The sequence below is a fragment of the Nocardia sp. Marseille-Q1738 genome, from assembly GCF_965283145.1.
Genome location: NZ_CBDIMS010000003.1, coordinates 1 through 57671 on the forward strand (window position 1 = coordinate 1; position 57671 = coordinate 57671).

Below are 57671 nucleotides of genomic sequence, written 5' to 3' on the forward strand. Positions count from 1 at the left end.
ACCAACACCCCCGAACCCCCCACCACCGGACCCGACGACACCCCCGAACCACTCACCACCACACCAGCAACCACCAAAGCCGAGACCGTCACCGGAGCAGAAACACGCATACGGCCACACCCAATCCCTCGACGTCGTCCGTGTCTCGGGACGGATGTATCCGCACGAGAGACAGCGGAGTCCTCCTTGCCGGGCCGCATTCTCGACCCCGGTTCACTCGACAAGCGAAGTGAACGTCCAATAACATACGGTACACAATGCCGAGCAAATCAGCAGGTGAGTTACGAAAACTCGCGATAACTTATCGGCCGCGCGGCAACCTGGTATCCAGGGTACCGGTCTCCGCGGCGATACGCCGTGACTCAGCCTCGACCGGCTGGACCACTGTTGACATGTGGGCGTAGACCCTTGGCGCACACTGCATGACGACCAGGTCCGGCAACGAACAATCGCGGGAACCAGTAACCGATCGACGAAGCCGAGAGCATTCCACCGCGGGCGCCGAGACACGCTTCGGTCCCGGGTCTTTCACGGGACCGGCGGCTATGGACCGCCGAAAGTCTTCGGCCGCAATCCGCTTCGCGGTCTCACGAACGCCGGGAGCGCTGCGGCTTGCGCGCGGCTTCCTCGATCACCTGGGCGCGCCGGTCGGCGGGCACCAGAGCGCGGATGTTCTCCCTGGAACCGATCATCAGTTTCTGCAGGATCGCCGCCATCTGGGCGTCCACGGTCTTGAAGGAGCTGCCGCGCCGCGCGGCGATCGCGGTGTTGGTCCAGCCCGCCGCGGCCAGAACGGCGACCTCCTGTTCGGCCGCCGACAGCTCCTGCCAGCGCGAGGGCCGCTCGCGCCGGACCGGATGGTCGACCGGTAGACGGTCCAGCGACAGGCTGCCCAGCGCCAGCTGTGCCACCTCGCCGAGCTCGGGCCGCAGCAGCGCACCCTCTCGCTCGGCCACGGCGAAGGCCGCCGCGCCGAGGATTTCGCGAGCAGTCGTGGCGGCGGCGTCTGTCTCGGTCGCGAACGGTCCGAGATTGGCGATGTCCACGCCGAGTTCGTGCCGCAGCGTCGCGGCACCTCCGACGAGACGGGCGATATCACGTGCCCATTCCGTCACGACGTCCGAGCGCTCGCCGGCCGCGTCGGTGATCAGGCGCGCCAGTGACCATGCGCGGACGTGAATGGCCCACACGGCGCCCCACCGATCGCGCATGGCCAGCTGATTGGTCAGCGTCGTACGCCCCACGGCCAGCGCATCGTTCGGGTCGCCGTGTTTGGTCAGCGCGATCGCCCAGGCCAGCTCGGCCCACGACTTGGCCCACCGCGCTCCGGACCGCTCCACGTTGTCCAAGTGCCGCCGGGCGATCTCCAGCGCCTGGGTCGCCGTGCCGAGGAACGCGGCGGCCAACGCCTCGAACAACTCGCTCATCGCGGCGCCACCACGGTCGCCCCGCGCGGCGAATTTCGTTCGGGCGCGGGCGAGGACGGCAATCGCGCGCACGTCGCGGCGTACCAGCATCAGTTCGCTGCCTCTGGTGAACTCGACCGCGGCGGGCAGATCGAGATCGCGTTCGGGGTGCTCGCGCCACCCGGACCGTGCGGCGGGGTCCGGCACGCAGATGGCGACGCACTCGTCGAGCATGCGCTCGGCGTCGCCGTGCACGCCCTGGCACATGCTGATCCACCCGATCATCGCCAGTGCCGCGATCTGCAACTCCACCGGCTGCGGGTCGAGGCTACGGCTGGCGGCGAGCGTGCGCTCAGCCCATCGGCGCGGTTCGCGCAACGAGCCGGTGAAGAACGGGCTGCGCAAAGCGATGAGCCCGACCGCGATCTCCAAACCGGCCGCGGCCTCCCCCGGCGTGCTGAGGCTGCCCTCGATGGCGCACAGCAGGTTGTCCCAGGCCGCCCGTGCCCAGTCCAGCAGATCCTGTTCGGACGGGCCGAACCACTCGGCCTGCGCGATGGCCACTTTGTCGCGGTAGTAGCGACGGTGCCGACGCGTCAATCGCGCGAATTCGGTGCCGCGTTCGCGCAGACGCTGCTGGGCGAACACCCGAACGCTCTCCAGCAGCGAATAGCGCACCGTGGTGGCGGTCAGGTGGACCGAGACCAGGGATTGGTCCGCCAGCCGCTCGAGCAGGTCCTCGATCTCGGCACGGGCCAGGCCGCCGGGGTGGTCGTCGGCGCAGACGGCTTCGATCGCCTCCAGCTCGGCGCCGACGTCGAGCCAGGGCAGGTCCGCGTCCTCGTGGTCGACGTCGTAACCGGCGGCGAACACCGATAACCGCTCGAACAGCAGCCGCTCCTTGTCCCGGCACAGGTCGTAGGACCACGCGATGACGTCGCGAATGCCCTGGTGCCGTGCGTCGGCCCCGACCCGGGGCCCATGCGACCAGCGCAGCCGCCGATCGCTCGCCTCCCCGCTGAGGTCACGCAGGATCATCGCCAGCGGCTGACGCAGCAGGCGCGCGGCGGCCAGCCGGATATACAGCGGGTGATTGTGCACATGCCTGCAGATCGCGGCGGCCAGCTCGACATCCCCGTCGGCGATGGCGTGCCCGGCCAGTTCCGCCCGTCCGCGGAACAAGGTGAGCGCCTGGTGTTTGGACAGCGCGGGCACCGGCACGAGTTGCTCGTCGACCCACCCGATCGCCTCGCGGCTGGTGGCCAGCACGGTGAGCCCGGGCGCGGCGTCGAGCAAGTCGGCGATCACCTGGCCCGCGCCGTCCAAGACGTGCTCGCAGTTGTCCATCACCAGGATCGTCTGCAGGGTGCGCCCCACCGCGTCACGGCGCCGCAGCGTGTCCAGCACCGCCTCCCACGCCGACCGTCCAGAGAAGTCGGCGTCGATCAGCGACCGCGCGACCTGCTCCTCCACCGCGGCCGCGTCGGCGCCGCGGGACAGCAGGGCCAGCCGCACCCAGTGCACCGGCACCCGTCGTGCCTTGTGGAACCGGTGCACGGCCTCCGCCGCCAGCCTGGTCTTGCCGATGCCGCCCGCGCCGATCAGGGTCACCAGGCGGGCCGCGCCGAGCAGCGACATCCCGATCTTCTCCAGCTCGCGTTCGCGGCCCACGAAATCGCTGGTGGCCGCGGGCGGGAGACCCGGACCCGACGCACGTCTTACCGACACAGCAGTGCAGCGTAGTCGGCTCGCGGGCCGGAACGCTCCGGGAAAGAGCAGGCGACAGGACGGTCATCAGCCCGTCGTGCTGCTTCGGTCCGGCAGGCCGCCACGTCTCTACCGATGTGCCGCACCCACCTATTCTTCGACGATTTCGCTATCGCCGCAGTCGATCTCACGACCGAAAGGACACCATGGTGGGACAGATACAGGTACTCGGAGCGGGCGAGTGCGGGCTACCCCTCGCCCATGGTCTCCTGCGCGGCGGTAGCTCGGTCACGCTGGTGACCGACCGCGACGCCGAAGCGGTACTCGCGGGGACGGTGACCAGCACGCAGGTCAAGTTCCCCCCGACGCTCGACCTCGAATCGGATGCCGGGCTCGGCTTCTGGCGGACGAGCGCGCCGAACATCGAGGGCATCCGGTTCACCATGGCGGTCGACCGCACGGCCGTGGCCACCTGGTCCGGACGCTTGCCCCGGCCCGCGCAGAGCGTGGACCAGCGGACCGTCTTCGCACGCTGGCTGAGCGAATTCCTGGCCGCGGGCGGCGACCTGCGCGTCGCCGACCCCTCGGTGACCGACGTCGACCGGGCCGCCGCTGACTACGACCTGACCGTGGTGACCCGCGCGTCACGCGAACTCGCCGCCTGTTTCCAGGACGATCCGGCGTGGACCGTGCCCGCCGCGCCCCAGCGGCGGCTCGCGGTGCTGTACCTCGACGGCGTCCAGCCCGATCCGCACCACCTCGGCACCTACACCGCGCTACCGGAGCACGGTGAGGTGATCTCCTATCCCGGACTCACCGGACGACCAGGCCAGGAACGCCGCTGCGAGATCATGCTTTTCGAGGCGCGGCCGGGTGGCGCACTCGACGTCTTCGACCAGCACGGCACGCCGGCGCAACGATTGTGGCAGGCCAAGCGGCTCATCGGCGAGCACCTGCCCGCCGAGATCGCCGAGCGGTATCGCGCCGCCGAGCTGACCGACGCCGGAGCGACGCTGGTCGGGGCCGTGACACCGGTCATGCGCAGGCCGGTCGGCACCCTGCCCTCGGGCAGGCCGGTGCTCGGCGGCGGCGACGTCGTCTGCCGGATGGACCCGGGCGGCGCGCAGGGTGCCAACAATGCCGTGCACTGCGCCATCCGCTATGCGGAGGCGATCCTGCACACGTCCGACGGGCCCTACGACCTGGACTGGATGGAGTGGGCGGCGGCGCCGTGGCTCACCGCCGTCGCACACCCCGCGGCGCGATGGACCGCGACCGTGCTCGACCCACCTCCGGCGATGCGGGAGCTGATGCTGGCCGCGCAGCACGATTCGACGCTGGCCGACGCGTTCGCCGCCACCTTCGCGCGGCCGTCGAATCTGGCGCGGTTCACGGCGGGCGCCCCCTCCTGAGTCGTCGCGGCGCCGGTGTCACGGTTGCCAGGGTGGGGTCTCAGGGAAGACGACCGGAAGCGCGGTCAGGGCTCGATGGAAAGGCCCTGGCCGCCAGGTCAATTCGTGCACCGGGACGGCGGGCCGCAGCTCCGGCAGCGCGTCCAGCAGCTGGTCGATCGCGTCCTGCCCGATCAGGTAGGCCGGGGTGCGGGCGGGACAGGCGTGTGGTCCGGCGCCCCACGCCAGATGCGACCGGTTGCCGCTGTGATTCTCGACGCTGATCGCTGGATCGTTGTTACACGCCGCGAAGCTGATGACGACCGGTTGATGAGCGGGCAGCCACACATTGTCGATCAGGATCGGCTGACGCGGGTAGGTGACGGAGAAGTTGGCCATCGGCGGGTCGGTGAACAGCACCTCGTCCAAGGCGTCGCGGGTGGACAGGCTCCCGCCCAGAACGTGGCCGCCGAAACGGTCGTCGGTCAGGATCAGCACGAGACTGTTGACGATCAGGTTCTGCAGCGGCTCGATGCCCGCACCGTAGAGCACGACGAGCTGGTGGATCACTTCCGCGTCGTCGAGGTCGGCCGGGTGCCGGAGCAGGCGGGTGGTGATGTCGTCGCCCGGTTCGGCGCGCTTGAGTTCGAGCAGCCGCAGCAGAGCGGCGCTGAGCATGCGATTGCCCGCTTCGGCGTCGACGCCGTCGAACACCGCGGCGGTCGCGGCGGCGACCTCCTTCCCGATCTCCGGTGGGCACCCCAGCAACGCGTTGATCGCCTCGAAGGCGAGTGGTAACGCGTACTGGGAGACCAGATCGGCGCTGCCTGTCGTGCAGAAGGTGTTGATCAGCGGGACGGCGATCCGCTCCACCGTGGCGTGCAGGTCGTGCAGGTCCACCGCGTTGATGGCCGCGGTGTTGGCCTCGCGGTACCGGGCATGCTCGGCGCCCGCGCTGCGCATCGCGTTGGGCCGCCATTCCAGCACCGGTAGCACCGGGCAGTCGGCGGGGACGTTCGCCTGCCAGGTGCGCGGATCGGCCGGGAAATGCTGCGGATCATGCAGGATTCGCACAGCGGTGCGATAACTGAGCACCAGCGTCGCGGGCACGCCGGGCGCCAACTCCACCGGCGCCAGCGAACCGTAGCGGGCCCGCATGTCCCGGTACGCCCGATGCGGATCGGCCGCGAACTCCGTGGAGTGCAGCGATACCCGCTCGACATCGGTGTCGATCGGCGAACCATGATGTGGGCCAGTAGCCTTCGTGGTCGGGACGAAATCTCGGGGCGTGGTCAACGCGCGACTCCCACGGTAGAAGCGGATCCGGCGATCGGGCGAACTGGTCGCGGACCGTCGAACGCCGCTGTCGTCCAGTCCTGCGGTGCACCAGCGCGACATGAGGTCCCGACCGCGGTGCTGATCGACACACAGGATGGTCACGTAGGTATGCGATTGGCATCGGTAGCAGCGGATGACGTGCGGTAATGGATCCAGGTCGAGGTGCGGCTCAACCGAATTCGGGTGACTTACCGGTTCGAAGGTGTGGACGCCGTTGGACGGTCAGTGGTGATGGGTGCCACCGTCATGTGCGCTACGTCCAGGGCTCCCGACGGTCACGCCGACGGAGCAATCCGCGTCCACAGCCCAATTCGTCTGCGATGCTGTCGATTCGCGGTGCGAAGCGCAGCTGGAGCACTGGCGCTGGTGCGAGTCCGTCGCCGCGAGTGAACCGCGGGCGGCCAGCTCGCATCGAAGGGAACACAAGCACTTCGGCGCGTACGGGCCTGGTGTATAACTTCCATCGGCCCGGTCGACTCCACCGACAAGCGATAGCGAGACACGATGCACGGTTACCTGAACCAGGTCTCCCACGGCACCACCCCCTCCGGCTATCCGACGCGCGAACCCGAAGTCCGCGCGGTCGAACCGCCGCGCAAGGCGGATCTGGTTGTCAGCGCGCTGCTGTGGTTCCTGCCCGCGGCGCTGGCCATGATGTCGGTCGCCCTCGCGCCGTGGTTCCTGATGGCCGGCGGCATCTGCGCGGCCAAGCCGGAGTGCCGGGTCGATACCAGCGCGGGCGTATGGATCATGGTGGGTGGCGGGGTTTTCGGATTCGCCGTCGGCGCGGCACTGTCCGCCACGGCGGCCAGGCACGGGCGTGCGCTTTTCCCCGGCGCGCTGGTCGGTGCGGTGTTGGTCCTGCTGGCGTGGTTCGCGGCCTCGTTCGTAATGGGCTGACCATCCCGGCAATCGTTCGCGCGGTCGCGGGCGCGCTGCCGCCCGGTGTCGCGCTCGACGCCGCGTGCGGCACCGGTCGGATCGCGACGGTCCTGGACGACTGCGGGCACCAGGTCATCGGCGTCGACAGTTCGCCGGAAATGCTCGCCCACGCGCGCGAACGTCTCCCACAAGCAGACTTCCGACTCGGGGAGCTGTACCGGTTACCGATCGGTGCCGACAGTATCGAAGTGGTGGTCTGCTCACTGGCCCTCACCCACGTGCCGGACCTGGCACCCGTCTTCGGCGAATTCGCGCGGGTGCTGCGCCCCGGTGGCCACCTGGTGATCGCGGATGTCCATCCCGAACAGGTCGCCCGCAGTCGAGTTCCCACGATCCGCCGTGCTGATGGAGTCGCTGCGCGGGTGCGCTCGTACCAGCACCGCACCGGCGATTACGTGCGAGCGGGTGTCGCCGCGGGCTTTGACATCCAGCGCTGCGACGAGCCCGTCGCTGCCTCGCCGCCTCGCGACCGAACCACCACCCCCGGCCCGTGGGAGACCTGGCCATGGTCACTCGAGCTCCTCGCACCGGAAGCAGCCCATGCCGCCAACACCGGCGTTCCGTCGATGGTCCTGTGGCACTGGCAATTGCCGGACCGCTGTTGAGGGGCGGGGCGAGAACGCATCCGCGCCTGGGTCACCGCGGCTGGCGCGGTGGCCCATTCGCCAGAATCGGCGCGGGTCGTTTGCCACCATAGAGGGGTGGGCCAGATCCGGATCGGCACGTCAGGATGGGTATATCCGCCCTGGCGGGGGACGTTCTATCCCCCGGACGTGCGGCACAAGCGCGAGCTGGCCTATCTGGCGGAGCGACTCGACAGCGTCGAGATCAACGGCTCGTTCTATTCACTGCAACGTCCGTCCAGCTATCGCAACTGGGCGGAGCAGACCCCAGATGACTTCGTGTTCGCGGTGAAGGGCAGTCGCTTCATCACCCACATGAAAAGGCTGCGGGACGGAGACGAGCCGCTGGCGAACTTCCTCGCATCCGGCCCGCTGGCGCTGGGGCCCAAGCTCGGTCCGATGCTGTGGCAACTGCCACCGACCTTCCCCTTCGACGCGGACGTGCTCGACGCCTTCCTCTCCCGGCTCCCCCGCAGCACCGAGGAGGCCGCCGAGATCGCGCGACGGCACGACCACCGCGTCCATCCCGCACACACCAGCACCGATGCCGACCGGCCGATGCGGCACGCGCTGGAGATCCGGCACACCAGCTTCCTGACTCCGGCGTTCACGGAACTGCTCACCCGCCACGGTGTGGCGCTCGTCGTCGCCGACGCGGCGGGCAAGTATCCACTGCTCGAGGAAATCACCGCTGATTTCGTCTATGTCCGGTTGCACGGGCACGACGAGCTCTACGTCAGCGGCTACACCGACGACGGCCTGGACATGTGGGCGGAGAAGATCCGCTCTTGGGCTCGATCCGGGGATGTGTACACCTATTTCGACAACGACGCGAAGGTTATGGCGCCTCGCGACGCCATCGCGTTGCGGGCGCGGCTGACGTAAACGGTCGTGCGGAAACGCCTCGGCTCGGTGGCCAACCGCCGCGCTCAACGTCGACCGTCGCCTGACCGGGACCGGCCCCGCGCCGGTGACTACGCCGACTGGCGCAGTGGGTGCAGGGCAGCGAGCGCGCGCAGTGCGTCGGCGCGCGAAATGGGCTGGTCGTTTTCCAGGGCGGCCAGTTCCAGCTCGATCCAGTCCCGAATGAGCGCGGACATGGTCACGTTGCGCTGCTCGGCGGCCTTCTTGACCCGCTGGTGTAGGTCGAGCGGAATGCGCAGCGAGGTGGTGACGGTGACCGTGTCCTCGGCGCGCAGCGGCGGCGGCAACTCGGCCGGATCCACGGGCGCGTCGGTGTATTCGAGGCCGGAGAGGAAGTCCTGGACGTCCTTCGGATTCGTCGGGTAGTCAGTCATCAGCGTGCTCCCAGCGCTCGAGTTCGGCCATCTGGGACTCGGTCATCTCGACCGCGCCCAGGATGTCCCACTGCCAGCCTTCGGTGCGGCGGACAGCGACGATGAGTGGCCGGCCGGCCTCGGTGCGGCCCCACACCGTCAGGACCGACAGCTCGTTCCGGCCACGCGCCTGCCGAGGCCATCGGCGGGCACCCATGAGCACCTGCAGCACTTCGCGAGGGTCGATCCCCACCAGCGACAACAGTGCCCACTCGGGCCAGTTATAACCCACGATCAGCGATAATACAAGTGTATTGCATGCGGGCTCACCGTGCTCGCGCGCGGGAAAGGTTCCAGCTCTGCCAGGTGTCCGCGTCGAGATCGGCGCGCAGCCGGGTGCGCAGTTCGGTCCGCAGCGGCTCGGGAAGCCGCTCGGTCGCGGGCAGGATGTCGGGCGAGAGGGTGCCCAAATAGTCGGTATCCAACGACTTCCCCTGTTGCCAGCGGTCGATGTTCTGTTCGGCGATCAACCGTTCCGGGTCGAGGACGGCGACCGAGAGCAGCGTCGCCATGGCCGTACCGAGCACGGCGCGCGGCAGCCAGGCTCGCCGCAACCGCACGACGGCGACCACGAGCAGGAGATAGACCAGGCCGAGCCACAGCTCACAGACCTCGACCAGCAGACGCAGCACCGTGAAGCCGTAGGCCCGCTGGTAGGTCCACATCCGGCCGAGCGCCGAGGCGACGATGATCAATGCGAGCACGCTCACCGCCGTGAGCAGGCCACGCAGCCACATGCGGTCGGCGGCGGTGTCCTGTGCCGCCCAGCGCAGCACGATCATGAGCACCGCGAGGGTGAGGACAGTGACGGCGGCGAGTTGCCAGAACCCGGTGCGCGCGTACTCGGCGTAGGTCAGGCCCGCGGTGCGCTGAACGTATCCGTCGCCGCCGAAGAGCACGACGAACTGGGTGCCGACGAACGCCGCGAAGAGAATCGCGAGCGCGCCGACCGGCAGTGCCCAGTCGGTCCGGCGCAGACCTCGTCGCCGGGCGGTCGAGGTGGCGGGCAGCGGTGGACCGGCGAGCACCGACATCGCGCCGAGTGCGCCGAGGGCGGCCAGTACGAACAACACGATCCACCGCACCACCGCGGGAGCATCGAGATCCGGCGTGACGCTCTGGATCAGGCCGGCGAAGATCGCGTCCGCGCTGCCGAGCAGCGGCACGAACACCGCGAGCAGCGCGACGGTGACCGCCGCCGACAGTACGAGCCGCCACCTGCGGGTCGCATCCTCGCCGCGTGCCCGTTCCGTACCCGCATACACCCAGGGCACCGCCGCCAATGCCTCGAGCGGTACCGCGAGCATGTCGTAGAGGATGCCGTTCGCCGATCGGCGTCCGACGACAGCCAGCGAACCCGCGAGGCCAGCCGCCACGACGCACAGCGCGAACAGCCATCCCGCGGCGCGGAATGCGCCGACCGCGAGCAGGGCAAGCGTGAGGCTTGCCCACCACAGCCGTCCCAGGTGCCGCCTGCGGTGAATGAAACCCGTTGTCGCTGTCGTCTGTTCGTCCGTTGATGCCGGGCGGGATTCTCCGTCCGCTGACGCGCCGGACATCACACGGCGCACCCCCCGGCGCGCATTGCGGTCGACGAGAAAGACCGCCGCCGCGGCGGTGGCGGCGGCGATCACCCAGCCGATGCCGGGCCGGTCCCACCGGATCAGGATCGCGGCGGCCGATCCGGAGATCAACGCGGCGGGCACCACGCCCGGCGGACACACGACACGTCGCCACTTGGGCACGCGGTTTCGTGGCATCGGCACGGCCGCCGACGTCCGGGGCGGCGCCGGACTGCTGTCCCCCTGCTCCGCCGACGCCTGCCCTCCCTGCCCGTCCGGCGCGCCCGGCGCGCCCGGCGCGCCCGGCGCACCCGGTGCGGCTGGAGCGCTGGGCGCTGACGCACGCCGAGCTGACGCGTCTCGGTCGAGTTCCACGGTGGACTCCGCGGACTCACCCGCCACAGCACCGGATTCTCCGGTCGTCGGCCCCGGCGGCGACGGTTCGGTCGACGACGCGGATTCGGTTCCTTCGGGCATGGCAGTTCCCTTCTGTAGGCGTGCGTAATCGTCCCGGGGTCCCGTGGGTCCGGGTCGGGTGGCGTGGCAGGTCAGCGCTCGGGCAGAACCACTCGGATGCGCGAGCCGGGGTCGGCGACGGCGATGGTGCCGCCGTGCAGGTCGACCACCCAGCGCGAGATGGCGAGGCCGAGCCCGGTGCCGCCGCCCGCGGTGCGGCCTCCCCTGGTGAACCGGTCGAAGACGCTGGCGCGTTCGGCGGGCGGGATGCCAGGGCCGTCGTCCTCGACATCGATGACGACCTCGCCCTGCGCAACACGAACGGCGATGCGGACTTCACCTCCGGCGGGTCCGTGCCGCGCGGCATTGTCGAGCAGGTTGAGCAGCACCTGATGCAATCGCGCACGGTCGGCGTATATGCGGGCGGTGCCGGGTAGGACGTCGGTGCGGAATCGAACGCCGCGCCCGAGCGCGGCCGTCATGACTTCGGCCTCGGCGACGACGTCCGCCAGCAGCGGCGCAACCGGCAGCTCTTCGCGATCGAGCGGGAAGGCGCCCGCTTCGATGCTGGAGAGGTCGAGGAGTTCGGATACCAGCAGCGTCAGCCGCTCGGTCTGGGCCAGCGCGGTGCGCAAGGTCGCCGGGTCGGGTTGTGCGACGCCATCGACCAGGTTCTCCAGTACCGCATGTAAAGCGGTGATGGGCGTGCGCAATTCGTGCGAGACATTCGCTACGAGGTCGCGGCGTTGCTGGTCGGCCGTGGCCAGATCGGCGGCCATCTGGTTGAACGCCTCGGCCAATTGCCCGACTTCGTCACGGGAACTCGCCCGGACCCGGTGGGTGTAATCACCGTGCGCCATCCGTTTGGCTGCCGCGGTCATCTCCCGTAGCGGCCTGGTGATGCCATGCGCGAGAACCTGCGAGGTCGCCAGCGCGATCACCATCGCGGTGAGCGTGGTGCGCGGCGGCAACCAGCCGATCTTGAACCGGAAGAAACCGAACGCGACCCCGCCGGAACACAACATGAGGATCGCCAGTTTCAGCTTGATCGACTTGACCGGGTCCAGCGGCCGCGGCAACAACTCGGCCAGACGGTCGCTCGTCCGGCGCACCCATCGTCGCGCGGCGGGCATCCCCGGGCCGCTCTGTTCCGCCCGCCGGATCCTGTCGTTCATTTCGGCGAACCGCCCACCGCGGGCGGCCATCGGGTCCTGCCTGGACTCGGCGCTCATCGGGCCTCCAGCGCGTACCCGACACCACGCACGGTGCGGATGAGGTCGGCGCCGAGCTTGCGCCGCAAAGCTTTGATGTGGCTGTCGACCGCGCGGGTACCTGCGGCGTCGGCCCAGTCCCATACGTCTTCGAGCAGACGCTCACGCGCGAGTACCGTGCGCGGGCGTCGGGCCAGGCGCGCGAGCAGATCGAACTCGAGCGGCGTCAGTTGCGCCTCGACGTCGGCGCGCCACACCCGGCGCTGGTCGACGTCGATGCGCAGGTCCCCGACCAGAATCGTCGCGCCGTCGGGGTCGGCGGCACGCTCCATCCGACGCAGCAGCGCGTGCACTCGCGCGGCGAGCACGCGGAGCGAGAACGGTTTGGTGAGGTAGTCATCGGCACCGACACCCAGACCGATCAGCTGGTCGGTTTCATCGGCGCGCGCGGTGAGCATGAGCACGGGAATCGGGCGGCGCGCCTGAATGCGCCGGCACACTTCCAGGCCGTCGAACCCGGGCAGCATGACGTCGAGCACCACCAGGTCGGGTCCGGCGGCCGCGACGGCGGCGACGGCGGAAGGGCCGTCGTGCGCCAGATCGACCGTGAATCCTTCGGCCCGCAGTCGCGCCGCGACCGACTGCGCGATGGTGATTTCGTCGTCCACCACCAGGATCCGCCGCGCAGTCGGCTGCGGAGCGGTCGCCGTGCTCTGTTCCATGCACCGAACCCTAGCCACCGGCCGTGGAGGAATCCGTCGGCAATTGTGGAGATTTCGTGTGCACCCGTCCGGCGGCGGACGCGCTCACGGCGGGGACCAGGGCCGCTTGTCGATCCGTTCGATGTCGGGCCGCCAGACCGATTCGGGCTCCGTCGCCCCCGAGCCCGCGATGGCGCACAACTGAGGAGGGTTCGCGGGCACCGGCGTCAGGCGAACAGGCGCGCGACGAACGGCGTGCTGTCGGGCAAGGACGTGGCCATCGTCGCGCTGTGATCCTTGCCCGGATACACGTGGACCTCGGGCCGGACGCCGTGCAGTTCGAGATCGGAGACCAGTTTCGCGGTCAGGGGCGGCGTAACCCTGCCGCATCCAGTGCGCCAGGTAGTCCAGGTCGCGCTTGCTGCGTCCGGCGGTGGAAGGAGCGCATTCGTCGCCGAGGCCGACCGTCCCGTGCTCCCAGGACAACACCGGCCAGCCACCGCTGGGCGCGGTACCGGCGGGAATGAAGACGGCGCCGGTGGACAGGGCGGGCCGATCGTCGGAGGTGCGGGTCCAGTACGTCACACGCCGAGCCGTGCCGCTACCCACGATCCAGAGCTGTTCCGGCAGCGCCACGCTGTGCAGCACCGTGCCGGGCGTTTCGGTCTGCGCGACCGGATCGGCTGCGGCAAGCCCCGTCGAGGGCGCCAGGGCCAGCAGTGCCGCCGCGGCCATAGTGATTCCTGCGCGTCGCATCGACATGAGCGCCCGCCTCCCGGTCTTGGTGTCTCAACGAGACACACGAGCAAACTACGGTGCAACAGATCGCGGATGCGGCACAGGTCTCCCGGCGCACTCACTGGATGTTGGGCGACGACCATTCGATCGCCGCTTTGCATCGCGTTCTCGATCGCGCGGTGGCGTCACTGCAGCAGGGCATCGACCTTCATGGCGCGGGTTGATCCCCATCCACGCCCACGCCGCAACCGGTTTCACCCCCGTCACCTACCATCGCCAAGGTGATCACGGTGGCCAGTTGGAACGTTCTGCATCGCGTCCATGCCGAGAACTGGTATGAGGACGTGGCGACGCGCTGGCCGGACGAGGGCGCGCGGATCGCCGCGATCACCGCACGCGTTGCCGAACGCACCGAGCGGATCATCGCGCTGCAGGAAGTCAGCGGAGACCAGCTGGCCAGCCTGCGGATGGCCTTACCGGGCAGGATGTTTCACGCGATGCGGTATCAGCGCCTGCCGACGCCGCGCCGCGTGCCCAGTTCGCTGCTCGACGGCGGCGAGTACCTGGTGGTGCTCACCGCCGAGCCGAGCAGGGAACTCGCCGCCGAGTCGTTCGCGCAGGATCACGGCAAGGGCGCACTCGTCGTCGACGCGGGCGGACTGGTGGTGATCGCCACGCACGTGACCGGCGACCGGCGGCGCGCGCAGCAGCTGACCCGGCTGGCAGAACTCGCCACCGCCGCACCGGGACATGCCGCCGTGCTGCTCGGCGACTTCAATACCGATCGCGGCACGGTGGCCGACGGGTTGGGCAACGGCTTCGTGGTCGCCGAGTGTGTCGCCGGCGCACTGCCCACTCGTCCGCGCGCGTCGGGGGCGAAGTCCCAGTACATCGACCACGTGGTTGTGCACGGCGCGACCGTCACGGCGGCGTCGGTCGACGACGTGGGCGGAGTGTCCGATCACAACCTCGTTCGCGCGGCCGTCACGATCTGAGCCGTTCGGGGCACAGGCACGTCACCGGCCGCGCCCCATCGGATGCGGTCGGTAGGCTGGCCGCGACATGAGCGTTCATTCCACGCGCGTCGACGCGATCCCCGTCCGCATGATCAGCCTTCCCGCCGGGCACATCGAACTGCGCGACGAAAGCAGGAAGACGAGCACAACGGTCGAGGTGGCCGCTTTCGACTTGGCGCCCTACCCGATCACCACCGGACTCTTCGCCGCGGTGCTCGGCATCGCGGCGCCGGACGAGGCGACCGCCGGCCTGCCGGTCACCGAGATCTCCTGGCCGGAGGCCGTCCGGTTCTGCAACCTGCTCTCCGATGCCAGCGGACTCACCCCCTGCTATGCGATCGGCGACGATCCCGACGCACTCGACGTGACCTGCGACCCGGCGGCCGATGGCTACCGCCTCCCCACCGAGGCCGAATGGGAATATGCCTGTCGTGCAGGCTCCTTCGCCGTGCGCTATGGCGATCTCGGTGAGATCGCCTGGTACCGCGAGAATTCCGGCGGCATGGTGCATCGGGTGGCCACCAAGGCGCCGAATGCCTGGGGCCTCTACGACATGATCGGCAATGTCTGGGAATGGTGCTGGGACATCTACGATCCCGAGGTCTACGGCCCGTACCGGGTGTTCCGCGGCGGCGGCGCCTTCGACCTGCCGCGCAGTTGCCGCGCCGCGTGCCGCCGCAAAAGTCACCCGAGCTTCCACATCGATGACCTCGGGTTCCGCGTGGCCCGAAACCGACCGGGGGGAAGACCGGAACAGCCGCGTGCGCGGGCTCGATCCGATGCGGACTTCCGCTACGACACGAAGTAGTATGACTCCGTGCGAAATCCGGCGAAAGTGGCGACGCGGCTGCGCGGCGCGTTCGTCGGATCCGCGGCCGGAGCGGTGAGCATCGCCGCGCATGCCCTCGGCGGTGGAGCGATGTCCCCCGGGGCTTCACCGATCGCGGTGTTGATCGTCGCGTGCGCGGCGGTGGGCGTCCTGGTCGGCGCGCGGCCGCACCGGCGCGGGCTCGGCGAGATCACGGCGATGCTGGCGATCGGGCAGACCGTCGCACACCTCGCGCTGACTCTGTCCGCCGGCCATCAGCACGACGCGACTACGTCCTCGGTGATGCTCGGCGCGCATCTCGCGGCCATCCCGATCGGTGCGCTGCTCATCCACGCCGCCGAACGGGCGGCGTCGCGAGCGGCATCCGACATCCAGCACACGGTGCGGATCCTGGCGGTCGGCCCCAGCGCACCGGCCGGATTCCGCTCGCCCCTGATCGACCGGGCTCTCGCCCGTCCGCGGCGTCTGCTGCTCGGTTCGGGCTCCGGCCTGCGTGGCCCGCCACTTGCCCGCTGACTTCCTGCACTGCCGGTGCACATCAGGTCGTTGCCGCCCAATACTTCCGGTCGGCCGGATACGACTGAGCTCGTATCCGACCATGCTGCCCGCACCGAGCCATACGTACCTGCATTTCGGATATCACCGTCCGCCGATCATGGTGTGCGCCCTATGCCGTGGCACGAAAGGGCGGTGCGTCGCGCGGTCACATGACCGGCGGCAGGTCCGATAACCGCGGTCGACGGTCGCGTTACCGAAAGAATTTGCGGCCCAGCCGAGTCGGACGCACGCGGACGACTCGGTGCCATAACGGCCCGCGATTCACTGTGCGGACAGCGCACCGACCGCTCTTGTCGATCCCGTTGCGGCGCCATCGAGCCGCCGGTCCGGGCTGTGCCGAACACGGCACGAGACGGGAGCGGACCTCGTTCATCGGCGGAACCACCACCACATCTCACATGTTCGGAGCTTTACATGCCCACTACCTTCGACCCACCGCACGTCGTGTCGCGCACCGCTCGCGTCCTGCGTGGCGTGGCAGCCGCTTCGGCGGTGCCCTTCCTCCTGGTCGCCTGCTCGTCGAACGACAAGACGGAGGCCGCGTCGTCCACCGACACCGTGACCATCTCCGACCAATGGGTCAAGGCGGCCGACAGCGGGATGTCGGCCGCGTTCGGCGACCTGACCAATACCGGCGACACGCCGCGCATCGTGGTGTCGGCGACCAGTCCCGCTTCCAGCCGGATCGAGTTGCACGAAGTGGTCACCGACGCGAACGGAATAAAGGCGATGCGACCCAAACAGGGCGGTTTCGTGATTCCGGCGCATGGCCAGAAACGGCTGCGGCCCGGCGGTGACCACATCATGTTCATGGATCTGCACGGACCGCTGCGCACCGGCTCGGCGACGTCGGTCACGCTGACCTTCGACGACGGCTCGACCACGACCTTCACCGCCCAGGTGCGTGACTTCTCCGGCAACCAGGAGAATTACGTGCCCGACCACGCGGGCGGCGCACCGCATGCCGGCGCGCAGACCCCCTCGCACGGTGGCTGAGCGGAACGGATCGCGACCCGCACGGATCAACCGGCGGCGTCTGCTGGGCGGCGGCGCCGCCGCGGCAGGCGCCGCCGGAATCGGGCTCGGCACGGCGGCACTGACCGGGACGCGCGAACCCGGAATGGCGCCCGAGGTCGCGACGGTACCGTTCTACGGACCCAACCAAGCGGGCATCGCCACCGCCCCGCAGTCGCACGCGGCGTTCGTCGCGTTCGATCTGAAGCCGGGCACGCGGCGCGACGACCTGGTCGGGCTGCTGAAGATCTGGACCGACGACGCCGCCCGGCTCACCCAGGGCCGCCCCGCCCTCGCCGACACCGAACCCGACCTCGCCCGGCGCCCGGCGCGACTCACCGTCACGGTGGGCTTCGGGCCCGCCGTGTTCGCAGTGGCGGGTCTCGAGCAGCACCGGCCGTCCTGGCTGCGGCCGTTGCCGCCGTTCGCCATCGACCGGCTCGAGCCAGCCTGGACCGGCGGCGATCTGCTGCTGCAGATCTGCGCCGACGAGGTGACCGCGGTGTCGCACGCGGTGCGCGTGCTGTGCCGGAGCGTGTCCTCGTTGGTGGCCGTGCGCTGGGTGCAGCGCGGATTCCGCGATGCCGCGCCGGGGACGACGCCCCGCAATCTGATGGGCCAGGTGGACGGCACCGCGAATCTCACGCCGGGCACGCCCGAGTTCGCCCGCCTGGTATGGGACGACGGCGCGACCATGCCGTGGCTGGCCGGCGGCACCTCGTTCGTGCTGCGGCGGATCGCGATGGCGCTGGACACGTGGGACGAAATCGACCGGGAGGAAAGGGAACTCACCGTCGGCCGCACGATCGCCAACGGCGCACCGCTGACCGGGACCGACGAATTCGACGAGCCGGATTTCACGGCCGCGGACGCGAACGGCATTCCGGTCATCCCGCCGTCGTCGCACATCGCTCGGGCCCATCACACGCACGACGGCGAACGGTTCCTCCGGCGTGGCTACAACTACGACGACGCACCCGCGCCCGGCCGGATCTCGAACTCGGGTCTGCTCTTCGCCGCCTACCAGCGCGACGTGGACAGCCAGTTCCTGCCGGTCCAGCGCCGTCTCGCGGAGTTCGACGCGCTCAACGTCTGGACCACGCCGATCGGATCCTCGGTGTTCCTCATACCGCCGGGGGTGCCGTCGCCGGGCGGCTATCTCGGGCAGCCGCTGTTCGAGGCCTGACCCGCCATCGGGTCAGGTCCAGGACGGCGACGATGCGCCGCGAGCATGGTGGCCTTCCGCCCGATGCCGCGTCGACCACCTGGTGTTTCAGGCGAGAGAACGCGGATATCCAGTGGCGGTGTCAACTGTCCCGAGACAGTCCGGCGATCGCGCGCAGCGCGGAGATCATTCCGGTGACCGGAATGCCGGGATCGATCGCCCGGAACAGGCCGAGCCCGACACCGAGCGCCAGCAGGGCGACGGCGGCTTCGGCCGTCGGCACCTGGGTATCGACATCATCGGTCGTCTTCAGGGCCGTGCCGATCATGCTGACGGTGGCTCCGAGCCGGGTCGCGAGCTCGCCGCGCAACTGGCCGTTGCGCCGCGCCTGCACACTGAATTCCAGTTCCAGCTGCGTCCAGTTCGGATCACCGATGACCTGCTCGGCCCATTCCGTGAGCCGTCGCAGACGATCCGCGGTCGTTGGCGCGGCGATAATGTCGGCGACCTCGGCAGCACGTTCGCCGTGAATCTCGTCGAGCACGGCCAAACACAGCTCGTCTTTGGTGCGGAAATTCGAATACACCGCGCCTTTGGTGAAACCCGCGGCCTCGGCGACCTTATCGATGCTCGTGGCGTGATAGCCCTCGTCCAGGAACAGGCGCTTAGCGGTGGCGATCAACACCGCGCGCGTCTGTGCCTGGCTCTGGGCTCGAGTCGGCCGGGCTACCTGCCCATATGTCTCGAGCCGCCGACTCTCATCCTGATTCGCAGACAACCGATTCCCCTTCAGATACTCTCAGTATTCGATTGTAGATGCCAGCGGTATTCCAAATCGCAGGAAGGATCGAATCGTGAGGAGCCGAATAGGCAAAGTCGCCGCAGCTCTGACGGGAACCCTCCTCGTGGTCGGAGGCGGCGCGATCTCTGCACCACACGCATGGACGCAGCCGGCCGCGGAAGCCGCCGCTGATTTCTACTTGCCGCCGGTGCCGCTGCCATCGTCAGCGCCCGGCGCGATCATCCGCACCGAACCGTCACATCTGGCGTTGTCGGTCCCAGGAATCGCCGGAACGATCCCAGCAACGTCGACGCGCGTCATGTACGTCAGCAGCGATACCCACGACGCACCGACCGCGGTGGTGGGCACGTATCTGGAGTCATCCCAGCCGTGGACCGGCCCGGGAGAGCGCCCGCTGATCTCCTACGCGGTCGGCACGAAGGGACAGGGCGATCAGTGCGCGCCCTCGAAGTTGCTCGCCCAGTTCGTCCAGTATCAGCCTCCGCTCGACGTTATCGTCGAATACGACGTGCTGGCGATCTACACGCTCCTGGCCCGCGGCATGTCGGTCATGGTGACCGACTACCACGGCCTGGGCACGCCCGCGATGCACGACTTTCTCAACCGGAAAGCCCAAGCTCACGCGCTACTGGACGGCGCACGTGCCGCGCTGCGGCTGCCCGGCACCAGCCTCGGCGGCAATTCGCCGGTCGTGCTCTACGGCTACTCGCAGGGCGGCATGGCCTCCGCGGGCGCGGCCGAACTGCAACCGAGCTACGCCCCTGAACTGAACGTGCGTGGCGCCTACGTGGGCGGGCCGGTGGTGGACGACGAGTACTTCATCGGACACAACGACGGCCGAGGCGCCATGGGGCCGGCCTTCGCCTGGATCCTCAACGGCATCGCCGCCAATTACCCCGAAACCCGCCCGGCGCTCGATGCTGAACTCAACGACATCGGCAAGGCGATCCTGCGCGAATCCCAGGACAAGTGCGCCGTTCCGCTCGGACTTGCCCAGCTGCATCAGTTCACGTCCCAATGGACCACCAGCGGAGAACCTCTCACCGCCGTGATCGATCGGTCGCCGGCGTTGAAAGCGGCATTCGACGAACAGCGGCTCGGCTCACTCGCCCCGGCGGTGCCCGTGCTGATCGCCTCGAGCCCGAACGACGAGGGAGCGCCGTATCCGCCCGTCCGCGACATGGCCGCCAGGTGGTGCGGTAGCGGGGCGCCCGTTCAGCTGGACGCGAACGCCGATATTCCCAGCGTCATCACGGGACTGCGGGTGACCCACGTGCTCGCCTTCTTCCCCTCCCTGGCGAACTCGCAGAACTGGATTACCGAGCGGCTCGCGGGCCAGCCCGCCCCGAGCAACTGCGCGGCGCTGCCCTAGTTCCTACCGGCCCCGGTTGCGCAGGGACAACCGACTCCGATACCGTCAGTATCCCGATCGGATGTACGGCCGCGCAGCGCTCGTGCCGAGCATGACTCGGCGCAGATGAGGTGGTGCCGTTGCCCGGCGCGGGTCGGTCTCAGGTCCGACCCGCGCGGGTGGCCGAACCGGCCGGGCGTGCCGAGGCGATCGCATAGCCCCGCCACGCGAAGCCAGCGAGATTCACCCCAAAGTTCCGCCGGATGTTCCGCGGCTGTCAGAGCCGCCGGGTCGGTGCCATCGCCTCGACTGTGGTGCACCGTTTCAGTGTTCGTTCGCTAGCTCGGAATTGTGAAGGGAGGGTCGAATGTCGGAGTTGGCTCACCGCCACCGTGATTTCGGTGACCCTGCCGTCAAATCGACGTGGTGCGCGTTCCCCACGCCGGCCGGCGCCGCGGGCAAGGTCCGCGGCGATGGGCGGACGACACGTATCCCGCATGCCCACGCCGTTTGTCCGGCGGCCGAGCATCGGGCCGAGGCGCCGGAGTGGTGCCGATGACGGTGCAGAGCAATCGTTTTCGCGGACGTCGCGACAAGCCGGATCCGAAGCGGCCCCTGTGGGTGCTGAGCTTGCTGGCTCCGGGTTTCGGGCTGCTGCCGTCCCAGCTGGTGCTGCACACCGGATCCGCGGTGTTCTGGTGGATCGAGCCGATCATCATTCTGATCGTGATCCCGGTGCTGGACTGGATGATCGGTGAGGACGGCACCAATCCGCGCGAGGAAGACTACGAGTCGCTCTCCAACGACCGGTACTACCGGTGGTGCACGTACCTGTTCCTGCCCATCCAATTCATCGCTTTGCTGATCGCGGCATACCTGTGGGCCGGCGACGAACTGACTGTCATCGACAAGCTGGGTTTGGCGGTCACCATGGGTTTCATGTCGGGAATCGGCATCAACGCCGCGCACGAACTCGGCCACCGGGTCGAACATCTCGAACGCTGGCTGGCGAAAATCGCCCTCGCGCAGTCTGCGTACGGCCACTTCTACGTCGAGCACAACCGAGGCCACCACGCCCGGGTTGCCACACCCGAGGACCCGGCCAGCGCGCGGCTCGGAGAGTCACTGTGGGCATTCCTCCCCCGCACCGTCGTCGGCGGATTCCGCTCCGCGGTGCATCTGGAACAAGAACGCCTGCAGCGCAAAGGATTGCGCTGGTGGAGCAGCCAAAACAACATCCTGCAGGCCTGGGCGATGACGCTGGTGCTGTTCGGCGGCCTGCTGGCCGTCTTCGGCTGGGCCATCCTGCCGTACCTGCTGGTGCAGGCGGTGATCGGCGCCGCGCTGCTGGAGACGGTGAACTACATCGAGCACTACGGGCTGCTGCGGCGGCGGCTGCCCAACGGCCGCTGGGCACGATGCTCACCGGCCGACAGCTGGAACTCCGACCGCCTGCTCACCAACGTCGTCTTGTTCCACCTGCAGCGGCACAGCGACCACCACGCCAATCCCGGGCGGCGTTATCAGACGCTGCGCAGTTCCCAGGAGGCGCCGCAACTTCCCGCCGGGTATGCCACCATGATCGTGCTCGCCGCGGTGCCGCCCCTGTGGCGCCGGGTCATGGACCCCCGGGTACTGGCCCACTACGACGGCGACGTCACGCGCGCCAACATCGCGCCGCGCAAACGCGGTCGCATCCTCGCCGCGCACAACCCGCCCGCGGCGGCCCGGCCTCGAGGTCCGAACGCCGGCGCCCGCGCGGTCCGCTCGGCCGGTCGCTGGTGAAGCCGGCCCAGGCCGGCCGACCCCGAAGCCGGGCGAGGCGTAGCTCCCGGCTCGGCGAGATCGGTATCAGGCGGCCGCGGGGCGAAGTGCCCTGGCATCTTTGCGAATCCCGAAGGCCACGACGATCTCCATGACGCCGAGCACGATCAGCCACACTCCCGCCAGGACGGCCAGCGTGGCCACCGACCGCACCGGCCAGATGATCAGCACGACACCGGCGATTGCGGTCAATAGGCCGAAGAACACCTGCCACCAGCGTCCCGGCAACGCGGGCTCGGAGATCGCGGCCATCAGCAACGCGATACCGCGAAACAGCCAGCCGATACCGATCCACAGCCCGAGCAACAGGAGCGAGGCCAGTTCGTCGCGGAAACAGAAGACGCCGATCACGATGGACAGCACGCCGACGATGAAGGACATGACCCGCAGACCGGTACTCGCCGGTGCGCCGAAGGCCGCCAAAAGCTGCATGAAGCCGGTGACCACCAGGTACACGCCGAAGATGATGCCCGCGGCCAGCAGCGTGATATCCGGCCAGACCAGGATGAGGACGCCGAGGATCACCGCGAGGATGCCGGTGACCAAGACGGTTTGCCACGCCCGGCGGGCAACAGACTGCAGAGGACCCTCTAGCACGCTGTTTGTCGTCATACCGTGATGCTATAGCCCACTCCGCGCTGTTTACTGAACATTTGCTGATGGGTGTCCGTGGCGCGGAGCCGGGATCACGAAGCGCCGACGCTCGCGGCTGCACGTTTATCGCCCGAGCGGTCGGGTAGTCATTCCTGAGTGACTCTTCGTGTACGCCCCTGGGGTGGAGCGGGTGGGTCGGGGTTCGGTGAGGCTCGGGGCTAGGAGAAGAGGGTGGCGGTTCTGCTCGTGCTGCGGGCACGTGGACTGGGTGATCTACTCACCGCGGTCCCGGCTTTACGTGCGCTGCGCCGGGCCAAGCCACACGACCGGATCGTCCTCGCGGCCCCGCAGCGGCTCAAGCCGATCGTCGACCTCATCACCTCGGTCGATGCCTTGGTGCCGACCGCCGAACCGGGCACCCTGCGCTGGGACGCACCGCCACCCGAACTGGCGGTCAACCTGCACGGCCCGAGCGCCGAAAGTATCGTCACGCTGGCCAGAACACAGCCCGGACGCATCCTCACCTATCGCAACGCCGCGTTCCCCGAGCTGTCGGGCCCCGACTGGCAAACCGACATGCACGATGTCGACCGCTGGTGCCATCTGCTCGAATACGACGGCATCAGGGCGGATCGCCGCAACCTCGGACTGGTTCCACCGGTGGCGACGACGAGCCACCGCGACTGCGTGGTCGTGCACGTCGGCGCGGGCGCACCGGCCCGGCGCTGGCCGCCCGACCGGTTCGCCGCGGTCGTCCGGCACCTGCTGGTGCACGGCCGCGACGTGGTGATCACCGGCGACGCGTACGAACGCGAACTCGCACTGAGCGTCGCCGCGCGGGCGGGGTTGCCGGTCGGCAGGGTCCTCGCCGGCGAACAGAACCTCATCGAACTGTCCGCAACGATCGCTGAGGCCGCGCTCGTAATCTGCGGGGACACCGGCGTCGCACACCTTGCCACCGCGTTCGGCACCCGCACGGTCCTGCTCTTCGGCCCCACGCCACCCCGATGGAGCGGCCCACCGGCGCACCTGCTGGGCAGGCACGCCGTGCTGTGGGCAGGTCAACTCGGCGACCCGGACGCCGACAGTCCCGACCCGGGCTTGCTGCGAATCGGCGTCACCGAGGTGATCAATGCCGTCGACAACCAGCTGAGCAAACGCACCTTGCCCGGCACGAGCACCGACCGTCGAGGGACTGCCTACCGCCGCGTCGGCTGACCACACGGGACCGCCGTCTCCCCCGCCCAACGAGGATGGCTGGCGCTGGGTCACTCCGTCTCCGTCGCCGCGGTGCGCAGTGCGGTGGAGTAAGCGGCGATCGCGCTCGGCCAGAACTGTTCGAGGTAGTCGCGCGCATCGGCGAGACCACGCGGATCCAGGGAATACAGTCGGCGATTGCCTTCCGGGCGCACCATGACCAGCCGGGCCTCGCGCAGCACGCGCAGATGCTGCGATACCGCCGAGCTGCTCACGCCGACCTCCTCCGCGAGTTCCCCGACCGAACGCGCCTGCGGCAACGCCTCGAAAATCGCGCGACGGGTCGGGTCCGCCAGCGCGGTAAGCGCGCGAACTCCATTAGTCGCCACTCACATAGTGTGATCGCGCAGCGTTTCGCTGGTCAACTCATGCGGCCGCAGCATTTCCCCAGTTCGTGGCACCAAAAACGGCGGCCTGTTATCTCTTCGTAATACTCGACCTGGGCGTTTATCGACCCGTGACAGTTGCCACACGATTGCGGAAGGTCGGTCCGGCTCCCTTACGTTCGTCTCATGCCCGTGACCTTCCCGTTATCAATCCGTCGCGGCGCGACCCGGTTCCGCCGCCACCGCGCCGCCACCCGCGTCGCGGCCGTCGCCGCGATCGTCACCGCCTCGGTCGGCGTCCTCGCCGCAGCGCAACAGGACCAGGACACCGACGCCTCCGCCCGCCTCGTCGCGGGAAAGATCGCCTCGGGCGAAATCGCTCCGGCCCAAGGCCAAGCCAGGTTCGCCTCCTTCACCCTGCACGAAGCACCTGCCCCGCAGTCCGCTCCGGCCCCCGCGCCGTGGGACCTGAACCACATCGCGCAGGAATTCGCTCGCCCGAAGACGGTCCGGCCCGTCGCCGGTGTACTCACCTCCACCTTCGGCTCGCGCTGGGGCGAGATGCACGCGGGCTTGGACTTCGGCGACCCGCTCGGCGCTCCGATCTCCGCGGTCACCGACGGCGTCGTGATCGAGGCCGGTCCCGCCTCCGGCTTCGGCCTCTGGGTGCGGGTGCAACAGGACGACGGAACTGTGGGCGTCTACGGCCACGTCAACGACATCCTCGCCGCCGTGGGCCAGCCGGTCCGCGCCGGGGACGTCATCGCGACCGTCGGCAACCGCGGCTATTCCACCGGCCCGCACCTGCACTACGAGGTTCACTTGCCCAGCGGCGAAAAGATCGATCCGGCGCCCTGGCTGGCCGCACGCGGAATCGACGTCATGCGGAATCCGGGCTGACCGGACCCATCGCGAGACAATGAGGGGCTCGCGAACCGACTCGGCGACCCAGCCGTCACCCGTCCGGGCCGCGAACGCAACGCCGCGTTCGCGGCCCGGCGGCGTATTCGCTCGGGCAGCTCCGCCGTAGCTGTAGCGGCAACGCCTCGATACCGGAGTATCAGGCACGAATACCGCTATGGGGGGACGCCCGCAGGGATCCACGATTTCTACGTTTCGATCCATGCCCCGAACATATTTCGCCGCGTCACAGGACTCGATGCCCCTGGCTGGACCACGTCGCGGCCGAAGGCCGGACCACATCCATGCCGCGTCCCGGTGGCACCGGCCGCTCATGGTAACCGCGGCTGTCATGGCGGCGCTGGCGGTGGTCTCGAGCGGCGGCATGCTCGCCGACGACCGCATCTTGCTCGGCGAGTCGGTGTGGCTCAAGCCGTTCAAATTCGGCGTCGCCTTCGCGCTCTACAGCCTGACGCTGGCGTGGCTGCTGTCGTTGCCGCACAGGGGAAGTCGCGTCACGTGGTGGCTCGGAACGGTGTTCGCGGTGACCGGCGTCCTCGACGTCGGTTTCATCGCCGTGCAGGCCGCCCGTGGCACATTCAGTCACTTCAACAACGCCGACCCCGACCTGGTGAACCGGATCGGCCAGACCATCTTCATGTCCGGCGTGCCGGGCCTGTTCTTCGCGAATCTGTTGATCATGCTGATTCTGTCCTGGCAGCGCGTCGCGGACCGTCCGACGGCACGCGCTATCCACGCGGGGCTCGGCCTCGCCGTGGCCGGTATGGCGATGGCCTACGTCATGGGATACACCGGCAAGCAGCTCGTACGCGACACCGATGGCCGGGTGGTCGAACTGATAGCCGGGCATACGGTGCTGGACGACCCCGCCCGCTCGGCGGCTGCCCGCGACGGACTCGCGGGCATGCCCATCACGCACTGGAGCACCGTCGGCGGCGATCTGCGCGTACCGCACTTCGTCGGACTGCACGGCATCCAGGTGCTGTTGCTCGTCTCGTTCGCGCTGGCCCGGTTTGCTCCGCGCTACCGCTGGCTGCGCGCCGAACGCGCCCGCGCGGCCGTCGTCGGCGTGCTGGCGGCGGGTTACTCCGGCATGCTCGCCCTCGTCTTCTGGCAGGCGATGCGCGCTCAGCCGCTGGTCCACCCGGACGGCGTCACGGCGGCCGCGGCCGCCGGACTGGCCGCGACGGTCGCGGCGCTGCTCGGCGCGGTCTATCGGCGGCACCGCGCCGGGCTACCGGCCGCGGAATCGGTCAGCGCAGCCGTTCCGCGTCGCGGGTGAGCTCGACCAGGGTCTTGCCGAGCGCCGTCAACTCCTCGGGCGTCGCACCCTCGGCAATCGCCGTGGCGACGTCCTCGGCGGCGCAGCGGGCGGCGAACCAGCGGTCGGCCAGATCGGCGGCCTCTTGGGCGCTGAGCACCACCGAATCGTCGGGAATCCCGGTCCCCTTCAAGCTGTTGCGATGTTCATAGGCGCGTTGGCGACAGGACTGACGGCAGTACCGGCGGCGACGTCCGGCCTCCGACTCCACGATCTCCCGTCCGCACCACAGGCAGGACAGCAAGCGGCCTCGCGACATGAGGCAGAACACTAATAGCTCGCGGCCACCGATCCGCTCAGCGACCCCCGAGGGAACCGACCCGCGCCGGGCATGGCGAGCTCAGCGCGCCGGTGGCACTACAATGGAACGGTTCACCGCGGCCGCGTCGGGAACTATCGGCGCAGGCCCGATCGTTGCACAGTAGGTCCAGCGAGCGTGCCCGCTCGTGCGGACACGGTCGCAGCGCACAGCGCACGAAGACTCGAGCACACAGGGAGAGGCACACCATGGCAGATCGCGTACTCCGAGGCAGTCGGCTCGGAGCGGTGAGCTACGAGACCGATCGCGACCACGACCTGGCTCCGCGTCGGATCGCCCGGTACCGGACCGACAACGGCGAGGAATTCGACGTACCGTTCGCCGACGACGCCGAGATCCCGCCGACCTGGCTGTGCCGCAACGGTCAGGAAGGCGTGCTGATCGAGGGCACCAGCCAGGAGACCAAGAAGGTCAAGCCGCCGCGCACCCATTGGGACATGCTGCTGGAACGGCGCAGTAAGGAGGAGTTGGAGGAACTGCTCAAGGAGCGCCTCGAACTGCTCAAGACGCGCCGCCGCGCCTGAGGAACTCATCGACAGCGAACGGCCGCCGCATCGAACGATGCGGCGGCCGTTCGCTGTCGGGTCATCGTGCCGCGGTCAGTGGCTCGCCACCTTGCGGTAACGCAGCAGCGCCAGCGGCACGGCCACCATGAGGATCGCCACCGAGCAGCCCACCGCGTATTCGACGCAGTGCTCGGCGGCCCAGCCGGTGGGTGGGACGAAGGTGGGCGGGGCGCCGTTGTCGAACAACTTGCGTCCCGCCGCCGACACCGCGGTGATCGGATTCCATTCCGCGATCGTGCGCAGCGGGCCGGGCAGGGTCTCGGCCGAGATGAACGCCGAGGAGATGAACGTCAGCGGGAACAGCCAGATCAGCCCGGCGCTCTGCGCCACCTCGACGGTCGGCGACAGCAGGCCCGTCAGCGCGCCGACCCAGGACATCGCGAACGCGAACAACAGGATCACCGCGAACGCCAGCGCGGCATCGGCGACGCTGCCGTGGATGCGCCAGCCGACGACGTATCCACACCCGACCATCACGGCCAGGCTGAGGATGTTGACCACCAGATCCGACAGCGTGCGGCCCATCAGCACGGCCAGCCGCGACATCGGCAGCGCCCGCATCCGGTCGATGATGCCCTTCTGCAGATCCCCCGCCAGACCGACGGTGGTGAATGCGGCGTTGAACGCGACCGTTTGGGTGAAGATGCCGGCCAACAGGAATTCCCGGTACTGGCCGCCGCCGAGCGAGGCGCCGAAGATGTAGGCGAACAGGAACACGAACATCAGCGGCTGGATCGTGGCGGTCACCAGCAGCGTCGGCACGCGCAGGATGGTCAGCAGGTTGCGGTGCGCGACGATCGCGCTGTCCCGGAACAACCGCAGCCGTGGGCCCGAATCCCGATGCCGCCCTGCCTTTTCGGTCTCCGGCTCCGCCTTCGGGGGTGCTCCCCCGACCACTGCGGTACTCACGACATGATCTCCTCTTGTACGTCGTCGATTTCCGGGTCCGCGACGAGCGCGCCGCCCGGTTTGCCGGTGAGGGAAAGGAAGACGTCGTCCAGACTCGGCCGGTGCACGTTCGCGTCGACCACGCAGACGCCCGCGTCGTCGAGTCGGCGCAGCGCTTCCACCATGGTGCGCGAGCCGTCGCCGACCACCACCGACACCTGGTCGGTCCCGGCCTCGTGACCGGGTTCGCCGACCCCGACCTGCGCCAGCACCACGAGCGCGGGCGCGGCGTCCTGGCCGGCGGCCAGCGTCACGGTGAGCCGGTCGCCGCCGATGGAGGTCTTCAGCTCGTCGGCCGAGCCACGCGCGATGACCCGCCCGTGGTCGATGACGGTGATGCGGTCGGCCAGCAGATCGGCCTCTTCCAGATATTGCGTCGTGAGCAGCACCGTGGTGCCGTCGTCGACGAGATCGCCGATGACGCCCCACATGTCGAGCCTGCCGCGCGGGTCCAGACCGGTGGTCGGCTCGTCCAGCACCACCACGGCCGGCCGGGCGACCAGCGCGCCGGCGAGGTCGAGCCGACGGGCCATGCCGCCGGAGTAGGTGCCCGCCCTGCGGTGCGCGGCGTAGTCGAGCCCGAGCGCGCTGAGCAGCTCGTCGGCCCTGGCGGACGCCTGCCGCGGAGACATCCCGTACAGCCGCGCGACCATGCGCAAGTTCTCGTAGCCGGAGAGGTTGGCGTCGACGGCGGCGTACTGGCCGGACAGGCCGATCCGTTTGCGCGCCGCGGCGGGATCGCGCAGCACATCGATGCCCGCCACCCGCACCGATCCGGCGCACGGCTTCAGCAGCGTGGTGACGATCCGCACGGTCGTCGTCTTGCCCGCGCCGTTCGGTCCGAGCAGGCCCATCACCGTGCCGGTGGGGATATGTAGGTCGATCTCGTCCAGCACCCGGACCCGGCCATAGTTCTTCACCAGGCCGGTCACCTCCACCGCGAAACTCACGACGTCACCTCACCGGCGCTCGGCTCCGTCGTGCCCAGCCACGTCCGCAACACCGGCCCGATCACCGCCAGTGCCTCCGGGGTGGTCATCGCCGAGTGCTTGCAGCGCAGCTCGTGATCGTGGATGGCGCCGGTGACGTACGGATGCCAGGCGCCGGCCCGCCGGTCCGGGTCGGACCGGTTGATCTCGTCGTCGCCCGCGGTGAAGAACACCAGGTCGCCGTCGAAGACGCCGGGCTGGAAGCCGTGCGCTTGCACCGCACCGTCGTGGTAGCCGGTGTAGAGCCGCTCGAGATGCTCGACGGTCAGCGCCGTGAACGGTCCGGACCGGGCGCGCAGCAGTTCGGCCGCGTCGCGCAGGCTCATCTCCGGATCGATCTCCGCGCCGAGCTCATCGCTGCCGAGCTCGCCGACGATCTCGGCGATGCTCGGAGTCGCGTGCTCGAGCAACTCGTCCGACAGCCGGTAGCTGTCCATCATCGACAGCAACGCGACCTCGTCACCGGCCTCCTGCAGTTGCACTGCCATCTCGTGGGCGATCAAGCCGCCGAGCGACCAGCCGAGCAGGTGGTAGGGGCCCTCGGGCTGGATCGTCTTGATCGCGTCCACATAGTGACTCGCCGCCTCGGGGATCGACTCGTAGCCTTCCTCCCCGGCGACGTGCGGAGCCTGCAACCCGTACACCGGGCGGTCCGGCGCCAGATGCGCGAGCAGTCCCGAGTAGCACCAGGCCAAGCCGATCGCCGGGTGGACGCAGAACAGGGGCGCCTGGTCCGGCGCCGTGCTCGGCCGGATCGGCAGCACCGGCTCCAGCACCGAGGCGATCGCGGCGCCCGAGGTCGCGCCCGCGTGGTCGAGGCGTGCGGCGATGGCCGCGGGGGTCGCATCGCCGAACATCAGCTGCACCGGCAGGTCGATGCCCGTTTCCCGGACGTGCGCAACCACTTTCGTGGCCAGCAGCGAGTTGCCGCCGAGTTCGAAGAACCCGTCGTCCGCGCCGACCGACGCCACGCCGAGCACCGCGGCGAAGGCCGCGCACAGCGCCGCCTCCGTCGGGGTGGACGGTGCGCGGTAGCCCTTGGTGGCGGTGAAGACCGGCTCGGGCAGCTTCGCGCGATCCAGTTTGCCCACCGGGCTCAGCGGTACCTCGTCGAGCAGCATGATCGACTGCGGGACCATGTAATTCGGCACCTGCCCGGCAAGATGCTCGGTCAGCTCGGCCGGAGTGAGCGTTACGCCGTCACGCGGCTTCACATACGACACCAGTGCTGTCGCGCCCGCCGGGGTGCGGTGCCCGATGGTGGTGGAGAACGCCACCGCGCCGTGGCGCGCGAGCGCGGCGTCGATCTCGCCGAGCTCGATACGGAAGCCGCGGATCTTCACCTGGTGATCGGTGCGGCCGACGTACTCGATCTCCTGCGCCGAATCCGCCGCGGGCCCGTCGTTCCTCGATCCGGTCCACCACCGCACCAGGTCACCGGTCCGGTACATCCGCTCCCCTGGCTTCCCGAACGGATTCGCGACGAACCGCTGCGCGGTCAGGCCCGGCCGGTTCAGGTAACCGCGCGCCAGCGCGTCTCCCGAAAGGTGCAATTCACCGGTGACCCCGACGGGTGCGGGATGCAGGCGCGCGTCGAGGATGGTCGCGTTGACGCCGCGGATGGGCCCGCCGATGGTGATCGGCCCGCCCGGCTCCATCGGCTGCGAGATCACCGTGACGATGGTGGTCTCGGTGGGGCCGTACACGTTGTAGAGGTTGCGGCCGGGCGCCCACCTGGTCACCAGATCCGGCGGCAACGCCTCGCCTCCGACCAGCACGTGCTGGAACCCGGTGATCCCGGTGGGGTCGACCGTGCCGAGGGCCGAGGTGGTGATGAACGCGTGCGTGATTCGCTCCTGGATGAGCAGCCGCCGCAGATCGTCGCCGCCGACCACGCCCGGGGGCGTGATCACCAGGGTCGCCGCGCCGCCGAGAGCCAGCAGCAGATCGAGCATCGCGGCGTCGAAGCTCGGCGTGGCGAAGTGCAGCACGCGGCAGCCCGGCTCGACATCGAACCGCTGCGCGGTCTCGGCGGCGAAGTTCGACAACCCGCCGTGGGTGACCACGACGCCCTTCGGCGTGCCGGTCGAACCGGAGGTGTAGACCACGTACGCCGGGTTGTCGATCCGCAGCGGCGCGGGGCGTTCGGCGTCATCGATCGGCGCGTCCGGCGCATCGAGCACCAGCCCGCGGAACTGCGGGTCGTCCAGCACGATCCATTCCGTGCCCGCGGGCAGCTCACCGCGGTAGTCCGACAGCGTGATGCCCAGCGCCGCACCGGAATCCGACAGCATGTGCGCGATGCGCTGGTGTGGGTACAGCGGGTCGACCGGCACGAACGCCGCCCCGGTCTTGGCCACCGCGAGCACCGTGGCCACCGACTCGACCGACCGCGGAATACCCAGGGCCACCAGCGTTTCCGGGCCTACGCCGCGCCGGATGAGCACCCGCGCCAGCCGGTTGGTCCAGCGGTCCAGCGCACCGTAGGTCACCTCGGTGCCCTCGGAGACCAGAGCGACCGCCGCGCGGTCGACGTCGGCCGCCTGCTCGAACACCTCGGGCAAGGTGACCGGCCGGTCCGGCTTCGCACCGCGCACCGGAGCCAGTCCCGACCACTCGGCGGGATCGAGAAGTTCCAGATCGCCGACCGCGGTGGTCGGGCTGGCGGCGATGGCCGCGAGCAGCCGGGTCAGCCGCTTGCCGAGGCGCCGCGCGGTCGGTTCGTCGAACAGATCCTTCGCGTAGTTCACCGCGACGCTGATACCGGCCGGATCGCGGTGCGCGGTCTGCGCTTCGGTCAGCGTGAACTGGAGGTCGAACTTGGCGACTCCGGTGTCGGAGTCGGCCGCCTCGATCCGCAGCTGCGGCAGCTCGAGCCCGACCACCGGCTCGTTGCGGACCGACAGCATCACCTGGAACATCGGGTGGTGCGACTGGGACCTGGCCGGGTTGAGCACCTCCACGAGGCGCTCGAACGGCAGCTCCGCGTGGGCGAAGGCGTCCAGGTCGGTTTCGCGCACGGTGTGCAGCAGATCGGTGAACCGCGCGTTCGGGTCGATCCGCGTGCGCAACACCAGCGTGTTGACGAACATGCCGACCATCCGGTCCAACGCGGGATGACCGCGGCCCGCGATCGGCGAGCCGATCGTGATGTCGTCGGTGGCGGTCATCCGGTGCAGCAGGACCGCGAGCGCGGCGTGCAGCACCATGAAGAGGCTGACATTGTTGCTGCTCGCGATCGTCTGCAGTTCGCGGTGGGTGACCGCGTCCACCGTGCACTCGACGGTGTCGCCCCGGTAGGACGGCGCGGGTGGGCGCGGACGGTCGGCCGGGACGGTCAGCAACTCGGGGATGCCGTCCAGGGTGCGCCGCCAATAGTCGAGCTGCCTGCTCACCAGCGAGTCCGGGTCGTCCTCGGTGCCGAGCAGGTCCTGCTGCCACAGGGTGTAATCGGCGTATTGCACCTCGGGCTCGGGCCAGTCGGGCGCGATGCCCGCGCAGGCCGCGCGGTAGGCGACGGCGACGTCGGCGGCCATCGGTTCGAGCGACCAGCCGTCCATCGCGATGTGGTGCACGACCAGCACCAGAACGTGCTCCTCGGATACGCCGGCGACGCCGGTCGACACCGAGAGCAGCGCCGCGCGGATCGGGACGGTGGTGGCGAGGTCGAATCCCGGTGCGGCGAAACGGCGTACGGCGGCCTCGACCTGGTCGGGCGGCACCGTCGCGCGGTACAGCGAGATCGCCGCCTCGTCCGGATCGAGGACGGCCTGGACGGGTGCGCCGTCGATCTCCGGGAACACCGTGCGCAACGTTTCGTGCCTGGCCTGCACCGCGTGCAGCGCGGAGACGAGCGCGTCGACGTTCAGACGGCCGGTCATGCGCAAGACGAGCGGGATGTTGTACGCGCCTGCGGACCGATCCGCGGCGGAGGCGCCGCCGGCGTTGAATCGGTTGAGGAACCACAGCCGCCGCTGTGCGGCCGACAGCGGGATCCGCTCCGGACGACTCCGGCGCACCAGCGCGGGACGTCCCTCGTCGGAGTGGGCGCCCGCGTCCAGTAGTTCGGCGAGAGCGGCGACCGTCGGCGTGGCGAAGACGGTGCGCACGGCGAGCCGCACGTTCGTCGCGGCGGCCAGCCGGGCGACGAGCTGCGTTGCCAGCAGCGAATTTCCGCCGATGTCGAAGAAGCTGTCCTCGGCACCCACACCGGGCACGCCGACCAGCTCGCCCATGACCCCGGCGACCAGGCACTCGGCCTCGGTCCGTGGCTCGCGGCCCGCGGCATCGGTGACGTGCCGCGGTTCCGGCAGCGCCTTGGTGTCCAGCTTGCCGACCGGCGTCAGCGGGATGGTGTCCAGCACGGTGATGCTCGCGGGCACCATGTGCGCGGGCAAGCGCCGCGCGAGGGCGGCGCGCACCGCCCCGACGTCGACGCCGGCTTTCCGGTCGGCGGGCTGGATGTACGCGACGATCCGGTCGGCGTCCGCGATGCGGCGTACCTCGGTGTGCGCGAACCGGACCGCCGGATGGTCGAAGAGTGCGACGGTGATCTCGCCGAGTTCGATGCGGAACCCGCGCACCTTCACCTGGTGATCGCTGCGGCCCAGGTAGACCACCTCGCCGGCCGCGTTCCAGCGCACGACGTCACCGGTTCGGTACATCCTGGCGCCGGCGGGGCCGTACGGGTCGGCCACGAAACGCGCCGCGGTGAGCCCGAATCGGTCGAGGTATCCGCGTGCCACGCCCAGGCCGCCGAGGTACAGCTCGCCCGGCACGCCGACCGGCACCGGGCGCAACCGCTCGTCGAGCACCAACGCCCTGGCACCCCGCACCAGGGTGCCGATGGTGATCGGCTCGCCGATCACCATCGGGCTCGACGCAGTCACGACGATCGTGGTCTCGGTGGGCCCGTACACGTTGTAGAGGTTGCGGCCGGGCGCCCACCTGGTCACCAGCTCCGGCGGCAACGCCTCGCCGCCGATCATCAGCGAACGCAGATGCGGCAGCGACCAGTGCTCGTGATCGATGGTGGCCAGGGCCGCGGTGGTCATGAAGGTGTGGGTGACCCGCTCACGTTCCAGCAGTGCGGCCAGCTCGTCGCCGCCGTAGATGTCCGGCGGGCAGACCACCATGGCCGCACCGGAACCCACCGCCAGCAACAGGTCGAACACCGCCGCGTCGAAGCTCGGTGTGGAGAAGTGCAGCGTGCACGAGTGCTCATCGACGCCTATGCGGTCGCGGATTTCGTCGGCGAAGTTGGACAGACCGGCGTGGGTGACCGCGACTCCCTTGGGGACGCCGGTCGATCCGGAGGTGTAGATCACGTACGCGAGGTCGGACACGTGGGTGGCGCGCACCCGGTCCGAGTCGCCGATCGGCGCTGCGTCGTGTCCGCCCACTTCGTCGACGAATTCGGGGCCGTCCAGCAGCAGCCACTCGGTGTCCACCTCCGCGGGGGAACTCGCCCGCAGGCGCTCGGCGTGCTCCGCGGCCGTGATGCCGATCGAGCAGCCGGAGTCGCTGAGCATGTGCCGAAGGCGATCGGCCGGGTACTTCGGGTCGACCGGCACGAACGCGGCGCCGGACTTGGTCACGGCGAGCATGGCGACGACCGAGTCGATCGACCGGGTGAGGCCGAGCGCGACTCGGTCCTCCGTCCCGAGCCCGCGCGCGATCAGCGCGCGCGCCAAACGGTTCGAGCGCTGATCGACCTCGGCGTATGTCAGCGTCGTGGCACCCGAGCGCAGGGCCGGGTGGTCCGGATACCGGCGCGCGGTGGCGGTGAAGTAGTCGTCCAGCGTGCACGGCGGGGCAATCGGCCCGCCCTTCGCGGGGACGAGCGTGCGGCGCTCGTGTTCGGTGCGCGCGTCGATGTCGCGCACCAGCACGTGTGGTTCGGCTGCGACGGCGGCGAGCACTCGCAGGAACCGGTCGGCCAGCGTCTCGATCGTCGTCTCATCGAAAAGCTCAGCGGCGTAGACGAATTCGAAGCTGCCCGGATCGCCGAGGTGCGCTCCGGTGTCGAAACCGATGTTCGCGACCCGCAGCTCCAGATCGAATTTCGCCAGCGCGATATCCAAGGGCTCCGCGCGCAGAGCGAGGCCGGGCAGCTCCAGCGTCGGCACGGGGCCGTCCTGCACGCTCAGCGCCACCTGGAACAGCGGGGGCCGGCCCGACGAGCGGGCCTCGCGGCCGAGTTCCTCCACGATGCGCTCGAACGGGATGTCGGCGTGCGCCATCGCGGCCAGCTCGGTGTCGCGGTCGGCACGCAGCAAGTCGGCGAAGCCACGGTCCGGGTCCACGTCGGAGCGCAGCACCAGCGTGTTCACGAACATGCCGACCAACTCGTCGAGCTTGGTGTCGGTTCGGCCCGCCACCGGTGTGCCGATCACGATGTCGCGGCCGCCGGTGACGCAACGCAGCAGCACCGCGAAGGCCGAACGCAGCACCATGAACTTGCTCACGCCCTGGTCGCGGGCGATCTCGGAAAGCCTGTGCTGCACCGGCTCCGGCACGGTGAAACGCACGGTTCCGGCCCGCTGGGTCGGCTCCTTGGGGCGCGGCCGGTCGTAGGGCAGCGGCAGTTGGTCGGGAATGTCCGCCAGCGCGGTCCGCCAGTACTCCAACTGGGTGCTCGCCACACTGGCCGGGTCGTCTTCCGCGCCGAGGCACGCGCGCTGCCAGAGCCCGAAGTCGGCGTACTGCACCGGAAGCGGAGCCCAGGACGGCGAATTACCCTCGTGCCGTGCCGCATACGCGGTCGCGAGGTCCTTCGTCAGCGGACCGAGCGACCAACCGTCCGCGGCGATGTGGTGCAGCACGATGCCGAGCAGATAGCGCTCCGGCGAGGTGCGCAGCAGCGACAGACGCACCGGCGTCTGCCTGGTGAGGTCGAAACCGGTGTGCGCCAAGGCTTCCAGCGCGGCCTTGGCCCCGGAATCGTCGATGTCGGTCGCCACCACGTCCGGCACCGCACGCTCGACCGGCAGCACCACCTGCTGGGCGCCGTCGGCATCCTCCGGGAAGACGGTTCGCAGCACTTCGTGTCGCCGCACCAGATCGGCGACAGCGGCCTGCAAGGCAGGCACGTCCAGCTCACCGGCGATGCGGATCACGAAAGCGATGTTGTACGCGCTCGATTCGGGCGCATATCTGTTGAGGAACCACAACCGCTGCTGCGGCAGCGACAATGGGATACGTCCCGGACGCGGCGTCTGCACCGCCAGCGCCGGCCGCTGCGTCCGGGGCGCCGCGGCCAGCTGCACGGCGACCCCGGCGACGGTGGGCATCTCGAAGATCGACCGCACCGGCAGCTCCACGCCGAACTTCGCGTGGATCGCGGCGGCCAGCCTGGTGGCCAGCAGTGAATTGCCGCCGAGATCGAAGAAGCTGTCCTCGGCCCCGGTGACCGGGCGGCCGAGGATATCGCCGAACACGCCCGCGACCTGCAACTCCAGCTCGGAGCTCGGCGCACGAGAGGTGCCGGAGGCCGCGAACACCGGCTCCGGCAACGCCTTCCGGTCCAGTTTGCCCGCCGGCGTGACCGGAACCTCGTCCAGCACGGCGATCGACGCGGGCACCATGTAGCCGGGTAACCGCTGGCGCGCGGTCTCCAGAACGGCCTTCGGCTCGACCGGCCGGTCGGCCGTCACATAGGAGGCGAGCCGCACCTGGCCGTGCGCGTCGGTGTGCACCACGGTCAGCGCGAAGCGGACGCCGGGATGCATGCGCAGCACGTGGTCGACCTCGCGCAATTCGATGCGGAAACCCCGGATCTTGATCTGGTCGTCGGCGCGTCCGAGGAAGCGCAGCTGCCCCGACCGCTCCACGACCACCAGATCGCCGGTGCGGTACATGCGCTCGCCGCGCCTGCCGTGCGGGTTGGCCACGAACCGTTGCGCGGTCAGACCGAAGCGGCCGAGGTAACCGCGGGCCACACCGGGGCCGGACACGTACAGTTCGCCCGGCGTGCCCGGCGGCACCGGATGCAAGCGGTTGTCCAGCACGAACAGCCGCATGCCGCGCACCGGCATGCCGAGCGGCACCGGGCGGCCCGGGACCATCGGCCCGGACGCGGTCGCGGCGACGGTGGCCTCCGACGGGCCGTACATGTTGTGCATGCGATGCCCGGCGGTCCAGGTCTCGACCAGTTCCTCGGAGCAGGCGTCACCGCCGACGATGACCGCCTGGAGGTCGTCGAGTCCCTCGTTCGGCACGGTGGCCAGCGCGGCAGGCGTCACGAACGCGTGCGTCACCCGTTCCTCGCGCAGTAGCGTGGCCAGTTCGGCACCGCCGTACATGCCAGCGGGGGCGATCACCATGGTGGCGCCCGCCGCGAAGCCGAGCAGCATCTCCAGTACCGACGCGTCGAAGCTGGGCGAGGAGAAATGCAGCGTGCGCGCTGAATCCGAGAGGCCGAACAGATAGGTCTGCTCGGCGGCGAGGGAGGCGATGCCCGCGTGCGTGACGACGACCGCCTTGGGCGTGCCGGTGGAACCGGAGGTGTAGATGAGGTAGGCGGGTTGGCTCACCCGCATCGGCTGGTGCCGATCGGCGTCGGTGATCGGATACGCCGGATAGCCGGCGAGTTCGGCCGCCAACTCGTCGGAGCCGAGCACCAGCCAGTCGACCTGGGACTTACGGTGCCTGCCCTGCGGCTCCGGCCAGGCGGGCATGGCGGTCAGGCTCGCGGAGTCGGTCAGGCCGACCATGGCACCGGAGTCACCGATCATGTGCGCGATCCGCTCACCGGGGTAGCTCGGGTCGATCGGCACATAGGCGGCACCGGTCTTGGCGACGGCCCACACCGCGGTGATCGCGTCCAGGCCGCGTGGCAGTGCGATCGCGACGACCGTCTCGGGACCGGCGCCGTGTTCGATGAGGGCGCGAGCCAGGGTGTTCGACCGCTCGTCGAGTTCCCGGTAGGTGGTGTCGGCGCCCAGGTAGCGCACCGCCACCGCGTCCGGCAGCCGCATGGCGGTGCCGGTGAGCAAGGTGGCCAGGGTGATCGGCGCCTCGGCCGGTGCGCCGCCGAGGGGCACCAGGTTCTCGGTTTCCCTGCGGTCCAGGATGGGCAGGTCACCCACCGCGAGCTCGGGCGCGGCCACACCCCCGCTCAGCACCGCGACGAACCGGCGGGCGAACGACCGCACCGTGCTCTGGTCGAAAAGATCAGTGGCATAACCGAATTCGGCCGAAAGTGGCCCATCGCCGGTATCGTCGTGCACGACCAGTTGCAAGTCGAACTTCGCGACGTCCGTGGCGATCGGCAGCACCCTGGCTCGCACACCGGGCAGGTCGATGCGCAGATCCGGCGCGTGATCGTAGGACAGCATCACCTGGAACAGCGGGTGGCGGGATGGCGAGCGCTCGGGGTTGACCACCTCGACCAGCCGCTCGAACGGCACGTCGGCGTTGGCGAAGGCGTTGAGGTCGGCCTCGCGAACCACGTCCAGCATCCGGTCGAAGCCCGCGGCCGGATCGACCTCGGTGCGCAGCACGAGCGTGTTGACGAACATGCCGACCAGATCGTCCAGTGCCGGGTCCGAACGGCCCGCGATGGGCGTACCGATCGCGATGTCCCCGCTCGCGCACAGCCGCGACAGCAACGTGGCCAGGGCCGCGTGCAGCACCATGAACATGCTCACGCCCCGGCTGGCCGCCAATTCCACCGCGGCGCGGCGGATCTCGGCCGGGATGGTGAACTCGACCCGGCCGCCCACCGTGGACCTGCGCAGCGGGCGCGGCCGGTCCAGCGGTAGGTCGAGTTGGTCGGGCAGCCCGGCCAGCGCCGAGCGCCAATGCGTCAGCTGACGACTGAGCGCGCTGGCCGGATCCGACTCCTCGCCGAGCAGTTCACGCTGCCAGAGCGCGAAGTCGGCGTACTGCACCGGCAGATTCGTCCACTGCGGCGCGGCGCCCTTGGCGCGCGCGGACACCGCGGTCATCAGGTCACGGGCCAGTGGCGCGATGGACCAGCCGTCGCCGCAGATGTGGTGCAGCACGATGAGGAACACGTGCTGCTGCGGTCCGGTGCGGTACAGCGCGACCCGGATCGGTGCCTGACTGCGCAGGTCGAATCCGTATCCGGCGTATTCGGTGGCCAGCGCCGCCACGTCGGCGCCCGCGGCCTCGATCGGGTCGAGCATCAGCGGAATCGCGTCGGCCGGGTGGATCAGCTGGTAGGGCCCCTCCGGTGAGTCCGGGAAGGTGGTGCGCAGGCTCTCGTGCCGTTCGATGACATCGACCAGACCGGCGCGCAGCGCCGCCACGTCCAGCGGACCGTCGAGCTCGACGGCCAGCGGCATGTTATAGGCGGCGGCGTGCTCGGAGAACCGGTTGAGGATCCACAAGCGCTGCTGTGCCTGGGACAGCGGGATCCGGTCCGGCCGCTCGGCGGGCGTCAACCGCGGCGACGACGCGTCGGAGGTCTGCATGGCGAAACGCTGGGTGAGCGCCGCGATGGTCGAGGCCTCGAACAGATCGCGAATGGTCAGCGCGGTGCCGAGTGCGGCGTTGATCCTGGCCACCGCACGCGCGGCGATGAGCGAGTTGCCGCCCATCTCGAAAAAGCTGTCCTCGACGCCGATCTCGGTGTCCAAGACCTCCGTGAAGATGCCGGCGAGCACCCGCTCCACCTCGGTGCGCGGCTCGGCCACCGGCCGGATGGTGCGGGTGCCGACCGCGGGTGCGGGCAACGCTTTGCGATCGATCTTGCCGTTGGCGTTCAGCGGCAGCTCGTCGAGCTGCATCAGCGCGGAGGGCACCATGTACCCGGGCAGCGTGCGCCGCAGGGCGGTCAGCAGCGCGGCGGTGTCCAGGCGTACATCGCCGTCCGCGTGCTTGGCCGCGACGACGTAGGCGATCAGCTCGTCGCCGGTGCGCCCGGCATGCGCCACGCAGACCGCTCGGGCGACGGCCGGGTCGTCCAGCAGCGCGGCCTCGATCTCCCCGAGTTCGATGCGCAAGCCGCGGATCTTGACCTGGAAATCGCTGCGGCCCAGGTATTCCAGCACGCCCGGTTGGCCGCCGGAGCGGCCGACCTGCCAGCGCGCCAGGTCACCGGTGCGATACATCCGCGCGCCGGGCGTGAACGGGTTGGCCACGAACCGGTCGGCGGTCAGGCGGGGCTGTCGAAGGTAACCGCGGGCCAATTGAACACCGGCGAGATACAGTTCGCCGACCGCGCCGGGCGGGACCGGTTGCAGCCGCGAATCCAGCACGTAGGTCTGGGTGTTCCACACCGGCGAGCCGATCGGCACGCCGCTCGCGTCCGGTGCGCAAGGCCAGTAGGTGACGTCAACGGCGGCTTCGGTGGGGCCGTACAGGTTGTGCAGCTCGCAGGTCGGTAATGCCGCGTAGAACTCGCGGACGGCGGCGGCGGGTAAGGCCTCGCCGCTGCAGAACACCCTGCGCAGGCCGGTGCAGCCGCTCAGGTCGGCCTCGGTGACGAACACCGAAAGCATCGACGGTACGAAATGTGCTGTGGTGATGCCTTTTTCCGCGATGACGCGGGCGAGGTAGGCCGGGTCGCGGTGGCCGTCGGGTGCGGCGACGACCAGGCGCGCGCCGATCTGCAAGGGCCAGAAGAACTCCCACACCGAGACATCGAAGGTCGCGGGTGTCTTCTGCAGCACCGCGTCGGTGCGGTCGAGCGGGTATTCGTGCTGCATCCAGCGCAGGCGGTTGACGATCGCGGCGTGCGTGACGCCGACGCCCTTGGGCTTTCCGGTCGAGCCGGAGGTGAAGATCACGTACGCGAGGTGATCGGGGCGCAGTTCGCCGCGGCGGTCGGCGTCGGTGATCGGCGCGTCGTCGAAACCGGATACCCGGACGGTGTCGATGTCCAGCCTCGGCGCGACCTGCGGCAGGTCCAGCTCGTCGCGGGCCGCGGTGAGCACGCACAGCGGTTCGGCGTGACGCAGGATCTGCCCGATCCGCTCGGCCGGATGCTCCGGGTCCAGCGGCAGGTACGCCGCGCCCGCCTGGACGATCGCGTACATGCCGATGACCAGGTCGACGCTGCGACGCAGGCACAACGCGACCGTGGTATCCGGACCGGCGCCCCGGGCGATGAGCAGCCGGGCCAGGCGGTTGGCGCGCGCGTCCAGTTCGGCGTAGGTCAGCGCCTCGTCGCCGAATTCGAGCGCGATCGCGTCCGGGTCGGTCGCGGCGCGCTCGGCGAACAGGCTCGCGAGGGTGCCGTCCTGCCGGGGCGTCTCGGTGGCGTTCCACGCACGCAGGACCTGTTCCCGCTCGATGTCGGTGATCGCGACGAGCGATTCGGCGGGTGTCTGCGGATCGGCCTCCAGGAACCGGCCGAAGAAGTCCAGGTAGCGCGCGTGATGCACGCTGACCTCGGCGTCACTGTAGAGCCGGGGATTGGCTTCGAAGTCGATACGGAGGCGGTCGCCGGCTCCGTTGTAGACGTTGACCGACAGATCCTCGACCGGACCGGTGGCCAGCACGTGGATCGACCCGACCAGGTTGCCGAACCGCAGCTCGTTGTGGAACAGCATGAGGTTGACCATCGGTCCGAAGAACCCGCGCGCGTCGCGGGAGTAGCCGCTGTCGCGCCGGATGTCCTCGTGACGGTAGCGCTGATGGCGCAGGGCGCCGGTGATCTGCAGTTCGGCCGCTTTCACCAGGTCGGCGACCGTGGTGGAGTCGTCCATCCGCAACCGGATCGGCACGACGTTGGACACCACGCCCGCCGAGCGGCGCAACGACACCGTGGTGCGCGCCGAGACCGGCAGGCTCAAGACCACGTCGCGGTTGCCGGTCACCGACCGCACATAGGCCGCCAGCGCCGCGACGAACATCGCGGCGTCGGTGGTGTCGGACGTGGTGGTCGCCGCTTGCAGCGCGGCGTGGCGCTCGTCGTCGAGGACGGCGGTCGCGAGTCTGCGGCCCGCGTCGTGCGTGGCGGCGGTGAGCCGAGCGCCACCGAGGGTCACCGGCTCGCCGACCCCGGACAGCTGCTCGAGCCAGTACTCGCGATCGTTGTGGAATCGGCTGGAACTGTGGTAGCGCGCCTCGTCGGCGTAGATCTCGGCCAGGGGGTTCGCACGCGAGGCAATCGGCTCGGTCTGGTTCTCCAACGCCGTGTAGATCTCCGCCGTCCGGGTGAGCGCGTTCATCGCGCCGTAGCCGTCGATGGCGATGTGGTGGGCGCACGAATACCAGATGTAGTCGGACTCCCCGATCCGCAGCACCGCGTTGGAGGTCAGCGGGTCGCGCTCCAGATCGATCGGCGAGTTCGTGTGCTCGTGCATCCAGCGCAGCGCCGCCGCGTGCGGATCGGCCTCCGAGCGCAGGTCGATGCGGGCCCAGCCGGGCCGGTGTACCGGATCGACGAGCTGGTACGGACTGCCGTCGATCTCCACCAAGCGGACCTGGCCGACCTGGGTCTCGGCGCCGAACCGCTCGATCGCGTACAGCAGCCGCCCCTCGTCCAGATCACCGTGGATCTCGACGTACTGCGAAATTGTCAGCGGTACGTCGGGACGGATGCGCTGCGCGTACCAGAGTGCCGTCTGTGCGGGTGACAGAGCAAACGGTTGTGCCGAAAATTCGCCGGATGAACATTGGTCGACGCGATCCGTGGCCAATGAACTCATCAATCACTCCGTTCTGCCGCTGTTGACGCAACTCCCCGAGCACCATCACAGCAAGCGCACGCGCGCAAGCCGGGACGTGATCCACGCCCTATGATTCGGAGCATCACATCAGCCGGATTGCCAGCGTTTTGGATTTGTTTCACATCCAACGCCCTTGGCAGAAGGCCATTTTGGTTGGTTACATTTCCGCAAACATTGCGACTCGATGAGGTCGAGCCAAAAGGAAACAGCACCGCACCAGACCGTCCAATGCTACTCCGACGCTCAGTGGAGTTATCGAGCTAACGCCGCGCAACGCAACACCGTCCCATTACTTTCGGGACAAGTTGGGGGCAAGAACATACCGAGTGTTCGGTTATTTCCGGTTCGGTTGGACTACCGTTCGTGTGGTCACGCCAGAGTGGTCGGTGGAGTTGTCATCGCGCGTGGATCGCCGCCGGATGATCGCGGCCAGTACGGCGGCAGCGGTCAGAATAGCGAAAACTCGCTCCGGTGCCGGGCCAATTCGCGTAGCAAGCGTGTTGTCGTCGCGGAGCGGAAGCTCCGCGACCAAGGCGGCGGGCACGAACAGCGCCGTTTCCTGCCGCACGCTGCCATCGGCGGCGATAATCGCGCTGACACCCGAGGTGGCCGCGACGACCAGCGCCCTGCCGTGCTCGACGGCACGGATACGCGACATGGCCAGCTGCTGATACGTCATCTCGCTGTCACCGAAGGTAGCGTTGTTGGTGGGCACGGTGAGCAACTCGGCGCCCGCGCGCATCGCGTCTTCGAACGACCTGTCGAAGGCCACCTCATAGCAGGTGGCGACGCCGATGTCGATACCCGCGGCCTGTACCACGCCGTCGCCGTGGCCGGGGACGAAATAGCCTGCCCGGTCGGCGTATTCGGAGAACAGCCGGAAGAAGCCGCGCATCGGCAGGTACTCGCCGAAGGGCTGGATGATCTTCTTGTCGTGCCGCTCCCCCGGGCCCGCCGCGCCGTTCCACACCATCACCGAGTTGGTGGTCGTCCGATCCGAATTGACCAGCACCGCGCCGACCAGGATCGGTGCGCCGATCCGCTCGGAGGCCGCGGTGATCAAGGCGGCGGCGTCGCCGTTGCGCAGCGGATCGATGTCCGAGGAGTTCTCCGGCCAGATCACCACGTCCGGTCGCGGTGCGCGGCCCGCCGCGACGTCCGCGGCCAATTCCTCGGTGCGCCGCACATGGTTGTCCAGGACGGCGCGCCGTTGTTCGTTGAAATCCAGTCCGAGCCGTGGCACGCTTCCTTGGATCGCGGCGACCGTGACCGTTCGGTCACCCGAGTCCGGGCCGGGCAAGGCGGAGCGGAGCAGCAGTCCGGCGACAGGCATGGCAGCCACAGTGAGCACCGCCGCGGCATACCCGAGCCGGGTCGCCCTGGCACCGATCGCGGACGTTCCTGGCTCGACATCGGAGGCCGATACGTCGCCCCTCCCTGGTGCACGACGCGACCACAGCAGGGACACCAGCGCCGCGGCGCCGGTTCCGGTGAGGGCCACCGCGAACCCGACCAGCGGTGCGCCACCGACCGCCGCCAGCGACAGGAACCAGCCGTCGGCTTGGCCGAATGCCAAACGGCCCCAGGGAAACCCGCCGAAAGGGAAGCTGGAGCGACCCCACTCGGCGGTCGTCCAGGCCAGCGCCACCCACAGGGGCCAGCCGGGCAGCGTGCCGACGAGCCGGGCGAGCAGACCGAAGACGCCCACGTGGACCGCGCAGGCGGTGGACAGCGCAAGCCACGGCACCGGCCCGACGTAGATGCCGGTCCACGGCAGCAACGGAACGAAGAACGCAAGACCGGCCAGGAATCCGTAAGCGAACCCCGCGCGCAGGCGCCCAGCGCTTCGGACGACCAGCGTGAGCACAGCGATGCCGACCGGCGCGAGGAACCACCACGGCCGGGGCGGAAAGCTGCCGAACAGCAGCAGTCCGGCGAGGATCGCCGCGCCTGAGCGCGCCGGCACCGGACGCCTGCGCACCGCGGCCGACAGCGACCGCATCCATTCCGCTACCCGCTCGCGCACCATCACCCGGCTACCGTCCGCCATTCGGCCGCTATCCGCCACTCGGCGCACGTACGCCGCATAGGAGAGCGCTCGACCGACGCCCGCCACACACCGAACGACCCCCAGTGCGCAGCGCCTGCCGTTTCACGGCCGACATCCACTGCGTCGCCGCTGGCTGCCGCCCGCCTCTCGGCAGGTTGGACCGGCGTCCGACGCTCGGAGGATCCTTGCCACTGAGCTGTGGTACGACCGCCTGGGTGGGCGCGATCGCGACCACCTGCGATTTCCCACTGCCTCTCGAAATCGGGACGCGGATGCGAGGCCCCGAGCCGCTGCGCCGAGGCGGTTCGAGCACTGCGCGCAAGCCAACGTAAGCCAGCGGTCGAACGATGCCGGGGTCCGCGCGCATCTCGCCCGTCATCGCGCACCGCAATGCCCAGCCGGCGACCGGCGAGTTCCGACGTCGGCTCGCCGCCGACCGGATCATGCCGCATAGATCGTCGCTCCCCGGTGCACGGTGCGCAGGCACGTCGGCAGCGGTGAATCATGTTCCAGCGCAGGCAATCCAGGGACGCGCGACCGCGGGTCGGTGGACCAGCGCTGGACCGAGTCGGCGGCAGCGGCGACGACGAGTTCGTCGGCATCCCAGATCGCGTAGGACGCGGGAGCACCCGGTACCAGCGTGCCCGCCACACCGTCGCGTACCCCGCCGGCGCGCCAGGCGCCGCGCGTCGCCGCGGCGAAGGCCGCGCGCGGCGACAGCCCGTACCCCGGGGTGCGATGGTTGGCCGCGGCCCGCACCGCCGCCCACGGATCGAGGGCGGTGACCGGGGCGTCCGAGCCGATCGCGAGGGCGACACCGGCGGCGGCCATGGCGGCGAACGGGTTCAGGGTCGCGGCGCGGTCGGCGCCGAGCCGCGCCGCGTACATGCCGTCCGGCCCACCCCAGGCGGCGTCGAATCCCGGCTGCACACTGGCGATTACGCCCCAGCGCGCGAGTTTCGCGATGTGCTCGGCATCGACCAGTTCGGCATGCTCGACGCGGTGCCCGAGCGCGGCGACGGCGGGCCCGCCGAGTTCCTCGACGACCCGGTCGATACCGGCGACGAGCGCGTCCATCGCGGCGTCGCCGATCGCGTGGAATCCGGCCTGGATACCCGCCACCGTGCAGGCACGGACGTGCTCGGTGATCGCCTCCGCATCGAGATAGCTTCGGCCGCAACCCGGCTCGTCGGCGTAGGGCGCGCGCAGCCAGGCGGTGCGCGACCCGAAAGAGCCGTCTACGAACAGGTCGCCGCCCAACGCGTGCACGCCGAGTTCCCCGACCAGAGCGCGTGCCTGTTCGGCGCTGCGCACCGCCTCCCCCCAATACGCCCGGACCTGCACGCCGTGGTCGAATTGAAGCAGTTCGCGAAGGTCGTCGCGCCCAGCGATCTCCGGGCCCGCGCATTCGTGCACCGCGACTATCCCGCGCGCGGCGGCGTGATCCAGTGCCGCGGCGCGGGCCCGATCCCGTTGCGCCCGGGACAGACTCGCGAGCGCGGCGGTGCGCACCAGATGGTGGGCCGCGGCCCGCACCGGCTCGCCGCGGGTGAACCCGTCGGTCGAGGTCAGCTCGGGCAGCGTCTCCAGCAGCGCCGAGGACGCCACGGCCGAGTGCGCGTCCACGCGGGAGAGGTAGACGTGGCGACCGGCACCCGCCGCCGCATCGATCTCCTCGACGCTGGGCGGACGGCCCTCCGGCCAGGTGGTCTCGTCCCAGCCGTCACCCAGGACCGCGCCGTCGGGGTGTGTCTCGGCGAACGTGCGCAGCAGCCGCAAGCAGTGTCCGAGCGACTCCGCGCCCGACAGGTCGAGACCGGTCAGCTTCAGCCCGAGTGCCGTGACGTGCACATGCGGATCGACGAACGCGGGCGCGACGAAGGCGCCGTCGAGGTCGACGATCTCGGCCTCCGGGTGCAGCGCGCGTCCTGGCTGCTCAGCACCGAGCCAGACCACGGTCCCGTCGGTCACCGCCATGGCCGTGGCGTCGGGTGAACTGGCGCTGTAGAAACGACCGCCGATCAGCAACTGGGTACTCACGGGGCACCAGTCTGCCGTATGCCCGAACCGGCGGTTTCGGTCAGCCGTTCAGTACAGGGCGGCGCGCCAGATCCTCCTGCTGCGCCAGCACCGTCATCACCTCCGCGTACTCCGGCGGCGCGCCGCCGGTTCCGCCCGCCGCCGTGGACCGGCAGCCCGCCTCCACGGCGATCAGCTCCAGCCGCAGTGCCGCGGCCGTGAATCCGGAAATCGACTGTCCCGCAGCGGCCGCCGCACGTCGCACCGCAGCGGCCAGCTCCTCGCTCACCGTCACGGTGAGTTGCTCGGTGGCCATCGCGCCACGATAGCCCGTCGACGCGCCACACGGAACCGGGCGGCGGCGATTTCATGCTCAGGACGGGCTGATCGCGCGGCGAGCGTCGCCCTGTCCGTCGTCGTACCACTGCCGCACCACGACACCGTCGATCACCTCGTCGCCGTCGATGACGACACCGCGATAGGGCGCCGCGGCGGCGATGCTGCCGAACCGTCGCGCCGCGAACGCCGTGACCAGCGGACGCACCAGAAACCGCGTCGGGGGCAGCAGCAGGAGCAGACCGAGCAGCGAGGTGACCAGGCCGGGCACGAACATCAGCACACCACCCGCCGCGACCAGCGCGCCGTCGGCCACGGCGGTGCCAGGCGCGATCTCTCCGCGACCGGCCCGCCGGAACTGCTCGAAAACCCGGCGGCCCTGCGAACCGACCAGCAGCATGCCCGCGGCCGATCCGGCGATCAGCACCAGAATCGTCGGCAGGACGCCGATCAGCTGACCGACCGCGACCAGCGCGGCGATTTCGACGACGACGTACAGCACGAACAACAACGCGGCCATGGCGATCCCTTCGGACGATCTACCCGGTCAACGTCCGGCATGCGCGTTTTTCTCCCGTGCCGCCTGATAAGACACTGAGATCGGCCTGGTCAGCCGCCCGGGCGAACCAGGCCTGTCTCGTAGGCCAGGACGACCGCCTGAACCCGGTCGCGCAGACCGAGTTTGGTGAGCACCCTGCCGACGTGCGTCTTGACCGTGGCCTCGGAGAGGTACAGCTGCTCGGCGATCTCGGCGTTGGAGCGGCCCGCCGCGATCTGCTCGAGCACTTCGCGTTCGCGGGCGGTGAGCACGTCGAGCACGCCCGGGTCGCGGGTGCGGGCCGGATTCTCCGCGATGAGACGGTCCAACAGGCGCTTGGTCACCTTCGGCGAGACCACCGCGTCACCCGCCGCGACGCTGCGGATGGCCGAGATGAGGTCTTCCGGCGGGGTGTCCTTCAGAAGGAATCCGCTCGCTCCCGCGCGGAGCGCGCCGAGCGCGTGCTCGTCGAGGTCGAAGGTCGTCATGACGAGCACCCGGCTGCCGTGCCCGGCCTCCACGATGCGGGTGGTGGCGGCGACGCCGTCGACGACCGGCATCCGCACATCCATCAGCACGACGTCGGGTCGCAGCTCCGCCGCCCTGGCGATCGCGGCGGCGCCGTTGGCCGCCTCGCCGATCACTTCGATGTCGGGGTGCGCGCCGAGCACCATCTTCAATCCCATACGCATGAGTTCCTGGTCATCGACTACGAGAACGGTGATCGGCACGCCCCCAATGTAACGTGGGCGCATCCGCGTCTCGGGCGTCCTGCGGCGCGACGATCCCGGCGGCCGCTCCCCGACTTCGGATCCGTGACCGAATCCCTTTGCGGCGCAGCGATTCACGTGCGGCGACCGGCACGGAGCTCGGCTCAGTCCGCAGGGCCGGGCCGCAGCGGGATGCTCGCGTGTACCCGCCAGGCTCCGTCGGCGTCGGCGCCGGCGTCCAGGCTGCCGCCCAGCACGGCGACCCGCTCGCGCATCCCGACCAACCCGAGCCCGCTGCCCTCGATGCGGCTGGCCGGTTCGTGCAGCGGCACGCCGCCGCTGTCGGTGACATCGATCAACACGTCGGAGTCGGTGCGGCGCACCCGCACCCACGCTTTCGGGTGCGGGCCCGCGTGCCGCAGCGTGTTGGTCAGCGATTCCTGCACGATGCGATGCACGCCGAGACTGACCTCGGGCGCGATGTCGTCCAGTTCGCCGGTCAGCTCGAGCTCCACGGCGAGGCCGGTGCCGCGCATCATCTCCACGACCTTGGCCAGGCCTGCGGTGCCGTGCTGGGGCAGCTGGTCGGGCGCGTGCTCGGTACGCAGCAGGGCCACGGTTCTGCGCAGTTCGCGCAGCGCTTCGCGGCCGGTGCTCGCGATGGTGGTGAGCGCCTGCTCCGCCGCGTCCGGGTCGCGGCGCAGCGCGTATTTCGCGCCGTCGGCCTGCACGATGATCACGCTCACCGCGTGCGCCACCACGTCGTGCAGTTCCCGGGCGATGCGGGTGCGTTCGGCCGAGACGGCGTCGTGCGCGCGGCGCTCTTTGCTGTCGTCGGCGACCGCCAGACGCGCCGCGACCTCGGCGTCGTAGGCGTGCCGCGCGCCGATGAACTCCGCGAGCGTCCAGCTCAGCGCGTAGAACATGGCCGTGAAGACGATGTCGGGCCCGGCCGGCCGGTCGATCGCCACGATCGAGAGCACGACGTCCACGCCGAGGCCGAGGCCGAACCACAGTCCCTCGCGCCGCCCGACGTAGGCGACCAGCGTGTAGAGGATGATGCCCTGGGACAGCAGCGCGATGTGGTCGGCGTCCTCCTCGGTCAGGAAGCCCACCAGCGACGCGGTCATCGACAGCGCCAGCGTGGCGACCGCCATCGCCCGCGGGTACACCCGGCGCAGCACCACCGGAAGCGGAAGCAGCACGCCAACGGCCAGATACGCGAGCTTGTTGTGCGCGTTGCCCACGCTGACGATCTCGAGCAGCAGAAGCGTCGCCGCCAGCGCCGAGTCGGCGACGATGGGCTGACCCCGAAGCCACAGACTGAACCGACGCACGGGTTCAGCCTAGGTGTGCCCCGCCCGCACCCATCGCGGCGCGGCGGACGACGGGTGCACAGGGTGCCCGTGGGCCCGGCGAGAAACATCGCGCTCGACAACGTCGCGGGACCACTGACTGCGCGACCGGCCGGGAACGCGGCCGGAAGAGTTGCCGCACCCTCGACCCCTGCGACACCGCTGTGCACCGCGCGGCCCGAACCGGCCACGCTGCGGGCCGCACGCCACCGCCGGATCGGCAATCGAGTCCGCGGTCTGGTTGTCTGACCGGGTGGAGATCGGTGACTGGGCGGTTCTGGTGACAGCGGCGACGGCCGCGGGATGGGTGGACGCGGTGGTGGGCGGCGGTGGGCTGATCATTCTGCCCACGCTGTTCGTGGTGGCGCCGGGCATCGCGCCGCAGACCGCGCTCGGCACCAACAAGCTCGCCGCACTGGCCGGGACGAGCGCCGCGGTGGCGACCTTCGCGCGCAAGGTGCCGATGCGCTGGCGGGTGCTGGTGCCCGCCGCGGTGATCGCCGCGGTGGCGGCCGCGGCCGGCGCCGCCGCGGTCTCCCTGATCGACCGCGAGCTGTTCATCCCGATCGTGATGGTGGTGCTGGTCGGTGTCGCGGTGTTCGTCACGATGCGTCCGTCGATCGGCGTCACGCTGGCCACTCACCCGCCCACGCGGCGCAAGGTCGTGCTCACCGTGGCGCTGGCCGCGGGATTGATCGGGTTCTACGACGGTCTGCTCGGACCCGGCACCGGAACATTCCTGATCATCACTTTCGCCACCCTGCTCGGCACCGAGTTCGTGCGGGCGGCGGCCATGGCCAAAGTGCTCAACTGCGGCTCCAACCTCGGCGCGCTGATCTTCTTCGCGGCGACCGGCCACATCCTCTGGGCGCTCGGTGCCGCGATGGCCGCGGGGAACGTGCTCGGCGCGGTGCTCGGCTCGCGGATGGCGGTGCGGAAGGGCGCCGAGTTCGTGCGCGTCGTGCTGCTGGTGGTGGTGATCGCGATGGTGATCCGGTTGGGCTGGCAGCAGTTCGGCTGATCAGCCCACCGGTTCGACGTGATGGGTGGCCAGCCAGGGTTCCAGGACGCGTGAGGTCGTCTCGTGAATTCTGCGGTGCAGGCGCTCGCCGTCCTCGATACCGGCGACCGGATGCTGGAACAACACGGTCAACGCACCCGACACCGCGCCGACGACCGCGCCGACCAGCGCGGCGGCGCCCACCTCGTCGAGTTCGGCGGGGAAGGCGCCGTGCAGCTGCCTGGCGATCTCGCGCTGCGCGACGAGCTGGGCGTGTGCGGCGCGGCCGCTCACAGCTGGCACAGTCCGCGACACCGTGGCACGCAGCGCCGCGATCCTGGCGGAAAGGTCGTCGATGAGGTGTTCGCCGGGGTTGTCGCCCGCGGCACGCAACGAGCGCAGCAAGACCTCCACCGGACGTTCTCCGGGGCGCCTGCTGGCGATCGCGGCCACCGCGGCGCGCACCCGCTCGTCGGATTCCGGGAAGAGCAGCTCTTCTTTGCTGGCGAAGTAGTTGAAGAACGTGCGCGTGCCGACGTCCGCCGCGGCGGCGATGTCGGCCACCGTCGTATCCTCGTAGCCTCTGGTCTCGAACAGCTCGGCGGCGGCTTCGAGAATGGCTCGGCGGGTACGTTCGCGCTTGCGGTCACGGAGAGCGGATGGCGGCACGCGGGCACAGTACGGCATCCGGCGGGCAACACGCGGTAAGCGTGGGTGTCGCGCGCGCCGTTCGCTCTGCGCCACCGCGCATTCCATGCAATTCGGCACTCGATGCAGGTCCGCACAGGGTGTACTCGGCAATCGATCCGGCATACGCGGCGGCACCGACCAGGCGGCTGCCTCGTGGGTCCCGGCGACTTTCCGCGTGTGAGGCGGAAGCTCTCCGCCGCCCACGCGGAGGTAATTTCGCTCGCCCCGGCGGCGGCTACAGGCGGACCTCGTCGGGCTGCACCATTCGTGCGGCTGTCTCGCTTTCGCTCGGCCCGGGGCGGGTCATGTCATGCTGCGCCCTTGATGCAGCGACGTTCGCTCGGTCCCGTGCGGGCGTAGAAAACTGTGTCCAGCTGCGCCTCCTTCTATGCAGCCGCCTCGGCCTTCGCCGGTCCCGCGCGTGCGACGCCGTCCGGTTGGCCCATTATGTTGGTCGGGTGAGCATCGCGACTTCCAAAGACGTGGACGCCGAGTTCCTCGGTCTGCCACTGGCCGCGCTCGCCGACGCCGCGCTCACCGCGGCGACGGCGGCCGGCGCCGAGCACGCCGACCTGCGGGTGCACCGGTTGGTCACCCAGTCGATCCGATTGCGCGACGGACGTGTGGAGGCCGTCACCGACAGCACCGAGCTCGGCTTCGCCGTGCGCGTGATCGTGGACGGCACTTGGGGTTTCGCGTCGCACGCCGCGCTCACGCCCGGCGTCGCCGCCGAGGTGGCCCGCACCGCGGTCACCGTCGCCACCACGCTGCGTGCGCTCAATCGGGAGCGCGTCGAACTCGCCGCCGAGCCACGCTACGCCGGCGTGCGCTGGGTCTCGGACTACGACATCGACCCGTTCACCGTGCCGACCGGCGAGAAGGTCGCGCTGCTGCAGGACTATTCGGAGCGGCTGTCGCACGCCGACGGCGTCGATCACGTCACCGCGGGCCTGCTCCAGGTCAAGGAGCAGACTTTCTACGCCGACACCGCCGGGTCGTCGATCACCCAGCAGCGGGTCCGCCTGCATCCGAGTCTGGAAGCCATCACGGTGGACTCCGCGGCGGGGGTGTTCGAGACGATGCGCACGCTGGCCGCACCGGCGGGCCGCGGGTGGGAGTACGTCACCGGCGCCGACGGGATCTGGGACTGGGACGGCGAACTCGCGCGGATCCCGGAGTGGCTCGCCGAGAAGGTGAAGGCCCCCAGCGTGCAGGCCGGGCCGACCGACCTCGTCATCGATCCGACCAACCTGTGGCTGACCATCCACGAATCCATCGGTCACGCCACCGAGTACGACCGCGCCATCGGCTACGAATCCGCCTACGCGGGCACCTCGTTCGCCACGCCGGACAAATTGGGCACGCTGCGCTACGGAACCCCGATCATGCACGTGACCGGCGACCGCACCGAAGCGCACGGCTTGGCCAGTGTCGGCTACGACGACGAAGGTGTCGCCGGGCAGCGGTGGGATCTGGTGCGCGACGGCATCCTGGTCGGGTATCAACTGGACCGGGTGTTCGCCCCGCGGCTGGGCCTGGAGCGGTCCAACGGCTGCTCGTACGCGGATTCGGCCCATCACGTGCCGATCCAGCGGATGGCCAATGTCTCGCTGCAACCCGACCCCGACCGCGACACCAGCACCGAGGAGCTGATCTCCCGGGTGGACGACGGCATCTACATCGTCGGCGACAAGTCGTGGTCGATCGACATGCAGCGCTACAACTTCCAGTTCACCGGTCAGCGGTTCTTCCGCATCCGCGGCGGCAAGCTGGACGGCCAGCTGCGCGACGTCGCCTACCAGGCCACCACCACCGATTTCTGGGGTGCGATGGAGGCGGTCGGCGGGCCGTCGACCTGGCAGCTGGGCGGTGCGTTCAACTGCGGCAAAGCGCAGCCCGGTCAGGTCGCGTCGGTCAGCCACGGCTGCCCGTCGATCCTGGTGCGCGGCATCAACGTTCTCAACACCCGGACGGAGGCCGGCAAGTGACCGACGACCTGTTCCCCGCGAGCGCGACCGTGGAGCGGGCGCTCGCGCTGTCGACCGCCGACGAAACGATGGTGATCGTCCGTGACGAGCACGAGGCCTCGCTGCGCTGGGCCGGGAACTCGATGACCACCAACGGCTCATCGGTATCGCGGAGCTGGGCGGTGATCTCGGTGTTCCGGGAGGGGCCCAGGCTCGCGCGGGTCGGCACGGTCGCCTCGACCAGCGTGGACCCCGATGACATCGCCGCGGTGGTGCGGGCAGGCGAGGAGGCCGCGCGCACCGCCGAACCGGCCAGGGACGCCATGCCGCTGCTCGAGCTGGCCGCCGTCGACGACGACTGGTCCGCCGCGGCGGGCAGCACCGGAATCGAAGTGTTCGCCGATCTGGCGCACGACTTGGCCGCCGGTTTCGACAGCGCCGATCGCCTCTACGGTTTCGCCCACCACCAGATGCACACCACCTGGCTGGGCACCTCGACCGGTGTCCGCCGCCGCTTCGTGCAACCCACCGGTTCGGTGGAGATCAACGGCAAACGCGGCGCGGACGCGGATCTGGCCAGCGCGTGGGTCGGGGTGGGAACCACCGACTTCACCGACGTCGACGTGACCGGCCTGCTCGCCGAGCTCTCCCGGCGCCTGGATTGGGCCAAGCGCAAGGTCGAGTTGCCCGCGGGCCGCTACGAAACCCTGCTGCCGCCGTCCACCGTCGCCGACTTGATGATCTACCTGGCCTGGTCGATGGAAGGCCGCGGCGCGCAGGAGGGTCACACGGCGTTCGCGCGGGCGGGCGGGACTCGGATCGGCGAGCACCTGACCGACATTCCGCTCACCCTCTACTCGGACCCGTACGCGCCCGGTTTGGAATACCGGCCGTTCGTCGCGACGACCGCGTCATCGGAGTCGATGTCGGTGTTCGACAACGGCATGCCCGCCGAGCGCGTCGACTGGCTGCGCGACGGGGTGATCTCCGCGTTGATCTACCCGCGTGCCACGGCCGCCGAATTCGGCGCCAGCGCCACGGTTCCCGGCGAGAACCTGCTGCTGACCGGCGGTTCCGACGCGAGCATCGATGAGATGATCGCCCGCACCGAGCGCGGTCTGCTGCTGACGACGCTGTGGTACATCCGCGAGGTCGATCCGGCGACGCTGCTGCTCACCGGCCTCACCCGGGACGGGGTGTACCTCGTGGAGGACGGCCGGGTCACCGCCGCGGTGAACAATTTCCGGTTCAACGAGAGCCCGCTGGATCTGCTCCGGCGCGTGACCGAAGCAGGCGCCACCGAGACCACGCTGCCGCGTGAATGGAAGGACTGGTTCACCCGGACCGCCATGCCGCCCTTGCGCATTCCCGACTTCCACATGTCCTCGGTCAGCCAGGCGACCTGACACCGTCGCGGTGGCGTCGTCCGCCGCGGCGGGTCAGGCGGCAGGGGTGATCTCGATGCCGATGGTGCCGGACTTGCCGCGGCGCAGGTTGCTGCCGAGGATGATCAACGGGCCGGTGAGCCAGTACTTGCGCCGCAAAAGTTTGCGCACCCGTTCCGTGCCTTCGGCGTCGAGGATTCGGGCGGTCCCTTCGACCACCTCGCCGTGCGGTTTGCCTGTCGCACTACAGGGCTGCAGGGTGACCGCGGGATTGCGGCGCAGCCGCTTGACCTTCCAGCTGTCGGTCACCGTCCAGACATACAGTTTGCCGTTCTCGGACACCACCCACACCGCGGTGCCGACCGGAGTGCCGTCCTTGCGGAACGTGGTGAGCAGCACGTAGTCGGCCGCGGCGACGGCTCCCAGCGCATTCGTCATGCCAGGCAGCGTATCCGTCGATCGCGTACTGCGGCGCGCCGCGGCCGCGTGCTGTTCTCCGTCGCGCCCGCCAGACGCTCGCCGGCTCAGCTCGGATCGGCTTGCCCCTGGTCCGACATCCGGTACTCCCCCGCCTCCAGCCGCGCCAGCACCCCCTCGGTCCACCCCGACAGGTTCTCGAAGACTCCGCTCCACAACTCCAGCAGATCCGTCGCGTGCGGCGCCTCGTATCGCCCGGGAAAGTTCGGGATCATGGCGAGCAGGCTGGTGCGCACTTCCTCACTCCGGCGGCGCTGTTCGCGCAATTTCTCGATCACGTGTGCCCTTGGCAGCGCGTCCATGAAGGCGATGGCCGCGCCCAGTTCCTCCATGTCGACGCTGACCAGCGCCTCGTCCATGAGCCTGCGGAACTCGGCCTCGCCCGCCTCGGTCATCTGGAACAGCGTGCGACCGGGACCTTGCCGGCTGTCCTCGGTGCCGAACGCGCTCAGCTTGCCCTCCTGCGTGAGCTGTTTGAGCGCGTGATAGATCGACCCGGGTTTCACGTTCGTCCAGGTCTCGGCGCGCCAAGACAGCAGTTCCCGCCGCACGGCATAGCCGTGGGTGGGCTGATGCAGGCGCATCACGCCCAGCACCAACAGGCGTACGGCCGACATGGCGAACTCCTTCCGGTCGGAACTGGCCATAGTAGTCAAGTTTGACTTCCCGCCCGGCACGGCCCTACGCTCAGCTAGTCAAAATTGACTACCACAGGCATTCGGGAGGATTCATGTCCGACACGGCGGTACCGCAGCTCTGGACCGGCGACCTGGCGGGCACGCTGGATTTCTACAAAACGCTCGGCTATACGGTGACCCACGAGCAGATCCGCCCCTATATCTACGGAGCCGTAGAAGACCGTGGCTGCGCCCTGCATTTCGTGACCGCGCCCGACGGCGATATACCCGCCGAACGCGCCGGATGCCTGGTGATGGTCGACGACGTCGCGAGCAGGCACCAAGCGTTCACCACGGCACTGCGCGCCCGATACGGAAAGGTTCCCGCGAAAGGTCTCCCGCGGATCACCCGATTCCGACCGGGACAGAGCCGGTTCACGGTGATGGACCCGGCGGGCAACCAGGTGATCTATATCCAGCGCGACGAACCCATGAAGCTCGAGTACGGCGGGTCGAAGGCATTGAACGGCTTGGCCAAGGTGCTGGACAACGCCCGGATCCTGCGCGATTTCAAGACCGACGACAAGGCGGCCTTCCGTGTGCTCGAGGTCGGTCTCGGCCGGTTCCGGCTGGAGGCACCACGGCTGGATGTGGCCCGGGCGCTGGCGGCGCTCACCGAACTGGCCGTCGCCACCGACGAGCCCGATCGCGCCGCACAGTTCCGGGCCGAGCTACGCGCGATGGAGTTGTCCGACGCGGAACGCGCCGCCGTCGCCGACGAGCTACGGGCATCCGACGACCTCGCTGCTTGGCTGTCCGAAACGTAGCCGGGCGACATCATGTTCGACGTGCTGTTGTCGACCGCTGCCGTGCCCGGGCGCGGGCACGTTGTGCGCGGGCACGCCTGGTTCGGCTGCCTGCTGACGGGTCACCGGTACCTACCCGTGCCGCGCGATGCTGGGTGGCGGCGATGACCAAGTGGTCACGCCGCAGCTGTCAGCACCTCAGGACCATCGGGCGTGATCGCGACAGTGTGTTCGGAGTGCGCGGTGCGCGAACCGTCCGCCGAGCGAATGGTCCAGCCGTCGGGATCGGTGACGATGCGGTCGGTCGTGCGCGCGAACCAGGGTTCGATCGCGATGGTGAGTCCAGGGCGCAACCGGTAGCCACGTCCCGGGCGGCCCGTGTTGGGCACATGCGGGTCCTCGTGCATGGTGCGGCCCAGGCCGTGGCCACCGAACTCGGTGTTCACCGGGTAGCCGTAGTCCCGTGCCACGGCGGCGACAGCGGCGGAGATGTCACCGATGCGATTGCCCGGCACGGCGGCCGCGATCGCTGCCGCGAGCGCCTCCTCGGTGGCGCGGACCAACCGCACGTCCTCGGGCGCGGCGGCGCCGACCACGACGGTCGTCGCCGAATCGGCGACCCAGCCGTCGATCCCGACGGCGAGGTCCATGCTCAGCACGTCACCGTCACGCAGGACGTAGTCGAACGGAAGCCCGTGCAGGACGGCATCGTTCACCGACAGGCAGACGGTATTGCGGAACGGCCCGCGCCCGAACGACGGCGCGTAGTCCCAGTAGCAGGACTGCGCTCCGCGCTCGCGGATGCGCTCCCGGACGTAGGCCTCCAACTCGAGCAGATTCACCCCGACCCGCGCGCGTTCGCGCAG

General features: G+C 69.6%; 44 protein-coding genes (1 of these 44 running past the window's edge). 19 read left to right on the forward strand and 25 right to left on the reverse strand.

Annotated elements, in window-relative coordinates; genetic code table 11:
• Positions 1-587: 587 nt before the first annotated feature.
• Positions 588-3134: a helix-turn-helix transcriptional regulator gene (locus ACWPXK_RS13490; protein WP_454196458.1), complete on the reverse strand. Its 2547-nt coding sequence runs from the start codon at positions 3132-3134 to the stop codon at positions 588-590.
• A 188-nt stretch (positions 3135-3322) separates the two neighbouring features.
• Here ACWPXK_RS13490 and ACWPXK_RS13495 point away from each other — a divergent pair, with 188 nt between their 5' ends.
• A complete protein-coding gene (locus tag ACWPXK_RS13495) occupies positions 3323-4525 on the forward strand; it encodes a styrene monooxygenase/indole monooxygenase family protein (protein WP_454196459.1) in 1203 nt (400 codons plus the stop codon).
• An 18-nt stretch (positions 4526-4543) separates the two neighbouring features.
• On the opposite strand, the gene ACWPXK_RS13500 is transcribed toward ACWPXK_RS13495, so the two are convergent.
• The gene (locus tag ACWPXK_RS13500; protein ID WP_454196460.1) at positions 4544-5800 is read right to left on the reverse strand and encodes a cytochrome P450; all 1257 of its coding nucleotides are present in this window, start codon (positions 5798-5800) and stop codon (positions 4544-4546) included.
• A 546-nt stretch (positions 5801-6346) separates the two neighbouring features.
• On the opposite strand from ACWPXK_RS13500, the gene ACWPXK_RS13505 reads away from it, so the two are divergent.
• The 3 genes from ACWPXK_RS13505 to ACWPXK_RS13515 all read left to right on the forward strand — a co-directional run bounded on the left by ACWPXK_RS13505 (position 6347) and on the right by ACWPXK_RS13515 (position 8292).
• Entirely contained in the window at positions 6347-6742 is a 396-nt protein-coding gene (locus ACWPXK_RS13505) for a hypothetical protein (RefSeq protein WP_454196461.1), read from the forward strand.
• The gene (locus tag ACWPXK_RS13510; RefSeq protein ID WP_454196462.1) at positions 6712-7389 is read left to right on the forward strand and encodes a class I SAM-dependent methyltransferase; all 678 of its coding nucleotides are present in this window, start codon (positions 6712-6714) and stop codon (positions 7387-7389) included. Before ACWPXK_RS13505 ends, ACWPXK_RS13510 begins: the two co-directional genes overlap by 31 nt.
• Before the next feature lie 96 nt (positions 7390-7485).
• Positions 7486-8292 carry a DUF72 domain-containing protein gene (locus tag ACWPXK_RS13515; RefSeq protein WP_454196463.1) on the forward strand — a complete coding sequence of 269 codons (807 nt, stop codon included), beginning with the start codon at positions 7486-7488 and terminating at the stop codon, positions 8290-8292.
• Between the two features lie 89 nt (positions 8293-8381).
• On the opposite strand, the gene ACWPXK_RS13520 is transcribed toward ACWPXK_RS13515, so the two are convergent.
• The 6 genes from ACWPXK_RS13520 to ACWPXK_RS13545 all read right to left on the reverse strand — a co-directional run bounded on the left by ACWPXK_RS13520 (position 8382) and on the right by ACWPXK_RS13545 (position 13436).
• Positions 8382-8705 (reverse strand): ribbon-helix-helix domain-containing protein, encoded by a 324-nt coding sequence (locus ACWPXK_RS13520; RefSeq protein ID WP_195152412.1) that lies wholly within the window; start codon positions 8703-8705, stop codon positions 8382-8384.
• Positions 8698-8976, reverse strand: a complete 279-nt coding sequence (locus ACWPXK_RS13525) for a hypothetical protein (RefSeq protein ID WP_454196464.1) — start codon at positions 8974-8976, stop codon at positions 8698-8700. The genes ACWPXK_RS13520 and ACWPXK_RS13525 overlap by 8 nt, the downstream gene beginning before the upstream one ends.
• Positions 8977-9010: 34 nt before the next feature.
• Positions 9011-10783: a DUF4153 domain-containing protein gene (locus ACWPXK_RS13530; protein WP_454196465.1), complete on the reverse strand. Its 1773-nt coding sequence runs from the start codon at positions 10781-10783 to the stop codon at positions 9011-9013.
• A gap of 71 nt (positions 10784-10854) precedes the next feature.
• On the reverse strand, positions 10855-11895 hold the full coding sequence (locus ACWPXK_RS13535; RefSeq protein WP_454197028.1) for a HAMP domain-containing sensor histidine kinase: 1041 nt from the start codon (positions 11893-11895) through the stop codon (positions 10855-10857).
• A gap of 95 nt (positions 11896-11990) precedes the next feature.
• Positions 11991-12695 (reverse strand): response regulator, encoded by a 705-nt coding sequence (locus ACWPXK_RS13540; protein ID WP_454196466.1) that lies wholly within the window; start codon positions 12693-12695, stop codon positions 11991-11993.
• An 84-nt stretch (positions 12696-12779) separates the two neighbouring features.
• Positions 12780-13436 carry a hypothetical protein gene (locus ACWPXK_RS13545; protein ID WP_454196467.1) on the reverse strand — a complete coding sequence of 219 codons (657 nt, stop codon included), beginning with the start codon at positions 13434-13436 and terminating at the stop codon, positions 12780-12782.
• A gap of 257 nt (positions 13437-13693) precedes the next feature.
• Here ACWPXK_RS13545 and ACWPXK_RS13550 point away from each other — a divergent pair, with 257 nt between their 5' ends.
• The 5 genes from ACWPXK_RS13550 (at position 13694) to ACWPXK_RS13570 (ending at position 18015) form a co-directional block, all read left to right on the forward strand.
• On the forward strand, positions 13694-14407 hold the full coding sequence (locus ACWPXK_RS13550) for an endonuclease/exonuclease/phosphatase family protein (protein WP_454196468.1): 714 nt from the start codon (positions 13694-13696) through the stop codon (positions 14405-14407).
• Between the two features lie 67 nt (positions 14408-14474).
• A complete protein-coding gene (locus ACWPXK_RS13555; RefSeq protein WP_454196469.1) occupies positions 14475-15236 on the forward strand; it encodes a formylglycine-generating enzyme family protein in 762 nt (253 codons plus the stop codon).
• A 9-nt stretch (positions 15237-15245) separates the two neighbouring features.
• The gene (locus tag ACWPXK_RS13560; protein ID WP_454196470.1) at positions 15246-15773 is read left to right on the forward strand and encodes a hypothetical protein; all 528 of its coding nucleotides are present in this window, start codon (positions 15246-15248) and stop codon (positions 15771-15773) included.
• A 456-nt stretch (positions 15774-16229) separates the two neighbouring features.
• Positions 16230-16811: a copper chaperone PCu(A)C gene (locus tag ACWPXK_RS13565; protein ID WP_454196471.1), complete on the forward strand. Its 582-nt coding sequence runs from the start codon at positions 16230-16232 to the stop codon at positions 16809-16811.
• Positions 16804-18015 (forward strand): Dyp-type peroxidase, encoded by a 1212-nt coding sequence (locus ACWPXK_RS13570; RefSeq protein ID WP_454196472.1) that lies wholly within the window; start codon positions 16804-16806, stop codon positions 18013-18015. Before ACWPXK_RS13565 ends, ACWPXK_RS13570 begins: the two co-directional genes overlap by 8 nt.
• 121 nt (positions 18016-18136) lie before the next feature.
• On the opposite strand, the gene ACWPXK_RS13575 is transcribed toward ACWPXK_RS13570, so the two are convergent.
• Positions 18137-18679 (reverse strand): TetR/AcrR family transcriptional regulator, encoded by a 543-nt coding sequence (locus tag ACWPXK_RS13575; protein WP_454196473.1) that lies wholly within the window; start codon positions 18677-18679, stop codon positions 18137-18139.
• A 169-nt stretch (positions 18680-18848) separates the two neighbouring features.
• Here ACWPXK_RS13575 and ACWPXK_RS13580 point away from each other — a divergent pair, with 169 nt between their 5' ends.
• Positions 18849-20168 carry a lipase family protein gene (locus tag ACWPXK_RS13580; protein WP_454196474.1) on the forward strand — a complete coding sequence of 440 codons (1320 nt, stop codon included), beginning with the start codon at positions 18849-18851 and terminating at the stop codon, positions 20166-20168.
• 534 nt (positions 20169-20702) lie between these two features.
• Positions 20703-21932, forward strand: a complete 1230-nt coding sequence (locus ACWPXK_RS13585; RefSeq protein ID WP_454196475.1) for an alkane 1-monooxygenase — start codon at positions 20703-20705, stop codon at positions 21930-21932.
• Between the two features lie 66 nt (positions 21933-21998).
• Here ACWPXK_RS13585 and ACWPXK_RS13590 read toward each other — a convergent pair whose 3' ends face one another.
• Complete coding sequence (locus ACWPXK_RS13590) at positions 21999-22583, reverse strand: HdeD family acid-resistance protein (protein ID WP_454196476.1); 585 nt, start codon at positions 22581-22583, stop codon at positions 21999-22001.
• 213 nt (positions 22584-22796) lie between these two features.
• On the opposite strand from ACWPXK_RS13590, the gene ACWPXK_RS13595 reads away from it, so the two are divergent.
• A complete protein-coding gene (locus ACWPXK_RS13595) occupies positions 22797-23783 on the forward strand; it encodes a glycosyltransferase family 9 protein (protein ID WP_454196477.1) in 987 nt (328 codons plus the stop codon).
• Positions 23784-23833: 50 nt separating this feature from the next.
• Here ACWPXK_RS13595 and ACWPXK_RS13600 read toward each other — a convergent pair whose 3' ends face one another.
• A complete protein-coding gene (locus tag ACWPXK_RS13600; RefSeq protein ID WP_454196478.1) occupies positions 23834-24151 on the reverse strand; it encodes an ArsR/SmtB family transcription factor in 318 nt (105 codons plus the stop codon).
• Between the two features lie 183 nt (positions 24152-24334).
• Here ACWPXK_RS13600 and ACWPXK_RS13605 point away from each other — a divergent pair, with 183 nt between their 5' ends.
• On the forward strand, positions 24335-25048 hold the full coding sequence (locus tag ACWPXK_RS13605; protein ID WP_454196479.1) for a M23 family metallopeptidase: 714 nt from the start codon (positions 24335-24337) through the stop codon (positions 25046-25048).
• Positions 25049-25382: 334 nt separating this feature from the next.
• Positions 25383-26351: a hypothetical protein gene (locus tag ACWPXK_RS13610; protein ID WP_454196480.1), complete on the forward strand. Its 969-nt coding sequence runs from the start codon at positions 25383-25385 to the stop codon at positions 26349-26351.
• Here the strand turns inward: ACWPXK_RS13610 and ACWPXK_RS13615 are convergent.
• Positions 26323-26649 (reverse strand): hypothetical protein, encoded by a 327-nt coding sequence (locus ACWPXK_RS13615; RefSeq protein WP_364321893.1) that lies wholly within the window; start codon positions 26647-26649, stop codon positions 26323-26325. The genes ACWPXK_RS13610 and ACWPXK_RS13615 overlap by 29 nt on opposite strands.
• 248 nt (positions 26650-26897) lie before the next feature.
• On the opposite strand from ACWPXK_RS13615, the gene ACWPXK_RS13620 reads away from it, so the two are divergent.
• On the forward strand, positions 26898-27233 hold the full coding sequence (locus tag ACWPXK_RS13620; protein WP_040779429.1) for an RNA polymerase-binding protein RbpA: 336 nt from the start codon (positions 26898-26900) through the stop codon (positions 27231-27233).
• Between the two features lie 75 nt (positions 27234-27308).
• On the opposite strand, the gene ACWPXK_RS13625 is transcribed toward ACWPXK_RS13620, so the two are convergent.
• From ACWPXK_RS13625 to ACWPXK_RS13665, 9 genes are all read right to left on the reverse strand, one after another.
• Positions 27309-28091 (reverse strand): ABC transporter permease, encoded by a 783-nt coding sequence (locus tag ACWPXK_RS13625; protein WP_454197029.1) that lies wholly within the window; start codon positions 28089-28091, stop codon positions 27309-27311.
• Positions 28092-28180: 89 nt separating this feature from the next.
• Positions 28181-29173: an ATP-binding cassette domain-containing protein gene (locus ACWPXK_RS13630; protein WP_454196481.1), complete on the reverse strand. Its 993-nt coding sequence runs from the start codon at positions 29171-29173 to the stop codon at positions 28181-28183.
• A complete protein-coding gene (locus tag ACWPXK_RS13635) occupies positions 29170-42834 on the reverse strand; it encodes an amino acid adenylation domain-containing protein (protein ID WP_454196482.1) in 13665 nt (4554 codons plus the stop codon). The genes ACWPXK_RS13630 and ACWPXK_RS13635 overlap by 4 nt, the downstream gene beginning before the upstream one ends.
• A 355-nt stretch (positions 42835-43189) precedes the next feature.
• Positions 43190-44857, reverse strand: a complete 1668-nt coding sequence (lnt, locus tag ACWPXK_RS13640) for an apolipoprotein N-acyltransferase (RefSeq protein WP_454197030.1) — start codon at positions 44855-44857, stop codon at positions 43190-43192.
• Between the two features lie 489 nt (positions 44858-45346).
• The gene (locus tag ACWPXK_RS13645) at positions 45347-46945 is read right to left on the reverse strand and encodes an amidohydrolase (RefSeq protein WP_454196483.1); all 1599 of its coding nucleotides are present in this window, start codon (positions 46943-46945) and stop codon (positions 45347-45349) included.
• A 40-nt stretch (positions 46946-46985) separates the two neighbouring features.
• Positions 46986-47240, reverse strand: a complete 255-nt coding sequence (locus ACWPXK_RS13650; RefSeq protein WP_454196484.1) for a hypothetical protein — start codon at positions 47238-47240, stop codon at positions 46986-46988.
• Positions 47241-47297: 57 nt separating this feature from the next.
• The gene (locus ACWPXK_RS13655) at positions 47298-47780 is read right to left on the reverse strand and encodes an FxsA family protein (protein ID WP_454196485.1); all 483 of its coding nucleotides are present in this window, start codon (positions 47778-47780) and stop codon (positions 47298-47300) included.
• An 89-nt stretch (positions 47781-47869) separates the two neighbouring features.
• Entirely contained in the window at positions 47870-48529 is a 660-nt protein-coding gene (locus tag ACWPXK_RS13660; protein ID WP_454196486.1) for a response regulator, read from the reverse strand.
• Between the two features lie 143 nt (positions 48530-48672).
• Entirely contained in the window at positions 48673-49845 is a 1173-nt protein-coding gene (locus ACWPXK_RS13665) for a sensor histidine kinase (RefSeq protein ID WP_454196487.1), read from the reverse strand.
• Between the two features lie 271 nt (positions 49846-50116).
• On the opposite strand from ACWPXK_RS13665, the gene ACWPXK_RS13670 reads away from it, so the two are divergent.
• Positions 50117-50884 carry a TSUP family transporter gene (locus ACWPXK_RS13670; RefSeq protein WP_454196488.1) on the forward strand — a complete coding sequence of 256 codons (768 nt, stop codon included), beginning with the start codon at positions 50117-50119 and terminating at the stop codon, positions 50882-50884.
• On the opposite strand, the gene ACWPXK_RS13675 is transcribed toward ACWPXK_RS13670, so the two are convergent.
• Positions 50885-51532, reverse strand: coding sequence for a TetR/AcrR family transcriptional regulator (locus ACWPXK_RS13675; RefSeq protein ID WP_454196489.1), 648 nt, complete (start codon positions 51530-51532; stop codon positions 50885-50887). It lies immediately after the preceding gene.
• 479 nt (positions 51533-52011) lie between these two features.
• Here ACWPXK_RS13675 and ACWPXK_RS13680 point away from each other — a divergent pair, with 479 nt between their 5' ends.
• Together ACWPXK_RS13680 and ACWPXK_RS13685 are read left to right on the forward strand one after the other, a co-directional pair.
• Positions 52012-53541 (forward strand): TldD/PmbA family protein, encoded by a 1530-nt coding sequence (locus ACWPXK_RS13680; protein ID WP_454196490.1) that lies wholly within the window; start codon positions 52012-52014, stop codon positions 53539-53541.
• A 68-nt stretch (positions 53542-53609) separates the two neighbouring features.
• Positions 53610-54926 carry a metallopeptidase TldD-related protein gene (locus tag ACWPXK_RS13685; RefSeq protein ID WP_454197031.1) on the forward strand — a complete coding sequence of 439 codons (1317 nt, stop codon included), beginning with the start codon at positions 53610-53612 and terminating at the stop codon, positions 54924-54926.
• 33 nt (positions 54927-54959) lie between these two features.
• On the opposite strand, the gene ACWPXK_RS13690 is transcribed toward ACWPXK_RS13685, so the two are convergent.
• Together ACWPXK_RS13690 and ACWPXK_RS13695 are read right to left on the reverse strand one after the other, a co-directional pair.
• The gene (locus ACWPXK_RS13690; RefSeq protein WP_454196491.1) at positions 54960-55343 is read right to left on the reverse strand and encodes a PPOX class F420-dependent oxidoreductase; all 384 of its coding nucleotides are present in this window, start codon (positions 55341-55343) and stop codon (positions 54960-54962) included.
• Positions 55344-55429: 86 nt separating this feature from the next.
• A complete protein-coding gene (locus ACWPXK_RS13695; protein ID WP_454196492.1) occupies positions 55430-55999 on the reverse strand; it encodes a PadR family transcriptional regulator in 570 nt (189 codons plus the stop codon).
• 113 nt (positions 56000-56112) lie between these two features.
• On the opposite strand from ACWPXK_RS13695, the gene ACWPXK_RS13700 reads away from it, so the two are divergent.
• Positions 56113-56826 carry a glyoxalase gene (locus ACWPXK_RS13700; protein WP_454196493.1) on the forward strand — a complete coding sequence of 238 codons (714 nt, stop codon included), beginning with the start codon at positions 56113-56115 and terminating at the stop codon, positions 56824-56826.
• A gap of 155 nt (positions 56827-56981) precedes the next feature.
• Here the strand turns inward: ACWPXK_RS13700 and map are convergent, their stop codons facing one another.
• Positions 56982-57671, reverse strand: the 3' portion of a protein-coding gene (map, locus tag ACWPXK_RS13705) for a type I methionyl aminopeptidase (protein WP_454196494.1). Its footprint extends 78 nt past the window's final position; 690 of the gene's 768 nt are visible here — the last part of the coding sequence; the start codon falls outside the window, past its right edge; the stop codon is at positions 56982-56984.

Coding starts and splice junctions, on each gene's coding strand:
- ACWPXK_RS13505 (WP_454196461.1), top strand. CDS start 6,347: ATGCACGGTTACCTGAACCAGGTCTCCCACGGCACCACCCCCTCCGGC.
- ACWPXK_RS13520 (WP_195152412.1), bottom strand. CDS start 8,705: ATGACTGACTACCCGACGAATCCGAAGGACGTCCAGGACTTCCTCTCC.
- ACWPXK_RS13530 (WP_454196465.1), bottom strand. CDS start 10,783: ATGCCCGAAGGAACCGAATCCGCGTCGTCGACCGAACCGTCGCCGCCG.
- ACWPXK_RS13535 (WP_454197028.1), bottom strand. CDS start 11,895: ATGCCCGCCGCGCGACGATGGGTGCGCCGGACGAGCGACCGTCTGGCC.
- ACWPXK_RS13540 (WP_454196466.1), bottom strand. CDS start 12,695: ATGGAACAGAGCACGGCGACCGCTCCGCAGCCGACTGCGCGGCGGATC.
- ACWPXK_RS13545 (WP_454196467.1), bottom strand. CDS start 13,436: ATGTCGATGCGACGCGCAGGAATCACTATGGCCGCGGCGGCACTGCTG.
- ACWPXK_RS13555 (WP_454196469.1), top strand. CDS start 14,475: ATGAGCGTTCATTCCACGCGCGTCGACGCGATCCCCGTCCGCATGATC.
- ACWPXK_RS13565 (WP_454196471.1), top strand. CDS start 16,230: ATGCCCACTACCTTCGACCCACCGCACGTCGTGTCGCGCACCGCTCGC.
- ACWPXK_RS13585 (WP_454196475.1), top strand. CDS start 20,703: ATGACGGTGCAGAGCAATCGTTTTCGCGGACGTCGCGACAAGCCGGAT.
- ACWPXK_RS13590 (WP_454196476.1), bottom strand. CDS start 22,583: ATGACGACAAACAGCGTGCTAGAGGGTCCTCTGCAGTCTGTTGCCCGC.
- ACWPXK_RS13605 (WP_454196479.1), top strand. CDS start 24,335: ATGCCCGTGACCTTCCCGTTATCAATCCGTCGCGGCGCGACCCGGTTC.
- ACWPXK_RS13610 (WP_454196480.1), top strand. CDS start 25,383: ATGGTAACCGCGGCTGTCATGGCGGCGCTGGCGGTGGTCTCGAGCGGC.
- ACWPXK_RS13615 (WP_364321893.1), bottom strand. CDS start 26,649: ATGTCGCGAGGCCGCTTGCTGTCCTGCCTGTGGTGCGGACGGGAGATC.
- ACWPXK_RS13620 (WP_040779429.1), top strand. CDS start 26,898: ATGGCAGATCGCGTACTCCGAGGCAGTCGGCTCGGAGCGGTGAGCTAC.
- ACWPXK_RS13635 (WP_454196482.1), bottom strand. CDS start 42,834: ATGAGTTCATTGGCCACGGATCGCGTCGACCAATGTTCATCCGGCGAA.
- lnt (WP_454197030.1), bottom strand. CDS start 44,857: ATGCGGTCGCTGTCGGCCGCGGTGCGCAGGCGTCCGGTGCCGGCGCGC.
- ACWPXK_RS13650 (WP_454196484.1), bottom strand. CDS start 47,240: ATGGCCACCGAGCAACTCACCGTGACGGTGAGCGAGGAGCTGGCCGCT.
- ACWPXK_RS13655 (WP_454196485.1), bottom strand. CDS start 47,780: ATGGCCGCGTTGTTGTTCGTGCTGTACGTCGTCGTCGAAATCGCCGCG.
- ACWPXK_RS13685 (WP_454197031.1), top strand. CDS start 53,610: ATGGTGATCGTCCGTGACGAGCACGAGGCCTCGCTGCGCTGGGCCGGG.
- ACWPXK_RS13690 (WP_454196491.1), bottom strand. CDS start 55,343: ATGACGAATGCGCTGGGAGCCGTCGCCGCGGCCGACTACGTGCTGCTC.
- ACWPXK_RS13695 (WP_454196492.1), bottom strand. CDS start 55,999: ATGTCGGCCGTACGCCTGTTGGTGCTGGGCGTGATGCGCCTGCATCAG.
- ACWPXK_RS13700 (WP_454196493.1), top strand. CDS start 56,113: ATGTCCGACACGGCGGTACCGCAGCTCTGGACCGGCGACCTGGCGGGC.